The sequence below is a fragment of the Bacillus sp. BR3(2024) genome (assembly GCF_039134555.1).
Classification (GTDB): Bacteria; Bacillota; Bacilli; order Bacillales; family Bacillaceae_G; genus Bacillus_A; species Bacillus_A cereus.
Window position 1 is genome coordinate 2,754,216 of the sequence record NZ_CP152433.1, and the last position, 57,671, is coordinate 2,811,886.

Below are 57,671 nucleotides of genomic sequence, written 5' to 3' on the forward strand. Positions count from 1 at the left end.
CCTAATTTCTTTCTTTATAGAACCGAGCTTATATTGAAAATCCGCTGTCTTTTGTTGTTCTGCTATTATTTCCTTCGTTACCGGAACTAAAATTGGTTTGTCGTGATTAAACACTTCTTTTACGATCTCCGCATCTATCTTTTTTACAGAAGTATATACTTTTATTGCTTCATCCAAGTTAGCATCTTGCCATACACGTGCTTTCTCATAAACTTTGAGGAATTTCTCAACTAATTCTGGATGTTCTTTCGCAAATTTTGTTCTCGTAATTAAAAATTCTGGTGAAGAGACATTTAATGTTTCACCGTCTGCAATCACCTTCGCACCTTTATTTAACGTATGTAATGATATGAAAGGGTCCCAAATCGCCCATGCATCTACTGATCCTGATTCGAATGCAGGCTGCGCTTCATCTGGTTGTAATTGAATGACATTTACCTCTTTTGCATCAATCCCTTCTTTATCAAGTGCTCGATACAATAAATTAAAGGCACTACTTCCTTTTGCTACCGCAATTTTTTTACCTTTTAACTCTTTTACACTCGCAATCTTGCTATCTTTTTGAACGAGAATTCCAGTTCCTTTTCTCGCATAACTTGTATTGGCGATTTCGGTAAATCCAATACCTGCTGCTTGCGCTGAAATGACTGGAGAATTCCCTACTTCACCAAAGTCTAATCGGTTTGATGCGATTGCTTCAAAATAAGGAGGTCCACTTTGGAACTCTGTCCATTTCACTTTAACTCCTTCTTTTTTAAACTCCTCTTCAAACCACCCCTTTTTCTTTGCTAGTAATAGCGGGCTTAACCCTTGCTGTATACCAATTTGTATTGTTACATCTTCTTTCTTACTACTTGCTGTACTTTTTTCACATCCTAATAAACATACTGATATAGCTAAAGCAAAAGAAAGAACTTTAAATTTTTTATACATATAAAATCACCCTTTTCCTATATACTTGTTTGAATCAACCCTCCATATTCAAACTGCTGTAATACTTTCGTTCGAAGTTGTTGGAACGATTGAGAAGTTTTATTTCGTGGATAAGGCAAATTATTTTCAATCACTTTATGTATTTTCCCTGGTTTTGCACTCATAATGATGATTCGGTTTGAAAGATATATCGCTTCGTCTATATCATGTGTAACGAATATCATTGTTGTTTTCTTCTGCTCCCAAATATTTAGCAATACTTCTTGTAAATGACTTCGAGTAAAAGCATCCAGCGCTCCAAAAGGTTCATCAAGTAATAATACATTTGGATCTCTTAATAACGCTCTCGCTATCGCAACACGTTGTGACATCCCGCCTGAAATTTCTTTCGGATACGATTTTTCAAAGCCATCTAACCGAACGATTTCAACCCATTCTCTCACCTTATCTTTCACATACTTATCTTTTAACGACAAATCTGCCGCTATATTTTCTTCAACTGTTAACCATGGAAAAAGCCTATGTTCTTGAAAAATAAAACCTTGTTTCTTGCTCGTTTTTAAGATAGGCTCCCCGTCAATAACAACTTCACCTTCAAAATCATTATCTAGACCTGCAACAATTTTTAGTAATGTACTTTTTCCGCACCCACTCGGACCAATTACTGTAACAAAATCCCCTTCCTCTAATTGAAAATTAATATTCTCTAGCACTTGAACCGTACCAGTTTGTTTCAAAAAATATTTTGATACCCCATCAATTGAAACAGTCATTTCTTCCCCTCCTTAAAATGATTCATATAAATGAACAGATTCAGTATTTGTGCAATAAAAAAACCAAAGGCATTTTATCTGTTGATAAAATGCCTTTGGTTTCTCCAATCAGCAATACGTTATGGAATTAAGTACATATTATACAAATATTTCCGATAAGTCAACTAGGTTTTATTAAAACATACATATGATTTGTTTGAACATTTTACTTTTGTTTATTTAAACGACGTTTACTTACTATTTTTTCTGATCTTTAATCCACTGTAACCAATAAGAAAACTCACACGCTAAATGCATTTGATGGGATTTAATTAGACTATTAGGACAAAGGGCTGGGAACTCAACAACTAGACTTACTTCTATCCCTGTATCAGTATCTTTAAATTGATGTCGAACTCCACCAATAGTAGTACCATCTTTCATACGTGCAACACCTGTTGATTGGTATTGATAAGATTTATCTCTCGGTGTTTTCAATCCGGTTTCGTCACCAAAAACAATGAAAAATTGAACTGGAAACGGAGAATTACCAGTAGTTTCGATAACCTCTAATTCATTTTCCCCAAAGGGTCTTAGTACATAGTGATCAGGACAAGCAGATAAATTCACTTTGTTATTTTCACGTGATTGTTCAAGCATCAAACTATCAATTCCATGTATAGCTACTTCTGCTGTAATCCCGTCTAAATAAATACTAGTTTTTGAAAATTTTCGTCTATCGCCAGATAAAAGAGTACAGATACGCATACCTAATGCACTTAATCTAAGTTTTGATTTCAACTTTTCGTATATTTCATTGTATGTATATCGCAACTTTATTTCCGTTAGCTGTTTTATCATGACGTCTGTATCATTTATTTCAAGCTCTTTATGTCCTAATGTATATAATACTTTTTTTATCCGTTCTCTTTTCCATTTTATAAGTTGCTCTTGTGAGATATTATTTCCATCGATAATAATTTTCATAAACTTTCTCCTTCCTTTTGATTGTATCGTAGTGTAGTTAATACTAAATTAACCATTTCATGTTTTGTATCTAGATTCAACTTTACTTCTGAATGAGCAATACTGCTAAGACCGTATAGAATAAACCCAGAAGCTAATAATGAGTTATCAGTATAAAAAACCCCTATGTTTACTCCCTCTTCAATTACTTGTCTAATTAACGGTTGCATACGTGCGAATAATTTCTGTTCCAGTTGAAAATGTTGTTCCGTCTGAAACGAACTCACATTTTTATAGGGTGCTAACTTTTCAATAAATGTCCAAAATATATCTAGTGAATCTTTCATCTTTTGCATGACAGACCGTTCATTTGAAACAAGTATTTCTTCAATTAACTCCATATTTTTCACAATACAGTCATTTAAAACTTCATCAACAAAATTCTCTTTAGACTTGAAGTAATAATAAAATAAGCCCGTTGCTACACCTGCATGATTCACAACATCTTTTATGCCAAATCCTTTCATACCATTTTTCATATATAGTTCAAAACCAATATCCATTAACTCTTGGCGTCTTACATCTGGTTCTTTTGATATTCTTTTCATACGTCATCTCCTACAATGTTTTCACCACGACTGAATCTGATTCAATCATAAACGACTGAACTTGATTCAGTCAATATTATTTCATAAATTTAAAATCGATTTAATAACTAAGCGACGAAATTTCTACAAAAAAAGAGTAATCTCAAGAGATATGCTACTAACCTTAGATTGATCAAAAAAGTTAGATCATATAACTTGAGACTACTCATTTCCATTCAAAATATTTATGTAATTAAATTTTATTTCCTCCGCACCCTGGCTGTCTCCAAAACTATTGGTGGAAGCTCTTTTTGAATGATTTCTTTTAATTCATAAAGAGCTTTCTTCACATAACCACCTTCGAAATTTCCTAATGGTTCTGGTAATTCATCCTCATCCAATATGAAATATTCTCCATTTGGAAGTACCATAATATCGATGATTAAATCTTCAAAGGAAACCACTTCATCTTTTATTTGTGTGTTTTTTACGATATTAAAATAGGAACCTAAATACTTTCCTTTTATATCTCTCCATACGTATAAATTGTACGGACGATCTCTCCAGTAATATGCGATTGTATAACTCCCTTTTGGGATTGTTAACTTAGTATCATTTGCAGTCATTGTAAATGAATACTGCACCTCGTGAAATAAAACGATACTTTGTGATTGCTTTTCAAGTAATAAGCAATTGTGATCTACTATTGTTGAGTTATACCGGATTTTTCTTTCTATAATTTCAATTTTCGATGTAAGTAACTTATTCATTATTTTGTTTCCCCTTATGCTAGTTCTATCCTCAATTATATCTATTTATGTAGTGATAAAGAAGTATATAGTTTTTTATATAATGATTTATACAAGTACATAATAAAAACTCCTTCTTATTTAGAAAGAGTTTTTCACTATCCATGTTTCATATTTTTTCACTTCTAACGGAAACTCATTTGTTTTCATGCAACTAACAGTACTATTACTCATGTTTTAACTTTTCCTTAACCGCATCATAAAATTTTCGTTCTTCATCAACATTTAAGTAAACACGACTTACTGTTTTAGAAAAGCCGTATAACAACTGCGCTTTCACTGGCTCTTTTAATGTTATTTCAAAAGTAGCAGGTTCTTTTATGAACTCCATAACAGTTGCATCCAATACCTGCTTCCCTTCTTTTGCCGTTAGCAATTCACCCTTGTAGAACGCAATATTATCAATTTGTGTAAATGGCATAACAATTTTCTTTCCTAATCCGATTTGAATGATTACTTGTTCTTCTGTTACGACAAGTGGATTTTTGCGCATCGCTTGTATTTCAGCTATAAAATAAATCATCGCGTATACATTTAAAATAAGTAAAATCCATGCTATTACTGGATTCCACTGATGTAGTAAATAATGAAAACCAATGCTTTCAATTGCTGTTGCATGAATAATCATGATATACACACCTATAGCACCAGTCTTTTTATGATATGAGTATACAGATTTACCTGTTGGTACTTTTTCACGCCACGATAAAAACGCATAATAGATTAACTTACACTCTGTTAGAATGACATCTATTAACTTACCTCTTTTCATAGTAGCGTCAAACGCTGCATCAATTGCATAAGAAAAGGAATAATTTTCTCTTCTATATTCTTTATATTTTTTTATTATTTTAGGAAGCACTCTAACAATTTTATAGAGAAGGAATAATTCTAGACCTACAAATGCAATTTCAGCCGCAACAATAATATAAGAGATGAATAAAAAAGCTTGTAAATAATCACTTGGAATAATAAATCTTGCAAAAATATAACCAGCTATTACAACAGGAACTATATATGTTAACGAGTATCTTTTTCGAATAATGAAGAAATACGTGATGATTGGAATGACAAACATGCAATCTAATAATGACCCAAGCACAACTTCTTTCGGCGCAACTGGTACAATTGGAAGGGCATACAATAAATAGTTTGATAGCATAATTAAAGAGACGAGTCCAATCCAAATACCTTTTCGCCTTCGTGATAGTGTAACCTTCATACGTTCACTCCTTTATTTAAAAACCTCATTTAAATGGTCTTTATAAAATGAAATGGCACGTTCAAATTCTTTTACTTCCTCTACTTTCACGACAGTTTCAAGTAATAATTTCATCGCTGATTCGTGATCGTTTACGTTATATTTTGCTAATGATAAAAATACTTTCATCGGAGCGTTCTCTGGAAATTTTTTCACCCCAGCTTCTAATACTTTAATTGCCTTTTCATACTCCCCTATACAACGATATGTACTTCCTAAACCAATATAAGCACCGCAAAGCGATTCGCCATCAAGTCCATTTGCGATTGCCTGCTCATAATACGGAACTGCTTCTGTTTCTAGCCCCATTACATCATGTATCCACGCACACTGATACAGTACTTCTGCATCCTTTGTAAAGTTTGTTAATCCTATAAGCATCTCTTTAGACTGCGCATATTTCTTTTCATTTCTAAGTTTAATAGCTTGCTTTAATAAATGTTCCATAGAATCCACTCCTCACCAATTATTCTGTGTATAGCTCTTGATTGGTATACGCTTCACATTCGTGTAAAAGTAAAATTCCCACCAATTAAAGTTTCGCTTACTTATTACTATGCGGATTCATTCTCATCTAAAAACTTAATTTTAAAAAGCAGTGACACGATTACATAATACCTCTAAGCTTTTGACAATTTCTTTCGCTGTTTCATCTTTCCCATTACACAACTTCCCTTTACCATCCTGTCCAATTACATAATGCACAGCCCCGCGCGAATATAAAGAATGTGGTGAATTCGCAATCATTACATTCGCCCTTGCTTCTTTCATTCTATTTTTTGCTCTTTCAAACAGTTCTTCTTCATTTAAATCACTTTCAAGTTTAAAACCAACAAGTACTGTTTCTGGGTCCCATTCTTTTATTTGTTTTAATACCTTTGGAGCCTTTTGAAAGTGAATAATCGGTGCTATATCACTTGAAATTTTTCCGTTCATATTAAGAACATTACCATCTTGATCACAAATTTTCTCTACAATCCAATCTGATCCAGCCGCTGCCATAATGACTGCATCAACCTTTTCATGTGATATGATACTTTTCATTTTATCTTGTAAATCAACGATTCCTTCAAATGGATGTAATTCTAACCCTCTATGTACATCACTCGGTTTCTCCGCAAAATAACCGTGTAAATATATAACATGTGCCCCTTTAGCTAGAAGTTCTTCTGCGATTATCCTTCCGATTGTACCTTTGGCCATATTCGTATGCCCGCGTACTGGATCCCATTTTTCTAGACAACCACCGCTCGTAATTAATACCTTTTTCCCCTTCATTGTAACCATCCCTTACTAATTTTTCTTACGAAACCATTCTGTTCCAAAGTCAACTATATCACGCTGTTTCATTAGACGACACGTTGCATTCCCTATCTTCCCATTTTTTACAGTTCCTTTTCGCTCAAACTCCACACCAATTTCTACAAACTTCTCAGATTCGTAATCCATTTCAACAAACTCTTTCCACACTCTTTCACCGTTTTCTATAATAGGTGCTCCTACTTGTATTAACTCACATGCACCAGAACGCACCTCGGATAAATGAACAGACGTATTGGAATCATATCCAACACCAATTAATAATACGTACCCGTCTAAATCATATATTTTTCTTAATGGAGATTCTTCTCCAAAGCTCATTGATAACGAATGGTTCATTGTTATTTCTACTGCATGTTTTCCCCATGCAGCAAAACTTCCTAACGGATGATTACTACGTACTACATTCGGATATGTACGAAAACATTCAACTATTTCACCCATTCCCCTTGTTGGGGTTATACGTGAATCAAATGCTGGGACGTTATCTCGGATAATTTGCCACCAGTCTTCCGGTACAGGTGGTCTTGACCAATGTTTCGGATCGGACAAATCCGAAGATTGCGTTGGCATTATTATCGTTCCTTCTTCCGTAACAACTTTCATTAATGCTTCTACTACAGCAACGGCACCACCAGATATCCACCCGATAGAACTTAGTGATGAATGAACGATAATTGTCATTCCTTTTTCGACTCCTAATGCTTTTAAATCTTTTGTTATTGTTTCGATTGTATTTGGAAATTGTGTACTTGCTACTATTTCATTCATTTTCATATTGGTTCCCCCACTAGCCACTTAAATTTAAACTTTTATATAAATATATTATCATATTTTTCTTAATTTTTAACTTAATCATATTCATTACTACAAAAATATGTATATTATTATACTGAAGCCTCAAAACTCTATTAAAATCGTAGATAATGATGAGCGAGAGTTTTTTTGAAATGAAGAAAAATGTACATCCTATTTTTTCAAACTATACTCCATATGCATATTTTATACTATTTTTCCATGTAACAATGAAGTCTTTCTATCCCTGGATATTTTTCTCCTAAACTTTTAACTTGAAAACCAATTCTTTTATAAAATTCTACCGCCCCATCGTCTGTCTCCGCTTCTATATAAGTCAATTGATATATCCTTACCACTTCTTTAATCATTTGCAGTGCAATTCCTTTTTGACGATAATCTGGAGCCACTGCTATATGACATATGCGTGCTTTAGTTTCTCCGATTATTTCAATACCTAGACAAGCTTTTTCTTCATATTTGTACAAAGTCCCTTTATTACTTTGATAAAATATTACTGCCTTCTTTAAGCTTATTTCATTTGGACCGACGGCATATTGTAGCACATTTAATATTGAATCTTTCTCAATTTGTTTAACACACTGTAAATTCATACTTTCATCCCTTTCTATGAAAAAAGACTAGCTCTTAATAAAAAGAGCTAATCTCATTACGCCGTTATTTTTTCTTCTTTTTTTACAACGACAGCCACATAACTATGAAGTATCATTCCAATAATAACGAGACTCATACCAATCCAAGATAATGATGATGGGATTGGTGCAGATAACCAGATCAACTCTCCTACTAGCGCAAATAAAACTTCACCAGACTGCGTCGCTTCCACTGTTGCTAATTTTTGCGGATCATCTTTCACAAGATCTGTTGCAAAGAAAAATAATACTGTCGCGATTAACCCAGAGCTAACTGCTACAATAAAACATTGAAAAACTTGGCTACTTGACGGTAATCCGCCTGTTGATACTTCGTAACCAGATAATAAAAACCAAAATGGTAAACTTGCTAATGTCATACCGAGTACTCGCTGAAATACATCTAATTCCCCTTTACAAACTTGCATCATTTTTCTATTTCCAAGAGGATACGCAAATGCTGCAATAAGTACAGGAACTACACATAAAACGGTTTCACGAATACCTAATGAAGAAGCATGTTCTACTTGCATGAGAACGACACCGAATAAAATAATGCCCGACATTACTAATTCCTTCAACGGAAGTTTTTTATGTAGTGGATCCACCGCAAAAAATGGTGTTAACAAAATCCCTGCAACGATTGTAATTTGCCATGTTGATGCAACGAGCCAACCTGGTCCGAACGCTCCAGCAAAACTAAGCGGTGCATAAAAGAGACCAAATCCAACGATACTCCACACTAACCATTCTTTCGGATTGTTTTTCATATATTGAAAGAGTTGCTTTAAGTTCCCTCTATACATAACAATAAGTAATAGCATTGGAACCATAAAATAATACCGTAATGATGCACTCCAAATCCAGCTTCCACCTTCTAAGTCCATTGCCCTGTTTAAAACAAAAGTAAAGGCAAAGAAAAATGATGCCAGTATCCCTATAACAATTGCTTTCATTGTAAAACCCCTTGTATTTAATTTTTTATCTCTATGACATATATTTTAGTATACGCGATGAAAAATCTACATTCAAACTTACATTTCACTTTAGGATGATGAAGGAATTGTAGTAGATTTACATGGGAATAAAGTGCATTGGTATGAAATCGAGGCCATTACATGTCAAAATTTTCAAGGGTCAAAATCTACTTTAATCTCGCCCACTATACTCACCATGAAAATATACGCATCCGCTATAAAAGATGGCTACCAACTATTGCACATTCAATTTACTGGTTTTCTATTGAGAAACCAAAAGATTATCATAAAAATTTAATGATAGCTTGGGAAGAAAAGCGAACGAATAAAAACAAACGCCTCCTTTAATTATTATTTAGGGGCGTTCGTTCATTCAAAAATTAAAGAATATGTAGTTTATATTCTCTGTATAATTTCTTCAATCGACTTATATGGGCTTGATGATACCGATTATGATCTGCTATATGCCATATTCCCCATCTTATTGTCGCAGTTTCGCCTTTTTCATACAAAACTTCCTCTCTTAAAAGAACAACACCATATGTTCATCATCACTATACACACCATTCATTTTTATAGCCCTTTTTTCAATTCCGTATGTTTTAAATCCCATTGACTCATATAATCGTTTGGCTGGTTCGTTGACACAACCCCTAAATTCAATTGCTCTAGCTTCATCTCTTTTGCCCTTTCAATTGCTTTACGTATTAAATCACGTGCAAGACCACTTCTTCGATTTTCAGTATCTACATACATTGCAACGATATGTCCTTTATGCTTATATGCGTCTTTTTCTTCTGTTAATAAAGTAACAACCCCAACTAAACGATTTTCATTATTAAAAGCACCAAATGTAAAACTACTGTTGGATGAAAGATTACTAGCAACTCGTTCAAGAGGGTTTTCTTGACGTACTGCTTCTTCATAAGTCGTTATAAATGCTTCTGGATTTACTTGTAGTGCTTGTAAACGCAACTCCCAATATTTTTTTGCATCCGCTTTTGTAAGTAATCGAATCATTTTATTTTCCCCTTTTTAATTTACATAATATTTTTATAGGTTATTATTTTTTGATTCATACTCTTCTTTTAATATACTGTAACGATAGCGATGAATGAACTTTCCCTGTCTCAATCGATCATTTCTCATTAACCCTTCGCATACAAATCCGGCACTTTCATAACTCTTTTTAGCTTTTGTATTATCTTCATCTACACGTAACCAAATTTTCTCCAATTCAAACTGAGAAAAACCTATTTGTAACATGCTGTTTAGAGCTGCCATTCCAAATCCTTTCCCCCAATAGTCTTTATTTCCAATCGCAATTCCTAGTTCAGCATTTTTATTTGTTTTATCAAAATTTTTAAGGTCTACCCATCCAATATGTATACCTGTCTTAGTAACGATTGCCCTTTGTTCATAACCATTTTTCCGGCTTATACAAGCTTCAATCCAGTTTCTCGTATCTCCACGAGTGAACGGAGGATATTGATCTGATACGACTAAATGCTTTGTTACATCTCTATCTAATGACCATTGATAGCGATCTTCTACATCATCTAGTGTCAATTCTCTTAATTGAACATATGGTACATTCATTTTTTTCTCCTCTCTTTATTTACCAATAGAAAATCCTTCGAACACTCTCCCACCATACTGTTCTAACGTCTTTTCTATAAAATGAATTAATTCATTTTTCCCTCCCGTTTTATAAAAATGATCAAAAGCGGCTACAAATTTGTTTGCATATTGCTCATCATATCTTTTTAGCACTCTAATAAACCATTTTGAACTCCCAAGCCACTTACCATTTACTCTTAATACATATTCATGTACTAAATCGGCTAATAAATTAGCGATAAACAATTCTTCTTCTCTTTTTGTTGCACCAATAAAGTCATCTAAAGTATCCGTAATAAAATATCGCTTCTGCTTAATCGTTTCTTCGGTCCATTTAGCCGGTCCTTTATGTAGTAAATCATTCGCTTCTTTTTTTAATTTCTCAACAATTTCCTGTTCCCCTTTTAAGGCAATCCCTTCTGAAACTAATTGTGGTAACGACGGTCTCCCTCGATTACAATCCATTTTGAAAAAGGTTTTATATGTTTCGAAATTATGAACAAACACCTCAACAGGCCATCCATTACTATAGAAAGATTCTCTATAGCAAGAAGTTAAACTTTGATCGACTATTACAATGTCAAGGTCAGATGTTTTCGTCGCTTCTCCTCGTGCAACGCTTCCGCCGAGTAAAGCTACATCACAATTCGGAAATTGTAATGTAATTATGTTTTGTGCTGCTTCAATTGGTTTCATAACCGATCCTCTTTTCTTATTTCACTTTCTTTTTTTCAGCTCTTTCTCTCGCTTTTTTTATATAGCTTTCTGCATCTGGTGTTTTACATGATGTTGCACCATGATCAACCTCTATTTTTCCAATTTCACTTGCAATTTCAATCGCTTGTCGCTCTAAGTCTTCATTACGAATTCCTATTGCGATTAAAGCACTATTCATCGCTTCTTTTTTTCTATTTTTTTCATTATGTATATTTTCTTTAATCTCTTCTAAGTACGGAGAGAAGAAATCATCATGTAACGTTTTATTTTTAATCGCTATATTTGCTAATAAAGACCAGCCAGCTCTTCCAATCCATTCATCATTAGACTTTGTCCACTCTTCCATTCTTTCTATTGCAATTGGCGAAGTACATATAGATGTCATAAGAACATCCATTAAACAGTAATAATCAACATCCTGAATCCAACTATTAAGCTGTTCTGTCGTTATTTTTTTCGGGTCTAAAATATAAGTTGCTAATGTCATTGCGTCCATATTTTTCGTTTCCCACAATTCAACTGCTAAATCGTGATCTTTTTTTATCTTCTTTTTTAACAATTTTAAATTCGCAAAACTAACTCCAAATAACGGCTCTTTCGCTCCGTGGTTTTTATACGTTTTTCGATTTTGTTCTGTTCCATATTCCTCTAGTTGCTGCATTACTTCCTCAAGTAACATATACCCACCTCTTTATCTTTTATGTTAACTGTATATATGTATGTACGATATATTCTACATTACTTTTTGTTTTTCCTATATTTATTTTTAAAATACGGTATGTGAAATTTCTAAACATTGCACAGCTATACCATCAAAAAACTGTACATGTTAAACATACAGTTTTTTGATGGTATCAATTTTGCGTAGAATAAGATATAAACTACGAAAGAACTTTTAATAAGATGTGTATTTCCAACATGTTTAGAAAACGCTTCAAAATGGTTTACTATCATACTTTTATACCTCCTTCATAAATTATGTTTACTACATTTGTTCTTAGCCAAAATACTTTCTACATTTTAATAACTCTCTCAATAAAAATTTCTTATATAAAAATCCCTACAAACACTGTAGGGATTTATGTCTAAATCATTTTGTTACACTCTATTTCATATGAAAATAGTTTTCTTATTCAGATGCATTCATAAGCACAATTCTCCAACCGTCTGGATCCTCTATTGTGGTTCCTTTCTCTATCCAATACGGGTTTTCAGGTTCTACCTCATGATAGCCCATATTACTTAATCGATTCACTATCTTTTCAATTTCATCTTTAATAGGCATATAAAAAACTAGTAAATTATCTTTTGTCGGTGCCGGACATGGACTTCCATTAACATGTGTAGTAAACTCCAAATGATACTCTTCATCTGGTAAGCCAAACATAACCCCATCATATCCTTCATGATTGTGAAATTCCCCTATACGTTTTAAACCTAATCCTGTTTCATAAAAACTTATCACTTCTTCAAATTTATCTGTTGGTCTTGCAATTCTAAATTGAACCCAATTCTTCATGCAAATCTCCTCCTTTTCATTTTCCAAAGCTTTATAGTAATTAGTATAGGTTACATATATTCCCTTTAACATCCCTCATTAGTGTGAACTTCCTAAGTTGAAAGACCTATTAGTTAATAAACAATAGGACTTTAGTATAAAATTCATATAAAATTAGTTATATAAATATAGAGATGAATTACAAGCTATTACGTATGAAATAGTTCTCCTTGCAGGGCCTTTATATACCGATCAGCAGATCTTTGTACAGCTTTATTCGCATCTTCCACCACACCATGAAATGCATTATATAGTCGACTAAATTGGATATCTTTTACCTTCTCTGCCATATCTCTAACTTTATTCGCTGGTAATGGAATGAGATTGGGATAACTATACATAAAACTTACCCATTTTCGATCCGAAACTACTTGTATAATATCACCTGATAACAAAATACCTTTCCCTTCATTACCGTCTTTCCAATGTATAACAGTTCCACCCTTAAAATGGCCTCCTAAGCGATGCAATGTAAGTTCTTCCGATAATATCAGATGCTCCCCAGACCAAAATTTAATTTGCTTACTCGGACGAACCACCCACTCTTTATCATCTTCATGAATATAAATAGGTACATTGAATGTTTCCGCCCATTTAACTTGTGTAGAGTAATAATGTGGATGAGAAAGTGCTATTGCTTGAATACCACCTAAATCATATATACGTTGTATCGTTTTATCATCTAAATAACTAATGCAATCCCACATAACATTTAGAGTTTTACTTTGTATTAAAAATGCTGTTTGTCCAATCGCAAATTTAGGTTTAGTAGTAATGCTATACAAATCGCTTTCTTCTTTTATTATTTCGTTTTTGTATAAATTGCTATTTTGCATCGTTTCTAATGTTGTCCATGACTGCCCAATTGGATTAACATATTGTCTTTCCTCATTACAAATTTTACAGCGAGAAGGTGCTTCTTCATTTTCGGGATACTGTACTCCACATGTAGTGCAAATATAATTATCCATATTCCCACTCCTTTTTTCATGTAATTGTTTCTTTACCAATATTTTAATAAAAAACAAAAATATTCGAATCAATAATTGGAACGAAAACGAAGTGATACGAAAGTATGATTTGGTGATTGAAAGTTTAAATAATAAAGTTTAAATTCATCCTATTTTTCAAAACTGCAATTGATATAAAATCTTGCATACTTTTGAGTAAACTTTTTTACACTTGTAAAAAAGTTTTTTTGCATTTCCCTACCTATAATTGCTAATATAGTAGAGTAGAACTTTTATAGAGAGAAGGAAAATTATGCACAATGGAATTCGAATGACAACTTTAGTAAAAAGGGCTATGTTAGTTTGTGCGGGGGTATTATTCACATACGAAGTAGCTTTTGGATCAGTACATACTGCTCTAGCTAGTACAGAGGATGAAGCAAAATCTGTTCAACTTGTAAGTGAGATTCAAACATCTCTTGCTCCGAAAGAAGCTCCAAAACATTATAACGGGCAAGTTAGAAAAGTCGCTTATTTAACATTTGATGACGGTCCTGGAAAATACACAGCTGAGCTTTTAGATATGTTAAAGAAAGAAAATGCAAAAGCAACATTCTTCCTAATTGGTTCAAACGTAAAAGCTTTCCCTGATCTTGTAAAACGCGAAGATGCTGAAGGTCACTACGTTGGGATGCACAGTATGACTCATAACTACAAGAAACTTTACACTGAAGGTCATTACGTAGATGAAATGAAGGAAGACCAAGGCTTAATCGCTGGTGTGTTAGGTAAATCACCAGTATTAACTCGTCCATCTTACGGCTCTATGCCAGGATTAAACGAAGCTCTTCGCAACAAAGTTGTAGAAAATGGCTTAAAAGTTTGGGATTGGACAATTGATTCTTTAGACTGGAAATATAACAAAATGCAAGTTGATGCTGCATCTGCTAAAATTGTAGAAAACGTGTTACATGGTGCTACAAATCCAACAGAAGTTATCCTTATGCATGATATTCATCCACAATCAGTAAAAGCAGTTCCTGGAATTATTAAAGGACTGAAAGAAAAAGGATATGAATTAGAAGCATATAATGAGAACGAACACTTCCCATTAAACTTCTGGCATGATAATCGTATGTAATGAAAAGACTTGATTTCCTTTAGCTGGGAATCAAGTCTTTTTATCATTTTGGGAATTACTCCTCGTATATTCGACTCAAACTCCCCCTTCTCTAATATCAATAAAAATTCAAAATCACATGTTATACTATAATTTAGTTTAAATAAGTAGGTGCCATATGATCGTATATACAGTACAAACTGAAGAAGCATGGAAACAATTTAAGAAACTTGGTTATTTAGAAGGTAATAAAGAATTCATCGATCCAGACGATGTATATTCATATGACTAGATGGTGCGCGTCGCTAAAACAAGATTGCCTCATTACGAAGGTAACTATCCTATTTGGGTCTGGGAAGCAAATAATTACCCAAATCGAAATCATAAAGCTTGGGGTAGAACAAATTCAAAAATGGTAATTTTAACACTAGATGTACCGAAAGAATGGGTACTATGGAGCTATTTTGACTATTGGTGCTGTGCTATGACTGATGGATCAACATATTTACATACAAAAAATAAGTGTACTTTAGATGAATGGTATACATATATGGATAAAGAATACGGGATAATATTTGATTTCGACTATTTATTATCTCATCCTGATTGGTGTCTAGGTAAAGAGGATTCGTTAGAAAAACAAGGTGTTATCGGCAAAATACACCTTTCCTTCGTGAAAAAAGTAAGACGTTTTCGTGCTAAGACAGATAAGTCTATTAGTAAAATCCGAAGTGATAACTGGGATAATAGAAAAGAAAACCGCATTAAAAAGATGAATCGAAAATTAAGAAAGCGAAACGATAAACAAAAAAGAATACAAAAGCGACTTATACGAAATTAAAACATATATCAAAATACAGTAAGAAATTATGGATTGAATATACAAATTCAATCCTATTTTTTATATTATCAACACTTTAGCACATATTACTCTTAAGGAGTGATGTGTATATGGATTTTCTTTCAGCCGAATATTTGTCCGCCCTACTTGCCATCATTGTAATTGATTTAGTGTTAGCCGGTGATAATGCCATTGTAATTGGATTAGCAGCAAGAAGATTACCGAAAGATCAGCAAAAGAAAGTTATTATATGGGGAACTATCGGGGCAATCGCGATTAGAGCCCTCGCTACCTTAGTTGTTGTTTGGTTGTTAAAAATACCAGGGCTACTTCTAATTGGTGGTGTACTCCTTATATGGATTGCTTATAAATTAATTGCTGAAGGCAAAGATCATGATATTAAGGCCGAAGAAGGATTTTGGTCTGCTATTAAAACCATTATTATTGCTGATGCGTTAATGGGCATCGATAATGTACTCGCTGTTGCAGGAGCTGCCCATGGTAACTTTTCTTTAGTAATCATCGGATTATTAGTGTCTATTCCAGTAGTCGTATGGGGCAGTACATTGATTTTAAAATGGGTAGATCGTTTTCCTGTCATCATTACGATTGGAGCAGCCGTTTTAGCTTATACTGCCGCGAAAATGATTGTAGATGAGAAATGGTTCGCTGGATTTTTCGAAAGTAACCCTTTCGTTAAATGGGCATTTATCATTATTATCATCATCGGTGTAGTTTTCTTCGGAAAGGCTAAACAAAAAGCAACAGCTGGTTCTGTCTCATAATGATGGTATATTTACAAATAAAAGGCGCTATTCATATGAATAGCGCCTTTTATTATTTATTTAGCTTCCCCTTCCGGAGTCGTTTTTACCTTCGTTTTGTTTTTATCGCGGTTGTTATAGTTATACTTCGAACGATCTACTGGAGTGAATCCTTCCGGTGTGTAGAATCGTAATAAGTCACCATTCACGACTTGGTCAGAGTATTTTAGTGAGTTTTGAACCATTTGTTCATTTTTCTTTATTTCATCTGTAAATTCTACAGGTTTTCCAGTAGTTGTATCATAGTATTTGCCGTTTAGTGCAGTAACTGTTGGGCTTACGTAGTTACCGTTACGGAACGCAACGACTTGTTTATGATCTGGTGATAATAAATCAGAACCGAATTGAACATAATTCTTTGTATCTGTACCTAGTAAGTGTAATAGCGTTGGAAGAACGTCAATTTCACCACCGTATTGATGTTGTACGCCACCTTTCACTCCTGGTACACGAACGATTAATGGTACACGTTGTAACTGTGCATTTTCAAATGAGTTCATTTCTTTACCCATTACTTTTGACATTGCTGCGTTATGATTATCTGAAATACCGTAATGGTCTCCGTACATAACAATAATTGAGTTATCATATAAACCAGATTGTTTCAAGTAATCGATGAAGCCTTTTACAGATTCATCTAAATAGCGTGCTGTTTGGAAGTACGTATCTACTGATGAATCACCTGTTGTTGCTGGTTCAATCGTTGCTTCTGCCTTATCGATTGGATAAGGGAAATGGTTCGATAACGTAATAAACTTCGTATAGAACGGTTGTTTCAACGTTTGTAATAACGGAATAGATTCATTAAAGAACGGTTTATCTTTTAACCCGTAGTTTACTACGTCTTTTTCATTCATATCGTAGTATGACGCATCAAAGAATTTATTAAAACCAAATGATTTATAAATATCGTCACGGTTCCAGAATGTTTTGTAGTTACCGTGGAATACTGCTGATGTGTATCCTTGTTGTCCTAAAATAGCTGGTGCTGATTGATACGTATTATGAGATTTCGTTGTAAAGACAGAACCTTGCGGTAAACCAAACATTGAATTCTCTAACATAAACTCCGCATCAGATGTTTTCCCTTGTCCTGTTTGATGGAAGAAGTTATCAAAATAAAGTGTATTCGCATCTTTTGTAAATGAGTTTAAGAACGGTGTAACTTCTTGACCATTTAATTTGTAATCAATTAAGAAGTTTTGGAATGACTCTAAATGAATGTAAATTACGTTCATTCCCTTTCCTTTACCGAAATACTCAGGATTTGGACTTGCATAAGTTGATGTTAAATAATTTCGTACTTCTGTCATATTATCGCCATCAGCTAATGCTCGTTCTGTCGATGCTTTCGCACTTTGAATTCCATCATAAATTGTGTAGTTGTATGCACCTAAATATTTCACAATATAATTACGGTCAAACGTTCTTGTTAATAATTCAGGACGGTCAGACTCTGCAAGACCTAAGTTAACACTGAATAATAAAATACCTGCTACAAATACTAGAGATAATTTATGCTTCGCAACACGAATTGGTTTTGGATTTGCAAATTTTGTTGCGACTAACACAATTAATATAATCGTGTCTAAGAAGTATAATGGATCATAAAGATGTAGCAACGCAAGAATACTACCACCTAAATCTCCAAAGTTATTCGTTTGTGTTAATGTCGGGAACGTAATAAAGTCACTGAAAAAGCGATAGTATACTACGTTTGCGTATAAAAGAATCGACAATAACAAATTAATGATAATTAACCAAATATAAGATCGTTTCCCTTTTGCAAATAATGCAAGTCCTAAAAATAGAACTGCTGAACTAAGCGGGTTAAAAAACAGCAAGAATTTTTGAATTGTGTTTGAAATTCCTAAATTGAATTCCGTTACATAAGCTGCATATGTTTTGAGCCACAATAAAATAACGGCAAACAGAAAGAATCCAAAATGATTGCTTAACACACTTTTGCTCTTTAATAAGAACTGTTTCATTTCTCCACCTCTTTTGATCATCCAAGGCTTATTTTTTTATAAGTCTGTCTCTCTATTCAAATTTTCTTCTTCAAATAGATTATCTTTATTTAACTATATGAAGAATATTAGTAATTATAATTTGAAGCTAGTATTTATTCAACTATTTCTTTCTAGACATTTTGACCTTGGTTTCTATTTAACAAAATAAATTTGTAACATTTCCTGTTTTCTCCCAAGATTCATCCCCTAATTATGACACCCCATACTATATACCTTTATAAACTCATTCGCAAACTATTCTATCTCCAAATTTGGTACATATTTCACATGACAAAATAATACGATTTGATTATATTACTCCACTTACATTTCCCTTCTTCAACTAACTCTTTAAATCTTAAAGTCATTACATCCCTTCATACATGAAAAAATTCTCCTGTTCATTAATATTATATTTGAATAATTATTCATTTGACCGACCAGCGATGTTACGTTTTCTCGACAAAAAAACTCGCTCTAAAAAGAGCGAGTTTTTTCATTATATATTATTGACCTTTGTACATTGCATCTACTTGTTTTTGAAGTTCCTCATTTTCTAAGAACTCATCATAAGTAGCCTCTTTATCGATTACACCGTTTGGTGTTACTTCGATAATGCGGTTTGCAATTGTTTGCACGAACTGATGGTCATGAGATGTGAATAAGATTGTACCTTTGAATGCAATTAAACCGTTGTTTAATGCTGTGATTGACTCAAGGTCTAAGTGGTTCGTTGGATCGTCAAGTGTGATTACGTTCGCACCACTTAACATCATTTTAGATAACATACAACGAACTTTTTCGCCTCCAGATAATACAGAAACGTTCTTTTTAACTTCTTCACCTGAGAATAACATACGGCCTAAGAAACCACGTAAGAAGCTTTCAGACTCATCTTGTGGAGAAAATTGACGTAACCATTCAACTAAGTTGTAATCACTATTCTCAAAGTACTTAGAGTTATCTCTTGGGAAGTAAGACTGAGAGGTTGTAACACCCCATTTGAATGAACCGCTATCCGGCTCCATTTCACCCATAAGAATTTTAAATAATGTTGTCATCGCAATATCGTTACGGCCGATAAATGCAACTTTATCACCTTTATTTAAAGTGAAGTACACATTATCTAACACTTTTTCACCATCAATTGTTTTAGAAAGACCTTCAACAGTTAATAAGTCATTTCCTACTTCACGCTCAGGTGTGAAGCCAACGAATGGGTAACGACGTGATGACGGTCTAATATCATCTAATGTAATTTTGTCTAATAATTTTTTACGAGAAGTTGCTTGTTTCGCTTTAGAAGCGTTTGAACTAAAGCGTGCAATGAAGTTTTGTAACTCTTTTACTTTCTCTTCTTTTTTCTTATTAGCATCTTGTGTTAATTTTAAAGCTAATTGGCTTGACTCATACCAGAAGTCATAGTTACCAACATAAAGTTGAATTTTACCGAAATCAAGGTCAGCCATGTGCGTACATACTTTATTTAAGAAGTGACGGTCATGGGATACTACGATAACTGTGTTTTCAAAGTTCATTAAGAAGTTTTCTAACCATTGAATCGCTTTTAAGTCCAAGTGGTTGGTAGGCTCATCTAATAATAGAATGTCAGGTTGACCGAATAAAGCTTGAGCAAGTAATACTTTTACTTTCTCTGCCCCAGTTAATTCTGACAATTTCTTATCATGAAGATCTTCACCAATACCTAAACCTTTAAGAAGGATTGCAGCTTCTGACTCAGCTTCCCAACCGTTAAGCTCAGCGAACTCACCTTCAAGTTCAGCAGCACGCATACCATCTTCATCACTAAAGTCTTCTTTCATGTAAATAGCATTTTTCTCTTGCATTACTTTGTAAAGTTGCGTGTGACCCATAATTACTGTTTCTAATACTGGGAACTCTTCATATTCGAAATGGTTCTGTTTTAATACTGCTAGACGCTCACCTGGCGTAATATGTATGTCACCTGTTGATGGTTCAATTTCCCCAGATAAAATCTTTAGAAATGTAGATTTACCAGCACCGTTTGCTCCGATTAAACCGTAGCAGTTACCTGGCGTGAATTTTATGTTAACATCTTCAAATAATTTGCGATCCGCGAAACGCAAACTAACGTTACTTACTGTAATCATTTGTGTCCTCCTACTAATACCGCTTATTTCAGCGTTTTCTCACCGATTGTCTTAAAAAATCGCATATTACGACTCAATTATTGTAGACTATAGCTATTATATAGTAGAAGCTGGATGAATAGCAACGGTTGATTACCTTTCTACAATGAAATCGGATAGTTTTTGTCCATTCCCCTAGCTATTGTATGTATATCATCGACCTCTTTCTCATATAACCTTTCACTGCTCATTCTGTCATACATCGGATTCATTTTCATCTGAAATATTATATACCGAAAAAACTGTAGAGAAATCATTCCCTACAGTCTCTTCTTATTTCTTATTTTCTCTTTGTAACTCTTCATTTTACTCGTTAAACCTATTAAAGCAGGTAACAATATTGGCATCACAATGATAGCTAATAGTAACAACGCAACGCCAACTACGGATGCTACTTGTATAAGCGTTAATACACCTGAAGGGATTAATGCAGCAAATGTACCACCTAAAATAAGTGCCGCTGATAATACGACTCCTCCGATATGACGAGAAGCAGTTACAATTTTCGTCGCTGGGTCCCCTTCTAACTCATTGTATCTCATCATTACAAAAATACTATAATCCACTCCTAAAGCGACAATCATTATGAAACTAAAGAATGGAACATTCCAGCTTAATGAATCTACATGTAAAATATGCGTACTAATTTGTTCACTTATCCCTAATGATGCAAAGTAAGCTAATAGTAACAATCCAATAATAAAGATGGTGTTTAATAATGAACGTGTAATCACAATTAATACAATCGCGATTCCAATTAACATAATTGTAGCTGTACGTAAGAAATCTTGCCCAGTTACTTCTTTTAAATCAACGTTTCTAGCTGTCGTTCCTCCGATTGCTGTTTTCGCATGATTTAATTCCGACCCCTTCAAAGTACCATCTATTGTGTTATTGATTTCTTGAATAATTGGCATCGCTTCTTTTGAATACGGATTTACGTCTAAAATGATTGTCATTTTAGCAGTCTTTCTATCATGTGACATGTACGTATTCAAAGCTTTTTGGAAATCTTCTCCCTCCAAAACTTCTTTTGGAATATAGAATTTCTCAGAGCTTTTTGATTCGTTCAGTTCTCCTAAATATTTCTGAGCATCCCCTAGGCCATTACTTACCTTTTCAAGGCCTTCTGTACTTTTAGTTAGTCCGGATTGTAATTGACCCATCTGTTCTTGCAAGTCTTTCAGTCCGGTTAATAGCTGACCTTGCCCATCGTTTATTTTCGTTAATCCGGTTTGTAACTCAGATGACTTGTTCGCAATTTGTTTTGAACCTGAAGCACCTTCATTTAATCCATTTTTAAGATCAGCTGCTCCTTTTTGTAACTTAGTAACTCCATTGTTCATTTCTTTTAAGCCATTATCCACTTTCAATAACGATTGATTCGCTTCTTTAAATGATCCCATCGCCGCATTATGCTGCGCTTTCAATTTATTTAATTCATTTGAAAGCCCACCTAATTGCTTTTGAGCCTCTTTAGCAATTCCTATCGTCTGCAGAATGTTAGGATCATTTGCTAATTCTGGTTTCGTTTGAATGAAATTGGTCATTAACATTTCAATTTGTTCATAACCTTTCTTCGCACCGTCAATCGCTTGAGAAATACTTCCGAAGTATTGATCGTAAGAACTTAAACCTTTTTCTAACTGTGTATAGCCAGCATGAAGTTGTGAAGTTGCTTGAGATAATACACTTATATTTTCATTTACTGAAGTTAACCCACTCTCAATTTGCCGCGCACCTTGTGCTCCGTCATTTATGCCATTGGATAGTTGATTTAAAGCTGTTCCTAATGCTGATACACCACTTTTCGCTTCATTTGTTCCATCAATTAACTTTTGAACGTTCGCAAGACTATTTGAGTCCTTATTACCCATCTTATCTTTCGCAGTAGTTAATCCATCATTAATTTCCTTTATACCACCATTGGCATCTCCTAAACCTGTATTTAGTTCACCCGCTTGTTTATTTATATATAGTTCTTTAATCCTATCACCAGTTGGACGTGTCGGTGAATATACTTCTGAAACACCTTTTACTTTCAAAATCTTATCAGTTAGTTCATCTAAAGTTTGAAGCGAACTCGCCTCATCTAACTTGTTATTCGATTGAATGACTAACGTACTTGGTGAAGAAAAACCAGGTGGAAAATGTTCTTCTATTACGTTAATCCCCATTTTCGACTCATATTTATTGTCTACTTCAAATAAATCGTTGTAATTAAGTGTATTAGAATACTTTAATATGAAAGGAATTGATATCACGAATACAATAATTAAAGCTACAAATGGTCTCACTACTGAGTTTTTCGCAAAGAATCCCCATAGACGACTGTCTTCATGACCTTTAAATGTTTTAACGGGATAAAACATCCCTTTTCCTAAAAGCACCATAAAAAACGGATTTAACGTAGTTAATACTAGTAATAAAACTGCGACACCAATTGCTACCGCTGAAGTAGATTGATATAGTTTAAAACTCGCTAAAGCAAGAGATGCAAAACCAATTAGTACTGCTATCCCGCTATATAAAACGGTTTTCCCTGCCGATTTAAATGTTTCTTTCGTAGCCAAAAATGCGTTTTCTTGTTTACTTAATTCTTCTTTAAATCTCGTAAATAATAAAATGTTATAGTCTGTTCCAACCCCAAACAGGACAACAACGACAAACACTTGTGTAAAGTTAGAAAATGGAAAATTAAATTGATCTACTAAATGAGCAATAATCCCCATTGAAACTAAATATGATACCCCAACAGTAAGAAGAGAAACAATTGGAACAATAGGTGAACGGAATACAATGATTAATATTACAAGAATGAAAATGATTGAAATAACTTCAGTCTTTTTCACTCCCTCTTGAGAAGATGTAAGGAAATCTCCTGCTATTAAATCACTTCCTGTTAAGTACGTTGTTACCCCTTTCGTTTTCACTTTATTATGAAGGTTATTTGTAACTTTCGATATTTCACCATGCTTTTTATCTATCGATATTTGCGTTAAAATAGTCGTATTATCTTTAGAAACTAATTGTTTCTCTAATTCTTTATTATCTAAATGTGAAACAACTTCTTTAATTCCTAATTGTTCTTTTTCATTTTGCAAAGCGTTGATTGTTTTTATTATTTCCTCTTTTTGCTCAGTCGTTAAAGCTGTTTTACTGTCACTATTAAAAACAACTATAATGTCATACTTTTCTGTCCCGTCTTTATCCATTTCTTTTATCATTTTGTCAGCAATACTACTTTGTTCTGTATTAGGAATCGTAATGTGCCCTTTTTCTTTCACTAATTTATCCATATTAGGCATCGTTACGATCATTGTAATGGTAATAACTATCCATAATAGAAAAGATAAACTTCTCCAATTTTTCAGCTTGCTCATTTGCATCATCTCCCGCGATTAAAATTTACGTTAGTTACGGAATGAATATTCATTCCTATTATTCTATTACATTATTTTGTAAACTCTATTAAACTAGTCTTTCCGGAATGAATATTCATTCCTTTAGTTGCACAAATACCCTCTCCTACTCTCATTTTTTAATTCTATTTAGGAATGAATATTCATTCCTGTCCTTATAAAGCTATAGAATCAAATGATTCTAATAGCGTTCCAAGAGCTTTCTTCCAATTCTTTTACTAACTCTTTCGAGTATTCTAATTGCCCTGTTGCAATTACTTTCGTTAATTTTTCTAACGGTTGATATACAATAATAATTAAAGCAACTGGAGGCAATGGACGAAGCAAACCTTTTGCGATTCCATCTTCAATAATATTCATAAAGAAGCCTATAAAATCGTCAAATATTTTCTTACTCTGCTCATCAAGAAAATAACTATCACAGTGAGAATTTGTAAATAAAAAAGCATCCACATTGTTTCTCGCAAATTCAAATAAACGGTTATACGTATGACTAAACTGTTCACGAATATTTGCTTCAACAGGAAAATCCGTTTTTATCATTTCAGAAAGCTGTAACATACTTTTTGAAAATAATGAGTTAACAAGCGCCTCTTTATTTTCAAAATAGCGATAAATAGTACCCGCACCGACATTTGCTTTTTCAGCGATCATTGGAATTGTCGTACCATCGTAACCACGCTCTGCAAAAAGTTGCATCGCAGCATCAAAAATATCCTCTTGTTTGTTTTTAGCCATTTTTTCCACCTCTATTTTCAGGAATGAAAATTCATTCCGTTTTTAATTATAAATTACAGGGAATAAAAGTCAAGTGCGTGACAACGTATAGTTGCGATTCTATTCTCTTGTATGTGAATAAAATTATATCAGCGATTTTCAGGATATATCAACTTACCGACAAAAATTAATACAATGAGATGGAGCTATCCCAAAATTTTGTTCGAAACAACTCCATCTTATATGCAAATTAAAAGAAATCATAAATAAACGGCTTGCGCACTGGTACTACATTCTCAAATGCCCGTATTTCCTCTTCGCTTCCGCTAATTAATTCTAATTCATTTAGTTCTAATGGGCGTTTGTATCCAAGCAGTATTGTAGATAGTGCATTTATATCTAGCTTGATCCCTTTATCCATTGGTTCTTCTATAATTGCTATTTCATAATTTGCAAGTCTCACCGATACATTATTCCACGGTGCAAATGAATCTGTAATATGTAAAATGACTTCTTGTTGTACATTGTTCCAGTTTAACTCATACTGTTTTAAGAACTGCTCTACATCTACAATTCTTCCCATAAAATATGGTTTTATTTCTGTTTTCACACGTGGTTCTTGCAATGTATATAACAACTGTTCGTTTTCACTTACTGTCATTTCAAGCTCTTTAATCATAGAATCATGCTGGCAAATAAAATTCCATAGACCATTTCGTGCTTCATTATGCAGTGGAACAAATTCATCTACTGTCATTTTATAGTTTTCTATTTTATATAACATATAGCCGGCTGCACTTTTATTTTCATCGTAATAAATTGCTAATGTTAAATCCTCATAAACAGCTTGTAACCACCATTTTTCATTGCGAACTAGCATACCAGAAAAATGTTCTGCAAATGTTTCATAAAGCTTCTCGACCTCTTCTGGGTGATTTTCTTTATTGAAACGTTTCACAGTACCATTCACTTGTTTTTTCATAACTAAATCACTCTTTGTCAAATGACATACGAGAAGATTCGCACAAAGTTCCCAGCCGTATTTACGGTAAAATGTAACAGCAAATGGGTGTAACATAGAGACTGTAAAGCCATCTTTTTTCATTGTTTGAAGTGAATGTTGAAGTAGCTCTTTTACATACCCACTTCTTCTGTACTCTGGATACGTCGCTACTCCTGCAACGCCACCCATTTTAAATTTTTCTTTACCTATGTAAATATGAAACGGGATGAGGTGTAGTTTTGCAGCTAAGTCCTCACCTTCCATAATACCGTATACTTCATGACTTTCCTTCATCTTTGTAAGTTGCTGCTGTAATCGTTCCTCATCTACTTTATATTGAAAAGCGTATTCTGATAAACGTAATGCTTCTCTGAACTTATCTTCTTTTAATTGTATGACATTCATATAATTCTCCTCCATTCCCTGTTTGAATTGTATCATAATTCTTACTATTATAGTTCGGTAAGTGAAACTACAAGGACGTTTTAACAAAAAAAGCAGATACATCACGTATCTGCTTTCCATCCTTTTTATTTATCTAATTTTTGAAGTTCGTCAAAGAATGTAGGATATGATACACCTACTGCTTCTGCATCTTCAATAATTGTTTTTCCTTCTGCCAGGCAACCAGCAATTGCAAGCATCATTCCGATACGGTGATCACCATAACTATTTACTGTATTGCCTTTTAGAGCTGATTTTCCGTAAATGATCATACCGTCATCAGTTGCTTCTATGCGAGCTCCTAGTTTCGTTAATTCAGCAACGACTGTATCAATACGGTTTGTTTCTTTTACTTTTAATTCGTGTGCATCTTTAATTACTGTAATTCCTTCTGCTTGCGTTGCCGCTAATGCGATTACAGGAATCTCATCGATTAATCTAGGGATAATATCTCCGCCAATTTCAATTCCTTTTAATGAAGATGTTTCGATTGTAATATTTGCAGCTGGTTCCGATGCCCCTTCGTTAATTAGATCTACAGTGAACGTAGCACCCATTTTTTCTAAAACATCAATAATACCGGTACGGGTTGGATTCATCCCTACATTTTGTAATACTAGTTTACTATTTGGGATGATTGCACCTGCTACTAAGAAAAATGCTGCTGATGATACGTCACCTGGCACTTGAATGTCTGTTGCTGTTAATTTTTGTCCACCTGACAGCTTCACTGTTTTCCCTTCGCGAGTTACTTTAACACCAAATGCTTCAAGCATTCTTTCCGTATGGTCGCGGGAAATATGTGGTTCTGTAACAGCTGTTACACCTTCTGCACGAAGACCTGCAAGTAAAATAGCTGACTTTACTTGTGCACTTGCAACAGGAGAAATATATTCAATTGCTTTTAAATCTCCACCACGTATTGTTAACGGTGTAAATGTTCCTTCTTCTCGGCCGTCTATGTTTGCGCCCATTTGTTTTAATGGGTTTGTTACACGCTTCATCGGTCTTTTTGCGATAGATTCATCACCTTGTACGCAAGAGAAAAATGGTGTGTTAGCTAGTATACCTGACATTAATCGGATTGTTGTACCAGAATTACCAACATCTAATACAGCTTTCGGTTCTTGTAAACCTTCTAATCCTTTACCAACTACAGTAACCTCATCACCGTTTTGCGTAATTTCTACTCCCATTTCTTTAAAACATGAAATCGTACTTAAACAGTCTGCACCGGGCAAGAAACCTTTAATTGTTGTTTTCCCTTCTGCAATAGAACCGAACATAACAGCACGGTGTGAAATGGATTTATCACCTGGGATTGTAATATTGCCATTCAATCCGTTATTAACAGGTTGTATTGTTCTTTCTTTCACGTTTTTCACCTTCTCATTTAAATTGTTTCATAAGTTTGGTATTCTTCTTCTCCAAGCGCTAGCTTTGCTTTCATACGATCTTCTTCCCTTTGGAAGCTAATACGTAATACCCCAAGCAGTCCTTCACGCGCTTCTAATATTTGCAAGTTCGTAATACTAATTTCCTCGCGCGCTAAAATACTCGTAATATGAGCCAATGCCCCCACCTTATCTAATACATCGACGTATAAGTCGTGATAGGCAGGAATTGCCCCTCTCTTTCTTACTGGTAAAGAATCACGGTATTCTTTCGCATCTGCAAAATAGTTTTGAATCTCGCCTGCATCTCCGGTAGAAACTGTTTTATATAAATCTTCCATTTCAGAGATCCACTCTTTTAATAATACCATTAAATGCTCTCGATTTTGCTTTACAATATCACTCCACATTTTCGGACTACTAGATGCGATACGTGTAATGTCTTTAAACCCTCCAGCAGCTAGCTGATGAATGAGCGGATTATCTCCTGCATGTTTCTCTACTTGCTTCACTAAACCTGCTGCGATAAGGTGCGGGAAATGACTAACGATCCCTGTTACATAGTCATGTTCTTCTGTATTTAAAACAAGGAAATGTGATCCCGTTCCTTTTAACCAATCTTTTAACTCTTCCACTTGTTCATTTGGCACATGATGCATAGGTGTTAAAATGTAAAATGCATTTTCAAATAAATGCGCTTTTGCACTTTCAACTCCCGTTTTATGAGAACCTGCCATTGGATGTCCACCAATGAAAGATACTTCCTTTGAAAATAAAGTTTCTGCTTCATTCATAATCGTGCCTTTTGTACTACCAACATCAGTCACTATAACATCTTCTCGTAAACGGAATGACGCAAGTTTGTGTAATAGCTTCTTCGTTTCTTCAACTGGAGAAGCAAAAATAATTAAATGTGCCTCTTCACATGCATGCTGTAAATTAATTGCTATTTCATCTACTACATGTAATTCTTTTGCACGCTCTACTTGTTCTTGAAATATATCATAACCTGTTATCGTTACATCGTGCTCTTTCTTAATTGCTAATGCGAGAGAGCCTCCGATTAAACCAGTTCCAATTAATACTACCTTTTTACGCATTTTCCTCATCTCGAGACTTTCTTTTTTTATTTTCAAAGTGTTGTTGTAACACTGAAATCACCCCTTCATTTTGCTCCCTTGTTCCAACTGTAATACGGACACCATTTGGGAATGGACGAATAATAAACCCTGCATGTGCACAAGCTTCATAAATCTCTCCTGCATTCTCAACTGGCAAGAAGATGAAATTTGTTTGCGATGGATAAAATGGAATTTCATTTTCCTTACAAAAGCTTTCGTATTGTTGTAATCCCTCTGTATTCACACGAACTATTTCTTCAATAAACTCGTTATCACCAAAAGCAATCGTAGCTGCTTTTTGCGCTAATGAAGATACGTTAAATGGTAAACGTACGACATTTAATTTCTCAATTAGCTCTTCCTGTCCGATCGCATATCCAACGCGGAAAGAAGCTAATCCGTATGCTTTAGAAAACGTTCTAAGTACAAGAATGTTTTTATGTTTTTCTAAAAGCGGTAATGTCTCAGGGAAATCTTTTGCTGTTACGTATTCATAGTACGCTTCATCAATGACAATTAACGTATTTTCACTAATACCTTCAATGAATTGAGTCAATTTTCGGTCATTCACATATGTGCCTGTTGGATTGTTCGGGTTACAAATCCATACAATTTTTGTATCGTTATCTACTACTGAAGAAATTTCTTCTAAGTCGTATACACCGTTATTTAACGCAATTTCCTTCACTTCGCAACCTTCTATAATGGCATGATGACGATACTGTGGGAATGTTGCACCTGCTGTTACAATGTTATCTCCCGCTCGTAATACGGCGCGGCTTATTATTTGAATGATTTCATCTAAACCACTACCACAAAGTACTTGTTCCATTTGCACATGCAACTTATCTGCAATTGTTTGACGGAGCGTTGTAGCACCTCCGTCAGGATATAAAGCATGTTCCAACCACGATTTTTGCAGCTCATCTAAAACACGTGGCGAACAGCCGAATGGATTTTCATTCGATGCTAATTTCACAAACGAATGATCTCCGTACACTTCTTTCATTTGTTCTGGTGATTTACCTGGTTTATATGGTTGTAATGATGATAGTTGATCTTTTACTTGCACGTTAAACCCACCTTTTTATTAAAATTCTTTTGCGTAGTTATTGTGTTTCATAATGTTTTGTTTTAATAATTCCATACGATCTTTTCCGAATTGTTCGACTAGTGCATCTGCAAGTTCCCATGCCACAACAGATTCAGCTACTACACCCGCCGCTGGTACTGCGCAACTATCAGATCTTTCAATACTCGCTTGGAATGCTTCTTTCGTATCAATATCAACGCTTGCTAACGGTTTGTATAAAGTAGGAATTGGCTTCATCACGCCTCTTACGATAATTGGCATACCTGTTGTCATACCGCCTTCTAAACCGCCGGCATTATTCGTTCTTCTCGTGTATCCTTTTTCTTCATCCCACAGAATTTCATCATGCACTTTGCTTCCTGGTTGTCGTGCCGCTTCAAAACCTACGCCGATTTCAGCACCTTTAAATGCATTTATACTCATAATTGCACCAGCAAGTTTTGCATCTAATTTACGATCGTAATGGACGTAACTACCGACGCCAATCGGCATACCTTCTGCAATGACTTCCACAATACCACCGATTGAATCTCCGCTACTTTTTGCGTTGTCAATCGCATCCATCATTTCTTGCTCTACTTCTTTATCTAAACATCGAACTGGTGAGTTTTCAGTTATCGTTTGGATTTCTTCAATCGGTAAGTTTGAAATATGTTTTGCTTTTACTCCACCAATTTCAAGAACATGTCCTGCAATTTCCACGCCTAATTCGCTTAAAATTTGTTTTGCAACTGCACCAGCAGCTACACGAACTGTCGTTTCTCTTGCAGATGAGCGCTCTAATACGTTTCTTATATCACGATGACCATATTTAATTGCTCCATTTAAATCCGCATGTCCTGGACGTGGTTTTGTAATTGTACGTTTCATGTCCTTACTTTCTTTTTCAGAAATTGGCTCTGCACCCATTACTTTCGTCCAATGTTTGAAATCATCATTTTTTACAATTAACGTAATCGGTGATCCAAGTGTCATCCCGTGACGAACACCACTTACAATTTCAACTGTATCTGTTTCAATTTGCATACGTCTTCCGCGTCCATGACCTTTTTGTCTTCTTAATAATTCTTTATTAATATGTTCCGCCGTAAGTGTCAAACCTGCTGGTACACCTTCTAAAATAACTGTTAACTGCGGTCCATGTGATTCTCCAGCTGTAATGTATCTCATTTCTCTTGCCCCTTTACTATTTTTTTGTACAAAAAAGTCCCTACTGAGCGCTCAGTAGGGACGATGTTTATCGCGGTACCACCCTAGTTGTAGACTTCTTTCGTCTACCTCTCTTCTTCTTTAACGATCGTTTGACCGTCTTACCCTCCAAAAGTTGTCGGGAAAGATGCTCCAAGGCTGTAATTCATGCTTACCTTTGTACTGATTCACACCGACCATCAGCTCTCTTTAACAGTGAGATAAGCACTACTGTTTCCTCTTCAACGCATATATGATATGGAATTAAGATAATTTATTTTTGAAACCTTTTAACTCATCCATGAATCTATGGAATTCTGGAATGTCCATTTGTTGTGCAGAATCTGATAATGCAACTGCTGGATCTGGATGAACTTCAGCCATTACTGCATCTGCGCCAATTGCTAGTGCCGCTTTCGCTGTTGGTAATAATAAATCTCTGCGTCCAGTTGAATGTGTTACATCAACGATAACTGGTAAATGTGTTTCTTTCTTTAAAATTGGTACTGCAGAAATGTCTAATGTGTTACGTGTTGCTCTTTCGTATGTGCGGATACCGCGCTCACAAAGAATAATTTGATCGTTACCTTGCGCAATGATGTATTCCGCTGCGTTAATGAACTCATCAATTGTTGCTGCTAATCCACGTTTTAATAATACTGGTTTGTTAACTTTACCTACAGCTCGTAATAAATCGAAGTTTTGCATGTTACGTGCGCCAACTTGAATTACATCAACGTAGTCTAATGCCATTTCAACATCGTTCGGATTTAAAATTTCACTAATAATTGCTAAGTCAAACTCGTCTGCTACTTGACGTAAAATTTGAAGTCCTTCTACTCCTAAACCTTGGAAATCATATGGAGAAGTTCTCGGTTTGAATGCACCACCGCGCATTAATTTTAAGCCTTGGTCTTTCATCGCTTGCCCTACTTGACGAACTTGTTCTAAACTTTCTACTGCACAAGGTCCCATAATGAACGTTTGTGTTCCGTTTCCAATCAATTCACCTTTTACATCAACGATTGTATTTTCTTGTTTCTTTTTACGTGATACTAGTAACGCTTTACGGTTATCATCTTCTTGTAACTCTAAGCTTGCTTTGAAAATCGTTTTGAAAATATGTTGAACTGTTGATGTTTCGAATGGTCCTTCGTTATGCTCTGCGATCATATCAAGTACTTCACGCTCACGTACTGGATCAAAGCGTTTCGTGCCTTGTACTTGCTTTTGCTCTCCAATTTTTTGAACAATTTCACCACGTTTGTTTAAAAGGTGTAATAGTTGTAAGTTAATTTCATCTACCTGTTTACGTAATTGATCTAATTCATGATTTGCCATTTGGAAATCCTCCTCTAATGTTTTAAAAGTATAGTAAGAGAATAAAAAATTCTCTATTTTCTGAACTGACTAATTATACAAATTTATAGTGGAATCGATACCTCTTCTTATTTTAAACTAATAATTCGTACACAGACATAAACTACTAGTTAAAAATCCACTTTTTTGTACAAAAAAGCCCTACTGATCCAATCAGTAGGGACGATATTTATCGCGGTACCACCCTAGTTGTAGACTTCTTTCGTCTACCTCTCTTCATTGTTAACGATCATCTGACCGTCTTTCCCTTCATAAAGACAATACTATCTTTACTACGAAAAAGATGCTCCAGGACTGTAATTCGCTCTTGTTTATGTACTGGTTTGCACCAACCACCAGCTCTCTGTTACAGGGAAACAACAACTACTGCTTTTCCTTTCAATGCATGACTATTTAATTTTCAAGTTGAACCACTAAAATACAAAAAGTCCCTACTGAATAAATCAGTAGGGACGATATTTATCGCGGTACCACCCTAGTTGTAGACTAACTTTCCGTCTACCTCTCTTCACTGTTAACGATCAATTGACCGCTTTTTCCTCATAAAGACAAACTATCTTTATTACGAAAAAGATGCTCCAAGACTGTAATTCATGATTATCCCTGTACTGGTTCACACCAACCACCAGCTCTCTGTTACAGTAAGACTAACCACTACTGTGATCTCTTCATTGCACTTTGTTTATTCAAATGTTTTTGAAATTGAATAAGTATGATTCGTATTATAGAACGCTTTTCAAAACACTGTCAACAACTTTTTATATATTTTTTTAAATTCCACTTTCGTCCTATAATTCTTTTTGTAAATCACCCATTACAATTCCTATGCGAATTATTTCATTTTCTAGTAAATGTAAAACATATTCCTCTACTTCATACTGAACTAATAATTCTTTTATTTTTATGATTTCTTTTTCAAATAAAACGGCTTCGTGACATGTTTGTAGTAAAATAAAAAACACATTTGCAAATATTTCTTTATGCGCTTTCATACTTTCTTTTTTATGAAGCATTTCAATCAATAACTGCTTCATTTCCTCACCTGCACATTTACCATGTACACTTGAAAATGCACGAGACATAATACATAATCCTTTTTCTAATATTTCATCCATGTATAAAATAATACGTAAAAGCATTACATATTCTCTTGCAGTTATCTCACCCATTTTTGGTCGTTCTCGCAAAAATACACTGAGCCAAGCTGTCCAAAATTTTTGTTGTTCTTTTACACTTAATGTTTTGACGTAATAGCATAAAAACTGCATAAACTTAATTTTATTTTCTTCATTTTCTAGTATGAGTAACGGGTATAACCAATCTGTTTTTTGATCCCAATATAGTACACATTTAATAAATACAAAGCTAAGCCACTTCAAGAAAGCTTCTCTCGTATGCGGATGTAATACTTCCAAATGTTCTATCGCATACTTAATAAATCGCTTCATTTCTGTAAATAAAGGTAGATTTATTTGCGTGTAACATAAGCCGGCCCATGCATATTCCGTAATCTCATTTTGTTTTTTTAAATCTAAGTATGGTAACAAATATTTTCGGCACCATTGTTTTTCAATATGATATAGGAATGTAATATCTGCTATTAAACGAGCAAACATAAAGTTTGTTCGTTCCGAATTAACTCTTACTTGTTCTTCAAATAAAAATAAATATTCATATACATTACGATCGTATAAATGATCATATGATAACAACTTTAATAATACAGCCGTCATTTTTCCAACTGGATGCTGAATTGATTCATTATAAAAATCTTGTTTCCCAAGCTTAAAGTCTGTATCACTCTTCATAACTTGAGGAAACACTGAAAATGCAAATCGTTTTACAACACGTATACTATTCTCTTCTAATTCTTCTAGTCGATTACTAATTTCATATAGAAAACTACTAATTAACCAATGAAAAGCAGTATTTCTAACAAATTTCTGCAATAGCGGAATAATTTTTTGGATTTGCTCATTCGTCAATCCTCGATTATTTCGCCATTCTCTAATACAAACAAACCATACTTCATTACTTATTTCTTGCACTCCTACTAATTGGTATGCAAATGAAATACTCCACTCTGTGTTTAATTTACATGCTTTTGATAACATCTCTAAAAAATGGCGTTGTTCAAAAACACCATCTTGCGAAAATTGCTGAACTTGCTTCATAATTTCAACATCTTTCAGCTGCAATAATCCGTCAGCAGTTACATTACAAGTAATGCTTTCTGCTGTATCCTCTTTCTTTTGTACACTGTATCGTTCAGAATGAAAATGAGGATGCTTTTGCTTCATTAACTCATACCCATTTGCCGTAGATGGGCTATTCGAATCACACTTGAATAATAAGTCTAATACGAGACATGCATCAAATACCCGCTCTTCTGTAAGATGCTTTATTACAGTTCGAGTGACTTCTTCTTTTGTTTTTTCTAAACAATGTGCATAATGCCTTTTTAAAAGTTGAAAAACTTCGTGTTTATAAGTGAAATCTAAAAGAAGTCCTTCATGTAACAACCATTTCATTTTGTCATCTACACGAACAAAAATATTTTTATTCATCGCATCAATTGCAATTCGCTTTTGAAGTACGCTATTTGCTTCTATCATTTCTGTAATATAATAATCCGCTTTTTTCTCATTGTTTTCGCATAAATAAGTTAGACACTCTTTTACAATTCGTATTAAAAATGCAAGATCATTTTGATGAAACTCTTTCTCTACATTTTCCTTATTTCTTTTTTTCAGTGCCGTTTGTCTTAACGACAACATTCTCAATTTTTCTAATCCAATCATCATAATTGGAACAGCATAATAAGCGATATATGGCCTCATCTTTTCGTTCCAAATTTGCTCCACATGAGAAAATGTAGATACTGGTAAGCGACTCGATTCCTCGAGTTCTATTGATTCTTGCGTATCATTTCCCCATTTTCTTACACGTTTCAACTTCAGTTTTCCGTCTAAAATAAAAGTTAGTAACAATAAGGCAATTTCTTTATGCTCAGGAAAAGAACATTTTTGCAGTAACTTAGAAATCTTTTCTATAGAGCTACTATCTTTTTCAGCTGTTTCTAATAAAAGGAGTGTCCACCTTGCAAACAACAACGGGTCCATCTTACTCTTCGTTTCGTTTAAGTAGTTACAAATTGTTCTCCATAATAACGGTGATATTTTAGAATAGTTTTTATAAATTAATTGAAATAATTCTTTCTGATGACTAAAAAGAAATTGTTCCACTAACCATTCTGCAAGTAATTCATCTACTTCATTATAGTTTGGCGTAAGCATAAACAAATTTTGTAATTTACCTTCTGCTTCTAACCATTCGACCCATTCATAATCATGAGCAAATTCCACAAAGTAACGTACTGTTTCAATTTTTTTAATCGATTGCTTTATGTATGATAATTGTTCCTGTTCTACTGACGGGGGAACCGTTACAATATCCCGAATACGCATTCTTTTCGTAATATAATTATCACCCATTAATTCAGCCCAGCGTTTTACCGCTTTTACAAGGGATTGATGATTATTCACCTTATTCGGATACACAATTGGCCTTATCCCCAAATGTTCCCAGTGGTACGTATTTTCTCCTTGTGCGACAAAAGCAAATCGTCTTGTACTTGGTGGTAAACCAGTTGCTAAATATTTCATTACTGGGTCATTATGACTATATCCAACGAATAAAACGGTGTAATTTGAGAATAGATCAACTAAAAACCTTCTCGCCCACCCTTCCGTTAAGTAAGCCCTTCCAAAATCACCATCTGTTAAAATTAAAGCCTCTTTCTCCTGTTCTACATTACCATGTATGTAAGCAAGACCTTTAAAAGCTCTCCCAGTCGGTAAAGCTGGAGCGTAATAAACATTGATATCTCTATTTATTTCTTTAATTGCAGTTGTAAAATGTTGATCAAAATTTGTTGTTACAATGCGGATATCTGTATCTAAAGGAAATAACCTTGGAATTGCATAATGCAATGGATTCGGTTTTGATTTCTCTATATGAACGAGATCTCTTGCGACTTGATGTACATCTTTTGTTTTCGCAATTTTGCCAAGATAATAATCATGTGGCTCTGTTATTTCACGTTTTTCGACATATAACGTTTTTGCAATTTCATCAACTAAATCATCAAAATTCGGTAAGTTTGATTTCCCTTTCATAGAAACTCCCGCTCCAACAAATAATACTAACTTTCCTTGCTCAAGGTGATCAATTAACTCATCTGGAATTTCTACTTCTGAAGTAATCCACATCTTGGATTCCCCCTTACCTAAAAATGTCATACACTCTCATTTTACTATAACATTTTTTCATTGTTTTTATAATATTTAGACTAAATTCCGAACATGAAAAAGTTTTATGTAAATAAATCCGTTACAATGTATGAACTCCAGAATTTATTGAAAAACTATGTATAAATCGGAGGTGTAAATTTTGAATGATTTCACAGTAGTGCTTATCAAGTTTATATCGTGCATTATCGCATTTAGCATTGGGCTTGCTTTATTTTTCCCTGCAACGTTTGTTCAAATTATTTCATTCAGTCTCTTTGTTACAATCGTATCCTACATGTTCGTTGATAAAATTATTTTAAATCGAATTGGCAATACTGGTGCCATTATGTCGGATTTCTTATTAACATATTTAAGCGTATGGATTTTCGGTAATATTTTATTAGACAACTATATGCAAATTGCATGGGGCAGTATCCTTTCTGCCATCGTCTTCACTTTATCTGAAGTAATCGTTCATCGCTTCTCTAACTCTCATACAAGGCACAACAATGATAACATTCGTATTAATCGCCGCTTTGCATATGGTACAGAGTTTGCTGAAGAACAAAATATATTGGATAAAGATAAGAAAAAGTAACGTTTTAATGCAGGAGCGCCCTTTTTAACTATGTGGTGCTCCTTTTTTGTATTTTTTCATTATGGTACGTGAAATTATATAAGTGATTATTTCAAAATACCGAATTACTAACAATATTTGACGCTATTTTTTCTAATAAAAAACTGCCTCTTATTTAGAGGCAGCCACTTTTAAGTCTTTTACTGCAACAACATCCGCAAACGCTCCCAATACTGCGTTATGATGTTTCACAATATCTTCAGCACGTAACACTTCTGTATTAAATGTACTATGCGCATCACTCACTAACGTTACTTTATACCCTTCACTATATGCTCTGCGCGTTGTCGTATCTACACAATACTCTGTTTGCATTCCCGAAAGAATAACGTGTTCAATTCCTTTCTCTTGTAACACTTCGCTTAAGTTTGTATTATGGAATGAATCTGGAGTCGTCTTTTCAACTATATTATCTCCTTCTTGCGGAGCGATGGCCGCATGGATTCGCCATCCATCCGTACCTTTTTCTAACGGATGGTCTTTAGGACCGTTATGTTGGATATAAATAACTGGAATATCATTTGAACGACATTCCCTAATAAGCTCTTGCAATGTTTGTAAAAACTTTCCCCCATTATGTACTGGCATTCCAGCTGTATACATACCCGCTTGCACATCAATTACGATTAATGCTTTTTTCATTTCACACATCCCCCTTTATTTGTATAAGCCATTATTATTGTTTATATTCCATCATCCAACAATCTTCTAATTTCCCCTCATGCAACTCATGTTCCTTTAAAATCTTTACTTTTTTAAATCCACTTTTTTCATAACACTTTATTGCTCGTTCATTATTTACTTTCGGATCCATTGCAATTGCTTCTGCTCCCATTTCACCCATAATATATGTAATTGCTGCCTGAACGAGTTTTGTTCCAATTCCCTTTCCCCAATAGGCTGGTTCACCGATAAATTGGTCCATACCCCATACATTTTGTGATTCTTTATAGCCATATAACGCTTTCCACTCTGAATCCACTGGGTACATTTGTATGTAACCAATCGGAATGGTATCAAATTCTATTAAACATCTTTTTTCATTACTGTTTGGACTATGTATAAAATGATCAAGCACCTTTTCTACAGATTGCGGATTATCTCGTCCTTCGTAATACCGCAGGACTGCCGGGTCCGTTAACCATTTAGAAATGATAGATGCATCATCTTCCATTACGTATCTAATCAATAAACCTTCTTTTTGAAAAAGCATATTATACCTCTATTATTTCTTTATATTTTTTCTTGCTGTTACATCTTTCATTGCACCTACTAATGCATATGGTAGTAATGTAATCGCAAAAAATGCTGTAAATACGTTAAGTTGCGGGATTGTATAGAGTGTGAACCATTCAGTGAAAAATTGAGAATTTAATATTCTATTAAAAAACTCTCCGCCTGGCCTAAAGTTTGGCGCCCACGCAGTGATTTCACACAAAATAAAGTGAAACTTTAATCAGTGGGGGTTTTGTTCATCCCCTACTGATTATTAGTTGAACCAATCGGGCTTTTACGGGCAGTTGATCCCCCCACCTAACTTCTTCGCTTTCGCTGAATTTTGAGGTGGGGGTCTTACTGCCCTTTAATGCGGGGTAAACAGTAACTGAACAATAAAAAATGCCCCTAGATAACGAAACCAAGTCCGTTTCCATATAGGTTGTGCATTTTTTAATATATCTCCCATCTTACCCCCTCCTTAAATATCCATCATATTAATTATACACTTTCCTCACTTTATTTGTTAAAATTTTCTATATAATTAATGCTGTTGGGGGGGAATACATTATGTCTAATCCTATACTTACATCCACTTTAATCATTCTTAGAGGAAACTCCGCAAGTGGTAAAACAACGATTGCAAAACAACTACAAGAACATTTCGGACAAGGAACACTTTTAGTATCACAGGATGTTGTACGTAGAGATATGCTTAGAGTACACGACACAATGGGTAATTTATCACATGATTTACTATTTGAAATTACGAAGTACGGAAAAGGAAAATGTGAATTTGTTATTTTAGAAGGTATATTGAACAGTCATAGGTATGGTGAGATGTTAAAAGAATTAATTCGTTATTTTGATGAAAATGCATTTGCATATTACTTTGATTTATCATTAGAGGAAATTATTAGACGACATAACACAAGGGACAAACGATATGAATTTGGTGAAGATTCCCTCCAAAAATGGTATAATCCGCACGATACAATTGAGGTTGCCAGAGAAACTATTTTTACAGATAACTTTACGCAAAAAGATATATTTGATGCGATTCTTAATGATGTTGCGATACAAAAACAAGACTAATATAATATGTTAGTCTTGTTATGTACTTTGTGTTTCCGTTTTTATAATTGAACAATCTTTACATAAATAATAGTATATATTCATTTCCCCAAACTGGAAATCAACTACTGAAATAAGTTCACGTTCCTCGATATCTTGTGTAATTGTAGCAACATACTTCATCTCTTTAGAACAAGTTGGACACGCCAAATGCTCTGGAAGATCCGCATATAATGGTGCCCCTAATAATCTACATACATATTCAGAACCGAACAAGTCAAAAGCTTCCCAGTAACTATCTTCATCTGTAGGTATATCTTCATTTTTCATATTTATAAGCTTTACCGTTGTTTTTGGTAATGAAACTGGTAACTTATCTTCCTCTTCCATTATCCATTCTTCTGTATTTTGCTGCTTTATGATTTGAACTGTTTTACCTCCATCACTTAACTGAAAATATTGCGGTTCCCACACCATCGCACAGTTCAAGCATGAAACGAATGGTAAAATATTTAGTTCATTACTTTTAAGTTCAGCAAGTCTCCCATCTTTTAAATCAAAACAGAGAATTTGATGCATCTTCTCACCGCATAACTTACATACTGGCAAATTACAATCTTGACCGCCAAAGTAATGATTATATGAACCTCTTCCTTCAATTACTCTATACCCTTTCCGCTCATTACAATGTGCGCCATATAATTCTATTGTCATATTCTATCCTCGCCTTTTATAAGAATGATTCACAAAATGATAATAATTAAGACTAAAAAACATCGTCTTCCTGAATAGTTTCCATAATAAATTCTTTTAAACTCGGAGATATTTCTTCCATTTCGTCATCCGCGTGATACCAAATATATATTTTATCATCCATTTTTCCATTATTTATTTTAAAGCACAATTTATCCCCTGAACCATCGTCACCAATTATGATAAGATTTTCTGGTATAGACTCATCTCTCATGTCAATATTTTGTCTAACAATATCATCCCAAGTTTTCGTTACATTTCTATTATCTTTAATCGGATATAGTATCCATTCCCCTATTTCAGCATTATTAACTAATTTAATAAGATCCCTATATTGATTTGGGAAAGCAGCACCTAGCTTTTCTTCCGTTTCTTTTATTTGCAACTCCAATACACCTTGTTTCTTTGTTTCAATATATTCTCTTACTTCTTTCATGAAATACACCTATCCTTTGAACTTAATTACACTATTATGAGTGAAAGTGTTTAGTAAACGATTTGATCCGATTTATATATTTCATTATACGTTAACCCTTCGTTTTCAACATACTATTCTTCTCTACTTCTCAATAACCTTCTGTTCTACTTCCTTACCTCATTCTTAATAGTTTTTCTAAACATGAGACAATTTTTATGTTTTATTACAGGTTTATTAATAAGTCATTTAAAAATCCTATTATCCTTCTACTAAAAAAATAAAAGCCAGCCTCAATAAAGAGAACTGACTTCTATTTGGATAATTATTGTTATTATAAAATTTTCACTTTAACAGTTTGTCTTCCCCAATTCATAGCTTTACTTTTTGAACCCATTAAAACATCAATACGATTACCTTTAATTGCACTTCCAGTATCACCAGCGATCGCTTCTCCATAGCCTTCTACCCATACTTTAGATCCTAATGGGATTACTTTCGGGTCAACTGCGATAATTCTCATATTCGGATTTTCCGTTAAATCATGCCCCATCGCAGTTAAAACGCGTCCACCATATGTACCATTTTCACTTGGATCAGCAGTATACGCTGTCGCTACTACCGTTAATTCACGTTTAGCAGACTGTATGTTGTTTTTAGATGCTTCTTTCGCTCTCTCTTCTTCTTTAGCCTTTGCTATTTCTCTTGCTTTCTCTTCTTCTTTAGCTTTTGCTATTTCTCTTGCTTTTTCTTCTTCTTTAGCCTTTGCTATTTCTCTTGCTTTTTCTTCTTCTTTAGCCTTTGCTATTTCTCTTACTCTCTCTTCTTCTTTAGCCTTTGCTATTTCTCTTACTCTCTCTTCTTCTTTAGCCTTTGCTATTTCTCTTGCTTTCTCTTCTTCTTTAGCTTTTGCTATTTCTCTTGCTTTCTCTTCTTCTTTAGCTTTTGCTATTTCTCTTGCTTTCTCTTCTTCTTTAGCTTTTGCTATTTCTCTTGCTTTCTCTTCTTCTTTAACTTTTGCTATTTCTTGCGCTTTTTCTTCTTCTTTAGCCTTTGCTATTTCTTGCACTTTCTCTTCTTCTTTAACTTTTACTTCTTCTTTGATTTTTGCCTCTTCTTTAGGCTTTACTATTTCTTGCGCTTTTTCTTCTTCTTTAACTTTTACTTCTTCTTTGACTTTTGCCTCTTCTTTAGGTTTTACTATTTCTTGCGCTTTCGGTTCTTCTTTAACTTTTACTACTTTTGCCTCTTCTTTAGGCTTTACTATTTCTTGTGCTTTCGTTGTTTCTTTCGCTTTTGCTACTTTCTGCGTCTTTACTTCTTTCTTTTCTTTAACTGATTTTTGTACTTTCGCTACTTGCTTCGTTTTCTCTTCGGTTTTCTTTTCAGTTGGTGCTGTACTTGATAGGAAAGAAACGTTTGCATAAGCAGTTTTTCCTTTATACTCAAATTGCAGCCATCCGTCTTTTACTTGATGCGTTGATTCAATTACATCATCTTTTTTTAGTCTGCCAAGAATTTCTGAATCTGTGTTTGCTTCAGTACGTACATTTAACAAATTCGCCGTTACATGATATACATCTTTTGTAAACTCCGAACTTACAAACACTTCTTTACCATTCAACTCAATTTTTGACCAGCCATCTTCGGTATTTATGACTTTTAACTCTTGCCCATTCTTTACTTTTTCGACCACTTTTGATTCTGTAGTCGGTTTTTCACGTACGTTAAGTACATCTGCTGTTACGATTGTTTCTGCGGTAGCAGTTGTGGTAAACGCTCCCAATCCAAAAACAGTTGCTGTTGCTGCGCCAATTACTTTTTTCATATTAGCCTCCATTAAATTTTTTTGAATTTTATCAAATGCCTCCGTAAAATTGTATAATTTTACATAATATCAAAACATTTGCAACAGTATATTAATATTGTTTAATATACTGTTATTAAAACTCCTTACTCCAATACTATCAAATTCTCATTTCTAATTCTATATATTATAAATCTCCTTATCTTTTATAAAAGCTCCATGCCCTTCTTCACACTAAATAGTTGTGGCAATTCCCGCCAAAAATAAACTTACGATTGCTAAAATTTGAGTAGCGACAATAGCCCCTCTTAAATGAAACTTATAATCTTTATATCCTTTCATACCTTCCGTACTAGGAATCACAACAAACCTTGGAGTAATCCAGCAAAAAATTAGCCAATCAATTATAAGTAAATCTACTAAATTGAAAATCATTAAAATACCAAAAGTGTGTAAATAGGCATCCATATACATTAACTTTTCATGCTTATGTAGTATATATGTAGAAACGAAAGGAGTACCGAAAAGAATAGTATTATATACAATATTAAAATAAATGGTTTGCTTTTTTTCATGAATCGATTTTGGAAAAACTACTTTTTGAATATCTTTCGGATAATCAGTTAACGAAAGTCGAGGATTATAATATAAGGACCCTAAAATCATTACGGATAGTACAATAGACATGATGACACCAACGTACATCATTTGCTCAAATTGATTCATATGCTTCATTCACCCTTTTCTGTAATTACTATGATGGTCATTCACTTAATTACATATTGTATGTACGTACATAATCAAAAATTAACAACTAGCTTTAATAGCGAAGCAAAATTGTTGCAATGCAAATGCAAATTTAATACAGTGGAAGCCTAATTGATACAGATAGGATTGGTGAAACCTATGAAAATTGAACATATTGCAATTTGGGTAAATGACTTAGAATGTATGCGTGATTTTTATATGAAATACTTTAATGGTAAAGCAAACTCTTTATATCATAATAAAACGAAACAATTTGAATCTTATTTTATTACGTTCGAATCTGGAGCAAGACTTGAACTTATGCGTAAAAAAGGGATTGAAAATAAGCCTAATTTAAACATAACCGGCTATACTCATATGGCTTTTTCTGTCGGTAGTGAAGAACGTGTGAATGAACTAACAAAGGTGATAAAAGATGCTGGTTATCCTTTATTAAATGGACCACGTTTTACTGGAGATGGCTATTATGAAAGTGTAATAGGCGATCCAGAAGGCAATCAAATAGAAATTACGATTTAACTTACCCTTTTCCACCACCTCCGTATTTTTCCACAGATTAGGCGGTGCTGTTGTTGAGGTGCCAAATGAGGCAACTGCTTACTTTTACCGAAAAGCACTATCAAACATGCCAATATTCGCTACTTGGGAACAGCCAGAAGGTGCTGGTGGAAGTATTCGATGGGTTGAAGACTTCCGCTTAGCAATGCTTCCATTTACAAAAGGTGTCTATGTTAATACTCCTGACCTATCCATTAAAAATTGGCCAGATGCATACTTCAGTTGCAACTTTGACCGATTAATGGAAGTAAAAGCGGAATACTTTGCGAAAAATGTCTTTAACTTTCCGCAAAGTATTCCGCTTTTTTAAACTATATATTCCACCTAATATATCAAAATATAAAACATCCATTTTTTTATGGGTGTTTTACAAAAAGAGTTTACATAATATAATTATTAGTTGCTTCTTTTACTAAATATCTATTCAGCAATCGAAAGTAACACTTTCTCAAGGTCTTTTTTAGATAACATACTTTCGTTTATATAGCCATTCTTTTAATTGTAATTCATCCAAAGCTCCGTTCCCCTCTCATAATCCTTCACACTATATTCGCTCGTTTTTCACAAAAGGTTCATTTTACATGAAAATTTATTTATTACAATAAAAATATAAGGTATATTTTTATGAAAAGGAGGAATTCAATAATGAATACAGAGGATAAAATTCACGCTGAAAAAGTGTTAAAAAATCTATTCATCGGATCACAAGTTGATGGATTACAATTTGGTATTTCTCCAGGCGCTATAAAGATTCATTTCACAAACTTTCACGACTCAGTTTATTATGACGGACAATTATATATCAATATCGAATCCAAATGGTGTTTATTTAATAAACCTCAAAAAAGCTACCCATTAAATGAAGATGAATTTGAAGTTTATTCTGAGAAAGAAGAATATGAAAGAATATGTAAGATAAGAAGACAAAAAGTTACCGATATACAACTTGGCTTAGAAAGCCCTCATTTAATTATTACATTAGAGAGTGGACAAATTATTTTTTTAAATGGTTTTCATGATTATTATGAATGTTGGCAAGCTGGTGTCCTATGTGAGGAATGGCTTGTAGTCGCTGCACCTGGGAATGAAATCGCCACTTGGGCTCCCGATGAGTTTACCGATAAGTAAACTGTCTTCACGAAGAAGAAACGAAGATGTTTTATGAAGTACTATACTAATGAACTACATAATCATTTCTATTATACGTAAACAAAATGACGATTTTACTTCTCAAAAAAATTACGAAGATTATACACCAGAGAAATATCATTGTATATCTGTTGATGATGATATTATCAGTAGTTTAAATCAAAATTTATCAATTATGAAAACCTACTTCCATACAGTTAAAAATCAGAAATACGGTTTAGCTTATTGTGGTATTACAATTATCCCGCCTGAATCATTAGCAATTTTCTATGAAACAGTTACATCCTCAAAGTTCTTCAGAAAATCTGATGAGCTGAATGAGTTAGCTTCAAAAATTGTACAAGCTGCAGCAGAACAGAAGTACATGATCCATTATGGGGTTTAAATGTAATTCAAAAAATGCTTAGGATTTCTCCGAAGCATTTTTTGTATGTTACTAATACATTTATTCCTTAACCATTTAGTCAATGCTTGAGCCTATGGACCCATCTTTTACAAGTGAGGGCGCCCCTATTAATCTAAATAAGCGTCTCATTTCCAATCTTCCAGCTAAACCATCTCCCATGCCCTTCTGTTTCTCCAACCGTTTCACGATATTCGTTTCCGTTAATATAATAATCAATATGAAGGTCACGATCCCACATGTTGTTATACAGGTGGAATACATCACGTTTTGCTCCAATTTCTTGTATTTGTTTTTCTAACTTATGTTTTACTTGTTCTGGTATTTGATTTGCAACATGTGTATGGAAAATACAAATAACAGCTTCTTCACTTATTTGTTCAATAATAGATGATAATAGCTCTACACCGTCTCCTTCTATTAATTGGACAGATTCATTTTTCACTAAAGATGCAGCTTGATCAAACATCTCAAGCCTTTCTTTATGTTCTGGCCAAATTAAAGCACGTAACCATAAATAATCTTCCTTATTATGTAAATCATTCACATGTAAGTCCAGTCCAATTCTTTCTACGACAGATGGGCTTTCTTTTAGAAAATGCGGCACATTCGTCCCTCTTATTTCAGAAGTTACATGCACATTTGAATTTATATTTCCGTACATTTCATCCGTCCCGTACGAATAACTATATTGGTCCCAGAACAGTTGCAACCCAGAACTTGTCCCAATTTCAATTAACGCTAACGGCTTCTTCACTTTGTTAAATATGTAGCAGAAACTTGGGTATAAGTATGCGCACCGTCTTACTTCATTTGTTTGAACGAGTTTCGTTTGTAACAAAGTAATGATTTCTTCTCGGTACTCTTTACAGAAATCTTTAAAATGATTAAAAGCTTTATCTAAATTTGTATCAGCATTTTCAACTAAACTACTATAATACGTTTTTAAATGATGTTCTTTCCCTGCTAGCAATAAATAATGTACTACACCTAATAGTAAGTTTGGGACTGGTTGACCTACCTGAGCATAGGACGATAGTGTAAGTACTTCCTCATCTTCAGCAATTTTCATTGATAAATATTCATATAAATCACTTGACCCTTTACATTCCTTTATTGAAAAGTTTCGAAATAAGTTTGAAATTTGTTCTTTTGTGCACATTAGAGTCCCTCCTTTTTATTTTTCAGAATAATCTTACCATTACAGAAAGAATAATCCTATAAAAAGGTACTCGATTTAGTCACTTAAGGATACGTAAGCTTTTTCGAGATAATTTCAAACTGTAATTTTTTTCTATTTATCACCTTAAAAGAGCTTGTTAAATAAGATTTTTAGCGAATAAAACGTTAAATAGTTTAAAATTATCAGATAACACTAGATATTTTAGTCTATTAATTATTATAATAGAGTATGAGATGGTTATATAATTGAGACAAAAAAGGTATACACCTAGGTGGGGCCTAGGCGGTGTTTCTCTTTTACGGCTTAGACATAGAAAACACCTACACTTTTTTGCCAATATAGGGGATGGAGAGATTATCATGAGCAACATGCAGCAAAAAACAGACGTTATCTTAATTGGTGCAGGAATTATGAGTGCAACGTTAGGCTCATTACTAAAAGAATTAGCACCAGAATGGGAAATTAAAGTTTTTGAAAAACTCGCAAGTGCCGGGGAAGAAAGCTCTAACGAATGGAATAATGCAGGTACAGGGCATTCTGCGCTATGCGAACTGAACTATACTTCCGAAAAAGCTGACGGATCTATAGATATTAGTAAGGCTGTAAAAGTGAATGAGCAATTCCAGCTTTCAAGACAATTTTGGGCATATCTTGTAAAGAGCAAATTAATTCGTAATCCACAAGATTTTATTATGCCACTACCTCATATGAGTTTAGTACAAGGGGAAAAAAATGTTGAGTTTCTAAAAAACCGTTTTGAAGCGCTTTCAAAAAATCCACTGTTTCAAGGAATGGAATTTTCTGATGCTCCTGAAACATTAAAAAAATGGCTTCCACTCATTATGGAAGGCCGCACATCTAATGAACCGATGGCGGCAACGAAGATTGACTCTGGAACAGATGTTAACTTCGGTGCATTAACACGTATGTTATTTGATTACTTAAAAACAAAAAATGTCGAGCTAAACTACAAGCATAGTGTCGAAAATATTAAGCGCACGAAAAATGGTTTGTGGGAAGTAAAAGTACACGATATGAATAGTGGTAAAATTGAGCATCATACTGCTAAATTCGTCTTTATTGGCGGCGGTGGCGGTAGCCTACCTCTACTTCAAAAGACTGGTATCCCTGAATCAAAACATATCGGTGGATTCCCGGTAAGTGGACTATTTATGGTATGTAAAAACCAAAAAGTTGTAGAGCAACATCATGCGAAAGTGTACGGTAAAGCTAAGGTTGGTGCTCCGCCAATGTCTGTACCTCATCTAGATACGAGATATATAGACAATAAAAAAGCTTTACTGTTTGGACCATTCGCAGGCTTCTCACCTAAATTCTTAAAAACAGGTTCAAATCTTGACTTAATCGGTTCTGTAAAACCGAATAACGTCTTAACGATGTTAGCCGCTGGTGTAAAAGAAATGGGACTTACAAAATACTTAATTCAGCAAGTTATGTTATCACATGAAAAACGTATGGAAGAATTACGCGAATTCATTCCGAACGCGAAAAGTGAAGATTGGGATATTGTAGTTGCTGGGCAACGTGTACAAGTAATTAAAGATACTGATGCTGGTGGTAAAGGGACACTTCAATTTGGTACAGAAGTAGTAAGTGCAGCTGACGGCTCAATCGCCGCATTACTAGGCGCATCACCAGGTGCTTCTACTGCTGTTCACGTCATGCTTGAAGTATTAGAAAAATGTTTCCCAAGCCGCATGGTAGAATGGGAAGAAAAAATAAAAGAAATGATTCCTTCATATGGCATTTCACTAACTGAAAATCCAAGATTGTTCCAAGATCTTCACACTTCTACTGGTCGTACACTTGGATTAAACGAAAAAGAAACTGTTCATAATTAATGAAGAAATAAAAAAACGTCCGATATATTCGGACGTTTTTTTGTCTACTAAAAATTATACTTATCAATATTATCTTTCGTAAATACAACTCGTTCTGGTAATACGATAATTCCATTCCCTTCTGCCTCATAATCATATCCTTGAATGGAGTTTTGCTCTACCTTCACTTTTCCAATTCCTTTTACTTCGAAGCTATCCCCTACTTTTAACTTCTTCCCTTTTACAACAATTTCATTTGCTACATACGTTGCGAGAGCACCTTGTTGTTTTACATCCCATAAACCAAATTGTGCTACTGTTCCTCGTTTTACGTAATCACGCATAACGTTTGGTGTAGAGAAGCCAGTTACGACAACCTTTTTATCCATTTTTAAATTTTCAGCTGCTTGTGCCATTGCCGGAAGTGCCGTTGCATCTGGACAAATGACTGCATTAATATCAGGATACGTTTTTAAAATATTCTCTCCTACTGACAAAGACTTTTGCGCATTATTTTCACCGTACTGCGTCGTTACAATTTCCCAGTTCGGATATTTCTTTTTAATAATTTCTTTCGCTTTCGTTACCCATTGGTTTTGATCCGTTACTGTCGGGCTAGAATAAAAGAAGGCTACTTTTCCTTTATCTCCAATTTGCTTTGAAGTCATTTCTATTAATAAATTAGCAAGTTGGTCTGGTGTTCCTTGGCTGATATAAAAGGAACGGTCTTTCGGATTCACATCAGAATCCCATGTTAACACCGTCATCCCTTTTTTCTTAGCACGTTGCAGTGATTGCGATAACCCATCCACTGACGTAGATGAAACCATAATCGCATCATAGTTTTGATTAATGAAATTGTTTATATATTTAACTTGCCCTGAAACACTCGCTTCAGACGGTCCATCATACTTCACTTGCACGCCTAACTTATCTCCCATCTCTTTTGCCCCTTCACCACCCGATGTGAAGAAACCAACTCCTGTTAATTTCGGAATAAATGCAAATTTCACATCATCAACTTTTTTCTTATCTGCCGTTTGGCTAGAACACGCAATTAAACCGATTAAACAAATACATACAATCAATACAATCCCCAGTTTTCTCTTCATGACATTTCCCCCTTATGCAAATTCTTTCTTTTCTCCGCTAAGAATTGATGTAATTTGAAATGTCTCATAATAACTGAAAGAATAAGGATAATACCTATTACTACATTGGATTGTTCATTTGTTAAACCCGTCATTTGCAAGCCATACTGCATGAGCCCAATGAAAATACTCGCCAGTACAGTACCAATAATGCTTCCTTTTCCGCCTGTAATAAGTGTACCGCCTAAGACGACTGCTGTAATGATTGGTAAAATTGTTTCACTTCCCATATCAGCACGTGCGGAACCGAAGTAGGCAGTTAAGAAAGCGCCTCCTAATCCACCTCCTAACCCGGAAAGTATGTAAGCAATAATGACTACTTTTTTCGTTTTAATCCCGGTGTATTTTGCTGTATTTTCGTTCGCACCTGTTAATTTTACATGGCGCCCGTATATAGTTCGGTGAAATAATACAGTACATAAAACTGTTAATACGATCAGTAGCCATAATAAATTCGGTATTCCTATAAGACTACCGTTTGTCAGTTGTACAAATGTGTCAGGTAAACCGCTTATTCCTTCGTACCCAGAAGCACCTGCCCCTCCTGAAATGACGAGGGCAATTCCCCCGTATAAAAACATCGTTCCGAGTGTAACGACGAGTGGTTCTACATCCGTCATTTTTATAATGAGTCCGTTTAAAGCGCCTGCTAAACAACTAATTATTAGGGCGATTATAACAGCAAACAAAATAGGTATTCCGTTCATCCAAAGTACACCGATTAAGATTGAAGTGAGCCCCATTATTGAGCCGATCGATACATCAATTCCTCCTGTTACTATAACAAAAGTCATTGGTATCGCCGCAATTGCGATAAATAGGAAATCATTTGTACTAAAAAGGAGATTACTAATATTTAAGAAATCACTATTTATTAAACTAAAAAGGATGAATTCTACAAGAAGTAATACAATTAGAACCCCTTCCCATCTATATACATACTTCATAGATTCATCCTCCTTTCTGCCTTCCACTTTTTCATAACACTATCTAATATGATGATAAGTAATAATAAAAAACCTGAAATAGCATTATTCCAAAATGCTGGTATTTTTAAAAAGACGAGTGAGCTACTTATTGTTTCTAAAAATAACGCTCCTAATGCAGCTCCAAATAAAGATCCTGTTCCTCCTTTTAAATGAATTCCTCCTAGTACAGCGGCTGCGATTACTTGTAATTCTAATCCTGTACCTGTTTGATTTGGCACGAAACCGATATTCATAACAAATATGCAACCAGCGAGCGCAGCGCTTATGCCTGAAATCATAAACGCATATATCTTCACTTTATTTACAGGTATACCAATAAGCCTCGCGCCATCTTCATTATCACCTACCGCATAAAAGTATCTTCCCAATGGCACTTTTCTTAAAAAGAAGTATAGTAGTAGTAAAATAATAAGAACGAACCATACAGTTATAGGTAAACCAAGAATGATGATAGATGACAGCTGCTTAAAATCGTTTGGAATATCTTCAATCCACTTCCCGCCTGTGAAAATTAACATTGTACCTCTAATAATTCCTAACATGCCTAATGTCATAATAATGGCTGGTACCCGAAACTTCGCAACTCCAATACCATTTACGAAACCAATAATGGCCCCAAGTATAATAGCTACAAATATCGACAAGAATGCACTATACCCATTCGTTAACATCATTCCGCAAACTGCTGCACTTAACCCCATGCTTGAACCAACTGATACATCTATATTTTTCGTAAATAAGACGAACGATTGACCGATTGCTAGCACGACTAAAATAACGCTTGATTTCATCAGTAAAGATAACGAGTTAAATTGAATAAAACTAGGGTTTATCATTCCTACAATAGCTATATAAATTAGTAGTAACAGTATGATAGACGTTTCATGCATTTTTAACATATGTTTCATTCCGCTACACCTCCGTATACAAGGCGTGTAACTTCATTCACACTCAGTTGTTCTTTTTCCATATGAGAAACAAATCGCCCATTTCTCATTACATATACACGGTTTACTAATTGGACAATTTCTTCAACATCTGAAGAGATTAATAAAATTGCGAGTCCTTCCCTTTTCATTTTTTTTATCGTCTCATACACTTCAAGCCTTGCTTTCGCATCAATTCCGCGAGTCGGCTCATCAAGAATAATAATTTTAGGATTACATGCAAGATACTTCGCAAGCACGACCTTCTGCTGATTACCTCCTGATAAAGATGCCAGTTCTTTATTCATATCCTGTACAACAATTCGGAACTGTTCTATAAACGAATTAACTAAAGCGCTTTCTTTTTCTTTATTTATAAAAAAGCGATTATTTTGATATAAACTTGCTGCTGCAATATTTTCTTTAACAGAAGCAATTGAGAAAATTCCATTCCTCGCCCTATCCTCTGGCACATAAACTAGTCCTTCGTCTAGCCTTTTATGCAAAGAACACGTATCAATTGATTTTCCACCCAATAAGATAGACCCTGATTTTATAGTTTTCAATCCAAATATCGCTTCTGCTAATTCCGTTCTGCCAGATCCTATAATGCCAGCAACACCTACAACCTCACCCGCATGTACAGTGAATGATATATTTTCGAATGCGTGACCATTTATATCAACCACTTCTAATATTTTTTTCGTCTTTACTGTCTCTTGAACTACTTCTATTTTCTCTTTCTGTTTATATCCTTTTGGCAATAGTCCCTCCATCAGCATGTCATATGTATAGTCACATACATCACCTTGGCTTACAACCATTCCATCACGTAGTATTGCTACTTTGTTGGCAATTTCAAAGATTTCTGGAAAACGATGCGTAATATAAATCATCCCAATTCCTTTTTCTTGTAAACTTTTCATCAACACAAAAAGACTCTTAATTTCGTGTGTTGTTAATGTCGATGTTGGCTCATCTAGAATAAGAATCTCAGCTTCTCTTATTAATCCTCTAACGATTTCTACTAACTGTTGTTGCGCAATCGATAATGTTCCTCCTAGTTTATTAAGGTCAATATCCCATCCTAAGCTGCTAATCAATTGCTGAATCTGTACTTTTAGTTTCTTTTTCTTTTCTTTTAACCCGATACATATATTTTCTTCAATAGTCATATGCGGAAAAATGAGTGGTTCTTGCGGTATTAAATAAATACCTTTTCGGTGTGCTTCTGATGGATTTGAAAACTGTTGCTTCCTTCCTTTTACATACATCTCTCCATCATCATACGAATATAACCCCGTTAATATTTTCATTAATGTTGATTTCCCGGCGCCATTTCCCCCCACTAAAGCGTATATATCTCCGCGCTCTACTTGTAAGTTCACTTCTTTTAATACAAGTTGATTTAAAAACGCCTTACTCATTTTCTTTACTTGTAATAAAGGTACGTTCTCCACATGATGTCACCTGCCTTTATCCAGAACATTTTTTGAGAAAATGATTATTTGTTCTACTTGTTTTGTAGCATTGTATATTCCTTTTTTTATATCTAGAACACTTTTTTCTACGTACTATTAATCGTTTCAACTGGAATAAACAAAATATATGGTACATATGTTTAAGCTGTGGTCAATTGTTGAAAGGGATGAAGAGTATGACTCAGCTGAACTTTGAAGAAAATTTATTAACTAAAGTAGCTTGGTACTATTATAAAGACCAATTAACACAACAGGAGATCGCGTCACTTCTTCATATTTCAAGAAATAAAGTCGTCCGGTTATTAGATAAAGCGCGAAGTGAAGGTATCGTTACATTTCACGTAAAAGGGACTGGTTTGCACTGTTTAAGTATTGAGCGTGACCTAATGAAAAAATTCCACTTAAAAGATGCTTTTATTATCCCTACCCCAGTAAACAATTATCACGCTTCTCTCGGAAAAGCTGCTGCACAATATTTAGAAACTCATCTCCAGCAAGGTGATTTACTCGGTATTGGCTGGGGAGAAACAATTAGCAAAATGCTAGAAAACATTCATTTTGAAAGTTCTATCAACCTTTCAATCGTAACGCTCACAGGCGGGGTAAATCACTATCTCCCGAGAAAACAAAACTATTTACACTACATGCAAGGCGAACTTCACATTATCCCTACGCCGTTTCTAGCGTCTACAACCGAAATGGCACAAAGTATTCTATCAGAACCGAGTGTAAAAGATATGCTTCAAGTCGCTTCACTTGCTCATACGGCTGTTGTCGGTATTGGGGGATTATCTCAAGACGCTACGATTGTAAAAGAAGAAAAATTAACACTACGTGAGATGACATATATTCGTAGTCAAAACGGTGCTGGCGATATTTTAGGACAGTTTTATAATACAAATGGCGATTTATTAGAGCTCTCGCATCACAATCGTCTAATTGGCACGCCCCTCTCTATTTTGCGCAATATGAAGCATGTCGTCGGTGTTGCTGGAGGTACTGAAAAGATAGATGCAATTTATGGTGCCTTAAAAGGAAAGTTTATTCATTCATTAATTACCGATGAGGAAACTGCCCTCTCCTTATTACGAAAGGATGGTGATTGTTAATGTCCCATTTATTAGCTTTCGATGCTGGTACAGGGAGCATTCGAGCAGTTCTTTTTGATTTACATGGTAATCAAATTGCAGTAAGTCAAAAAGAATGGATTCACAAATCTGACCTTCGTTATCCAGGCTCTATGAACTTTGATGTAGTAGAAAATTGGAAGCTAGTACAAGAATGTACGAAAGAGGTGCTTCAAAAAAGCAACACTCCTGCCTCTTCTATTCTTGCTATTAGCGCTACAAGTATGCGAGAAGGATTTGTTTTATATGATCAAGATGGGCAAGAAATATGGGCGTGTGCAAATGTTGATGGGCGCGCATCCGTCGAAGTTAGTGAATTAAAAGAAATTCGGTCACATCTTGAAAAAGATTTATATACAAAGTCTGGTCAAACTTTTTCATTAGGTGCTTTACCACGCCTACTCTGGATAAAAAAACATGAACCCGACGTCTATAATAATATTTACTCTTTTACAATGTTAAACGATTGGATTTTATATAAACTAAGCGGCGTACTACAAATTGATCCCTCAAACGGATGCACGTCAGGTATTTTTGACTTACAAAATAGAGTGTGGGATAACGATGTCGCTAAGGAGTGCGGTCTATCTTTGCCATTTTCACCAACAGTAAATGAAGCTGGTACAGTAATTGGCAACGTTACAAAAGAGTGTGCAGCATTAACTGGATTACGTGAAGGGATTCCTGTCGTCGCCGGGGGGGGAGATGCTCAAATGGCATCGCTCGGAACAGGAATCGTGAAACCGAATCAAACGTTAATATGCGGGGGTAGCTTTTGGCAACAAGAAGTGAATGTTACTGAGCCAATAACAGATCCACATGCTGCGATTCGAGTAAATTGTCACGTCGTTCCGAACCTATGGCAATATGAAACAATCGCCTTTTTCCCAGGTCTCGTTATGCGCTGGTTTCGAGACGCTTTTTGCCAAGAAGAAAAGAAACTTGCTGATAAACTCGGTGTAGATGCTTATGAATTACTAGAAGAACAAGCGAAAGACGTACCTGTCGGTTCATATGGTATTATCCCTACTTTTTCAAACGTTATGAACTACATTTCTTGGCGTCATGCCGCACCTTCATTCTTAAATTTAAGTTTAGACGCTGACAAATGCGGAAAAAAGGAAATGTTCCGTGCTATTGAAGAAAATGCGGCCTTCGTTACACTTGGAAACTTAAAACTAATTGAAAATCTTACTGGTACATTCCCTTCTGAAGTCATTTTTGCTGGCGGTGCCGCTAAAGGGAAACTATGGCCACAAATTCTATCAGACGTACTCGGCATTCCTGTAAAAGTACCAGTTGTGAAAGAAGCAGCTGCTTTAGGAACTGCAATTGCTGCCGGAGTTGGCGCTGGCATATATTCATCTATGGAAGAGACTGCCGAACAATTTGTACAGTGGGAAAATACATTTGAACCAATCACTGAAAATCACGAGCTATACAAAGAATTCTATGAAACATGGAAAACCGTATATAGCAGTCAGCTCGCTTTAGCTGATAAAGGACTTACAACACATATGTGGATTGCACCTGGTGCACTGTAACTCATTTACATAAAGGAGTGAACTGTATGTTAAAAGCGAATGAAAATGATTTCTCCTATCGCTTCGGTGATAACGGGCCGAAATATTTAATACAAGGCCCGAATATTGATCTTGGTCTTGTTGTCATTCAGCCTGGGCAAGAATTTCAAAATCATTACCATACAACGTGTGAAGAAGTTTTTTATGCGTTAGAAGGTGAAATAGACTTCTATGTAAATAACGAAAGAGTTCCCATTAAACAAGGTGATGTCCTGCAAGTTCGCCCTCATGAATCTCACTATCTGATTAACCATTCTGACAAACCTTTTAAAGCTGTTTTTATAAAGTCACCACATTTACCAAATAAAGATACGGTACAAACGGAAAATCCAACATTAACGAAGGAGTGATTTTGAATGACTTGGGGATTTAAAAATCGATTAAATACAATTTTACCTGATGGTAGAGCGGTTATGTTAGCAATAGATCACGGTTATTTCTTAGGACCAATTCACGGACTAGAACAACCACTTGAAACAGTTAAAAACTTACTTCCTTATACAGACTCCCTCTTTTTAACACGCGGTGTACTTAGCTCCTGCATTCCTGAAAACTGCAACACACCGATGGTTATGCGTGTATCTGGTGGCGCTACTGTCGTCGGTAAAGATTTAGCGAATGAAACAATTGTTACACCTGTGAAGGAAGCAGTGAAGCAAAACGCAATTGGCGTTGGCGTTTCTGTTTTTGTCGGATCAGACTATGAAACACAAACTGTTACAAATCTCGCAAATGTAGTCTCTGAAGCTCACGATTACGGCCTACCAGTACTCGGCATTACCGCAGTCGCAAAGGAATTACAAAAACGTGAAGCTCGCTTTCTAGCACTTGCTTCCCGCGTATGTGTTGAAATGGGTGCTGATATTATTAAAACGTATTACTGCGAAGGATTCGAAAAAATAACGAGCACATGCCCTGCCCCAGTCGTCATCGCGGGCGGCCCAAAACTAGATTCAATTGAAGACGCATTAAACATTACGTACAATGCATTGCAAGAAGGAGCAATTGGAGTAGACATGGGCCGAAACATATGGCAATCCGAGCACCCAGCTGCGATGATCCAAGCAATACATGGCATTGTGAAAAATGGATTGAATGTGAAAGAGGCACTTGAACTTTATGATGATGTGAAGAATTAATGTGAAAAGACAGACTATTTATTAGTCTGTCTTTTTTACTTTACAGTGAAACTTTCATAATCCGTCTTCTAATATGATACATACTTAAATTTTATACACCTTCAAATGATTACTCTTGTTGATCGCTATTAAGCTTTGAAACTTTCTTACCTTCTCTATAATCAAGACAAGACACTTCAATTAATAAGCCATTAAATACTGTAAAATAAAAACCATAACTACTACCTCGCATCGAATAAGGTTCCTTATCTATTTCAATGCCGCCTGCTACTAAACGATTATACGCTTGATCAACTTCATTTGAAGTATCCACTAAAAAACCAATATGAAAAGCTTCAGGATACATAACTTCCTTATTTCCCTTAAATGCTTTTGGATCGCTCAGCACAAGTATAAATCCACTTTCATCACTCATAACTACAAGTGCTTTCCCTTTTTGTTCCAAAAATTGAAAATCAAAAAATGTTTCAAAGAAATGTCTCGCTTCTGATAAGTCATCAACACATAAATTTAAATGATTCAGCTTCATGTACTCATCTCCTTTTAAAAAGA

At 34.6% G+C, this 57,671-nt stretch carries 53 protein-coding genes, 4 pseudogenes and 3 other annotated features (1 of these 60 only partly in view); of the genes and pseudogenes, 14 read left to right on the plus strand and 43 right to left on the minus strand.

The features are described 5' to 3' along the window. From V7S45_RS14310 to V7S45_RS14395, 18 genes and pseudogenes are all read right to left on the minus strand, one after another. A protein-coding gene (locus V7S45_RS14310) for an aliphatic sulfonate ABC transporter substrate-binding protein (RefSeq protein WP_000276927.1) crosses the window boundary here: on the minus strand, window positions 1-933 show its 5' portion. It extends 54 nt beyond the left edge of the window; only the first 933 of its 987 coding nucleotides appear in the window; it begins with the start codon at window positions 931-933; the stop codon falls past the left edge of the window. Window positions 934-950: 17 nt separating this feature from the next. Then, entirely contained in the window at window positions 951-1,706 is a 756-nt protein-coding gene (locus V7S45_RS14315; RefSeq protein ID WP_000218576.1) for an ABC transporter ATP-binding protein, read from the minus strand. Between the two features lie 237 nt (window positions 1,707-1,943). Beyond that, entirely contained in the window at window positions 1,944-2,672 is a 729-nt protein-coding gene (locus V7S45_RS14320; RefSeq protein WP_025686895.1) for a hypothetical protein, read from the minus strand. Then, on the minus strand, window positions 2,669-3,259 hold the full coding sequence (locus tag V7S45_RS14325) for a TetR/AcrR family transcriptional regulator (RefSeq protein WP_000822621.1): 591 nt from the start codon (window positions 3,257-3,259) through the stop codon (window positions 2,669-2,671). The genes V7S45_RS14320 and V7S45_RS14325 overlap by 4 nt, the downstream gene beginning before the upstream one ends. 239 nt (window positions 3,260-3,498) lie before the next feature. After that, window positions 3,499-4,008: a DUF402 domain-containing protein gene (locus V7S45_RS14330; RefSeq protein ID WP_001037883.1), complete on the minus strand. Its 510-nt coding sequence runs from the start codon at window positions 4,006-4,008 to the stop codon at window positions 3,499-3,501. Window positions 4,009-4,213: 205 nt separating this feature from the next. Further along, the gene (locus tag V7S45_RS14335; RefSeq protein ID WP_025686893.1) at window positions 4,214-5,269 is read right to left on the minus strand and encodes a hypothetical protein; all 1,056 of its coding nucleotides are present in this window, start codon (window positions 5,267-5,269) and stop codon (window positions 4,214-4,216) included. Between the two features lie 12 nt (window positions 5,270-5,281). Continuing rightward, window positions 5,282-5,755 carry a tetratricopeptide repeat protein gene (locus V7S45_RS14340; RefSeq protein WP_025686892.1) on the minus strand — a complete coding sequence of 158 codons (474 nt, stop codon included), beginning with the start codon at window positions 5,753-5,755 and terminating at the stop codon, window positions 5,282-5,284. A gap of 141 nt (window positions 5,756-5,896) precedes the next feature. Beyond that, window positions 5,897-6,586, minus strand: a complete 690-nt coding sequence (locus V7S45_RS14345) for a phosphopantothenoylcysteine decarboxylase (RefSeq protein WP_025686891.1) — start codon at window positions 6,584-6,586, stop codon at window positions 5,897-5,899. Between the two features lie 15 nt (window positions 6,587-6,601). Beyond that, window positions 6,602-7,405, minus strand: coding sequence for an AAC(3) family N-acetyltransferase (locus V7S45_RS14350; protein ID WP_000783346.1), 804 nt, complete (start codon window positions 7,403-7,405; stop codon window positions 6,602-6,604). 230 nt (window positions 7,406-7,635) lie between these two features. Further along, window positions 7,636-8,037, minus strand: coding sequence for a GNAT family N-acetyltransferase (locus V7S45_RS14355; protein WP_001053116.1), 402 nt, complete (start codon window positions 8,035-8,037; stop codon window positions 7,636-7,638). Window positions 8,038-8,093: 56 nt separating this feature from the next. Continuing rightward, the gene (locus V7S45_RS14360) at window positions 8,094-9,032 is read right to left on the minus strand and encodes a multidrug resistance efflux transporter family protein (protein ID WP_025686823.1); all 939 of its coding nucleotides are present in this window, start codon (window positions 9,030-9,032) and stop codon (window positions 8,094-8,096) included. A 401-nt stretch (window positions 9,033-9,433) separates the two neighbouring features. Then, a pseudogene (locus V7S45_RS14365) lies at window positions 9,434-9,571 on the minus strand (DinB family protein); the annotation flags it as partial. A 5-nt stretch (window positions 9,572-9,576) separates the two neighbouring features. Then, window positions 9,577-10,073: pseudogene (locus V7S45_RS14370) on the minus strand (GNAT family N-acetyltransferase). Between the two features lie 33 nt (window positions 10,074-10,106). Further along, entirely contained in the window at window positions 10,107-10,652 is a 546-nt protein-coding gene (locus tag V7S45_RS14375; RefSeq protein ID WP_025686824.1) for a GNAT family protein, read from the minus strand. 15 nt (window positions 10,653-10,667) lie between these two features. Next, entirely contained in the window at window positions 10,668-11,369 is a 702-nt protein-coding gene (locus tag V7S45_RS14380; protein ID WP_025686825.1) for a nucleotidyltransferase domain-containing protein, read from the minus strand. 16 nt (window positions 11,370-11,385) lie between these two features. Then, window positions 11,386-12,069, minus strand: a complete 684-nt coding sequence (locus V7S45_RS14385; protein WP_000923449.1) for a DNA alkylation repair protein — start codon at window positions 12,067-12,069, stop codon at window positions 11,386-11,388. A 450-nt stretch (window positions 12,070-12,519) separates the two neighbouring features. Further along, window positions 12,520-12,909 carry a VOC family protein gene (locus V7S45_RS14390; protein WP_000800667.1) on the minus strand — a complete coding sequence of 130 codons (390 nt, stop codon included), beginning with the start codon at window positions 12,907-12,909 and terminating at the stop codon, window positions 12,520-12,522. Window positions 12,910-13,097: 188 nt separating this feature from the next. Then, complete coding sequence (locus V7S45_RS14395; RefSeq protein WP_025687158.1) at window positions 13,098-13,919, minus strand: MBL fold metallo-hydrolase; 822 nt, start codon at window positions 13,917-13,919, stop codon at window positions 13,098-13,100. Window positions 13,920-14,211: 292 nt separating this feature from the next. Here V7S45_RS14395 and V7S45_RS14400 point away from each other — a divergent pair, with 292 nt between their 5' ends. The 3 genes and pseudogenes from V7S45_RS14400 to V7S45_RS14410 all read left to right on the plus strand — a co-directional run bounded on the left by V7S45_RS14400 (window position 14,212) and on the right by V7S45_RS14410 (window position 16,644). Continuing rightward, window positions 14,212-15,039: a peptidoglycan-N-acetylglucosamine deacetylase gene (locus tag V7S45_RS14400; protein WP_000551452.1), complete on the plus strand. Its 828-nt coding sequence runs from the start codon at window positions 14,212-14,214 to the stop codon at window positions 15,037-15,039. Window positions 15,040-15,196: 157 nt separating this feature from the next. Further along, window positions 15,197-15,859: pseudogene (locus V7S45_RS14405) on the plus strand (DUF3841 domain-containing protein). Between the two features lie 110 nt (window positions 15,860-15,969). Then, entirely contained in the window at window positions 15,970-16,644 is a 675-nt protein-coding gene (locus V7S45_RS14410; protein ID WP_000346930.1) for a TerC family protein, read from the plus strand. A gap of 56 nt (window positions 16,645-16,700) precedes the next feature. On the opposite strand, the gene V7S45_RS14415 is transcribed toward V7S45_RS14410, so the two are convergent. The 11 genes from V7S45_RS14415 to V7S45_RS14465 all read right to left on the minus strand — a co-directional run bounded on the left by V7S45_RS14415 (window position 16,701) and on the right by V7S45_RS14465 (window position 36,899). Further along, a complete protein-coding gene (locus V7S45_RS14415; protein WP_000808770.1) occupies window positions 16,701-18,674 on the minus strand; it encodes an LTA synthase family protein in 1,974 nt (657 codons plus the stop codon). A 527-nt stretch (window positions 18,675-19,201) separates the two neighbouring features. Beyond that, window positions 19,202-20,827 carry an ATP-binding cassette domain-containing protein gene (locus V7S45_RS14420; RefSeq protein WP_000633864.1) on the minus strand — a complete coding sequence of 542 codons (1,626 nt, stop codon included), beginning with the start codon at window positions 20,825-20,827 and terminating at the stop codon, window positions 19,202-19,204. 299 nt (window positions 20,828-21,126) lie between these two features. Next, on the minus strand, window positions 21,127-24,249 hold the full coding sequence (locus tag V7S45_RS14425; protein ID WP_025687156.1) for an MMPL family transporter: 3,123 nt from the start codon (window positions 24,247-24,249) through the stop codon (window positions 21,127-21,129). Window positions 24,250-24,459: 210 nt separating this feature from the next. Continuing rightward, window positions 24,460-25,026, minus strand: a complete 567-nt coding sequence (locus tag V7S45_RS14430) for a TetR/AcrR family transcriptional regulator (protein WP_001107309.1) — start codon at window positions 25,024-25,026, stop codon at window positions 24,460-24,462. A gap of 229 nt (window positions 25,027-25,255) precedes the next feature. After that, complete coding sequence (locus tag V7S45_RS14435; protein WP_001100928.1) at window positions 25,256-26,413, minus strand: GNAT family N-acetyltransferase; 1,158 nt, start codon at window positions 26,411-26,413, stop codon at window positions 25,256-25,258. Between the two features lie 125 nt (window positions 26,414-26,538). Continuing rightward, window positions 26,539-27,828: a 3-phosphoshikimate 1-carboxyvinyltransferase gene (aroA, locus tag V7S45_RS14440; protein ID WP_025687154.1), complete on the minus strand. Its 1,290-nt coding sequence runs from the start codon at window positions 27,826-27,828 to the stop codon at window positions 26,539-26,541. Between the two features lie 17 nt (window positions 27,829-27,845). Next, entirely contained in the window at window positions 27,846-28,946 is a 1,101-nt protein-coding gene (gene tyrA, locus V7S45_RS14445) for a prephenate dehydrogenase (RefSeq protein ID WP_025687153.1), read from the minus strand. After that, window positions 28,939-30,039, minus strand: a complete 1,101-nt coding sequence (hisC, locus tag V7S45_RS14450; protein WP_025687152.1) for a histidinol-phosphate transaminase — start codon at window positions 30,037-30,039, stop codon at window positions 28,939-28,941. The genes tyrA and hisC overlap by 8 nt, the downstream gene beginning before the upstream one ends. An 18-nt stretch (window positions 30,040-30,057) precedes the next feature. Next, window positions 30,058-31,230: a chorismate synthase gene (aroC, locus tag V7S45_RS14455; RefSeq protein ID WP_025687151.1), complete on the minus strand. Its 1,173-nt coding sequence runs from the start codon at window positions 31,228-31,230 to the stop codon at window positions 30,058-30,060. A gap of 53 nt (window positions 31,231-31,283) precedes the next feature. Then, window positions 31,284-31,503 (minus strand) — a binding site (T-box leader). A 9-nt stretch (window positions 31,504-31,512) separates the two neighbouring features. Next, complete coding sequence (locus V7S45_RS14460) at window positions 31,513-32,589, minus strand: bifunctional 3-deoxy-7-phosphoheptulonate synthase/chorismate mutase (RefSeq protein WP_001273575.1); 1,077 nt, start codon at window positions 32,587-32,589, stop codon at window positions 31,513-31,515. A gap of 194 nt (window positions 32,590-32,783) precedes the next feature. Next, window positions 32,784-33,019, minus strand: a binding site (T-box leader). 54 nt (window positions 33,020-33,073) lie between these two features. Next, window positions 33,074-33,309, minus strand: a binding site (T-box leader). A gap of 107 nt (window positions 33,310-33,416) precedes the next feature. After that, window positions 33,417-36,899 (minus strand): DUF4020 domain-containing protein, encoded by a 3,483-nt coding sequence (locus tag V7S45_RS14465; protein WP_000265214.1) that lies wholly within the window; start codon window positions 36,897-36,899, stop codon window positions 33,417-33,419. Window positions 36,900-37,080: 181 nt separating this feature from the next. Between V7S45_RS14465 and V7S45_RS14470 the strand changes: the two genes are divergently transcribed. After that, window positions 37,081-37,518, plus strand: coding sequence for a YndM family protein (locus tag V7S45_RS14470; RefSeq protein ID WP_000997702.1), 438 nt, complete (start codon window positions 37,081-37,083; stop codon window positions 37,516-37,518). A gap of 150 nt (window positions 37,519-37,668) precedes the next feature. Here the strand turns inward: V7S45_RS14470 and V7S45_RS14475 are convergent, their stop codons facing one another. The 4 genes and pseudogenes from V7S45_RS14475 to V7S45_RS14490 all read right to left on the minus strand — a co-directional run bounded on the left by V7S45_RS14475 (window position 37,669) and on the right by V7S45_RS14490 (window position 39,241). Next, entirely contained in the window at window positions 37,669-38,199 is a 531-nt protein-coding gene (locus tag V7S45_RS14475; RefSeq protein WP_025687149.1) for a cysteine hydrolase family protein, read from the minus strand. 34 nt (window positions 38,200-38,233) lie between these two features. Continuing rightward, window positions 38,234-38,770, minus strand: coding sequence for a GNAT family N-acetyltransferase (locus V7S45_RS14480; protein WP_000898772.1), 537 nt, complete (start codon window positions 38,768-38,770; stop codon window positions 38,234-38,236). Between the two features lie 12 nt (window positions 38,771-38,782). Beyond that, window positions 38,783-39,001: pseudogene (locus tag V7S45_RS14485) on the minus strand (YfzA family protein); the annotation flags it as partial. Window positions 39,002-39,139: 138 nt separating this feature from the next. Beyond that, window positions 39,140-39,241, minus strand: a complete 102-nt coding sequence (locus V7S45_RS14490) for a YfzA family protein (RefSeq protein WP_000502345.1) — start codon at window positions 39,239-39,241, stop codon at window positions 39,140-39,142. A gap of 101 nt (window positions 39,242-39,342) precedes the next feature. On the opposite strand from V7S45_RS14490, the gene V7S45_RS14495 reads away from it, so the two are divergent. Next, complete coding sequence (locus V7S45_RS14495) at window positions 39,343-39,867, plus strand: kinase (RefSeq protein ID WP_025687147.1); 525 nt, start codon at window positions 39,343-39,345, stop codon at window positions 39,865-39,867. A gap of 18 nt (window positions 39,868-39,885) precedes the next feature. Here the strand turns inward: V7S45_RS14495 and V7S45_RS14500 are convergent, their stop codons facing one another. The 4 genes from V7S45_RS14500 to V7S45_RS14515 all read right to left on the minus strand — a co-directional run bounded on the left by V7S45_RS14500 (window position 39,886) and on the right by V7S45_RS14515 (window position 43,547). Beyond that, complete coding sequence (locus V7S45_RS14500) at window positions 39,886-40,560, minus strand: hypothetical protein (protein WP_000151352.1); 675 nt, start codon at window positions 40,558-40,560, stop codon at window positions 39,886-39,888. Window positions 40,561-40,612: 52 nt separating this feature from the next. Next, window positions 40,613-41,035 (minus strand): SMI1/KNR4 family protein, encoded by a 423-nt coding sequence (locus tag V7S45_RS14505; protein WP_000665935.1) that lies wholly within the window; start codon window positions 41,033-41,035, stop codon window positions 40,613-40,615. A 313-nt stretch (window positions 41,036-41,348) separates the two neighbouring features. Continuing rightward, window positions 41,349-42,842: a cell wall-binding protein EntB gene (gene entB, locus V7S45_RS14510; protein ID WP_342761416.1), complete on the minus strand. Its 1,494-nt coding sequence runs from the start codon at window positions 42,840-42,842 to the stop codon at window positions 41,349-41,351. A gap of 213 nt (window positions 42,843-43,055) precedes the next feature. Then, window positions 43,056-43,547, minus strand: coding sequence for a hypothetical protein (locus tag V7S45_RS14515; protein ID WP_001071244.1), 492 nt, complete (start codon window positions 43,545-43,547; stop codon window positions 43,056-43,058). A gap of 180 nt (window positions 43,548-43,727) precedes the next feature. Here V7S45_RS14515 and V7S45_RS14520 point away from each other — a divergent pair, with 180 nt between their 5' ends. The 4 genes from V7S45_RS14520 (at window position 43,728) to V7S45_RS14535 (ending at window position 45,681) form a co-directional block, all read left to right on the plus strand. Next, window positions 43,728-44,108: a VOC family protein gene (locus tag V7S45_RS14520; RefSeq protein WP_000687535.1), complete on the plus strand. Its 381-nt coding sequence runs from the start codon at window positions 43,728-43,730 to the stop codon at window positions 44,106-44,108. A gap of 58 nt (window positions 44,109-44,166) precedes the next feature. After that, window positions 44,167-44,457 carry a BBE domain-containing protein gene (locus tag V7S45_RS14525; protein WP_002041349.1) on the plus strand — a complete coding sequence of 97 codons (291 nt, stop codon included), beginning with the start codon at window positions 44,167-44,169 and terminating at the stop codon, window positions 44,455-44,457. Window positions 44,458-44,792: 335 nt separating this feature from the next. Next, entirely contained in the window at window positions 44,793-45,275 is a 483-nt protein-coding gene (locus V7S45_RS14530) for a hypothetical protein (RefSeq protein WP_001090915.1), read from the plus strand. A 49-nt stretch (window positions 45,276-45,324) separates the two neighbouring features. Next, on the plus strand, window positions 45,325-45,681 hold the full coding sequence (locus tag V7S45_RS14535) for a hypothetical protein (protein ID WP_001106574.1): 357 nt from the start codon (window positions 45,325-45,327) through the stop codon (window positions 45,679-45,681). Between the two features lie 133 nt (window positions 45,682-45,814). On the opposite strand, the gene V7S45_RS14540 is transcribed toward V7S45_RS14535, so the two are convergent. Then, window positions 45,815-46,861 carry a DUF2332 domain-containing protein gene (locus V7S45_RS14540; RefSeq protein ID WP_000337443.1) on the minus strand — a complete coding sequence of 349 codons (1,047 nt, stop codon included), beginning with the start codon at window positions 46,859-46,861 and terminating at the stop codon, window positions 45,815-45,817. Window positions 46,862-47,241: 380 nt separating this feature from the next. Here V7S45_RS14540 and V7S45_RS14545 point away from each other — a divergent pair, with 380 nt between their 5' ends. Next, a complete protein-coding gene (locus V7S45_RS14545; protein ID WP_000069138.1) occupies window positions 47,242-48,744 on the plus strand; it encodes a malate:quinone oxidoreductase in 1,503 nt (500 codons plus the stop codon). A 47-nt stretch (window positions 48,745-48,791) separates the two neighbouring features. Here the strand turns inward: V7S45_RS14545 and lsrB are convergent, their stop codons facing one another. From lsrB to V7S45_RS14565, 4 genes are read right to left on the minus strand one after another with little or no spacing between them, the layout of a single operon-like run. Further along, the gene (lsrB, locus tag V7S45_RS14550; protein WP_000823661.1) at window positions 48,792-49,835 is read right to left on the minus strand and encodes an autoinducer 2 ABC transporter substrate-binding protein LsrB; all 1,044 of its coding nucleotides are present in this window, start codon (window positions 49,833-49,835) and stop codon (window positions 48,792-48,794) included. Then, window positions 49,832-50,821: an autoinducer 2 import system permease LsrD gene (locus tag V7S45_RS14555; RefSeq protein WP_025687463.1), complete on the minus strand. Its 990-nt coding sequence runs from the start codon at window positions 50,819-50,821 to the stop codon at window positions 49,832-49,834. The genes lsrB and V7S45_RS14555 overlap by 4 nt, the downstream gene beginning before the upstream one ends. After that, window positions 50,818-51,771 (minus strand): sugar ABC transporter permease, encoded by a 954-nt coding sequence (locus V7S45_RS14560; RefSeq protein WP_000682144.1) that lies wholly within the window; start codon window positions 51,769-51,771, stop codon window positions 50,818-50,820. Before V7S45_RS14560 ends, V7S45_RS14555 begins: the two co-directional genes overlap by 4 nt. After that, window positions 51,768-53,249, minus strand: coding sequence for a sugar ABC transporter ATP-binding protein (locus V7S45_RS14565; RefSeq protein ID WP_000432616.1), 1,482 nt, complete (start codon window positions 53,247-53,249; stop codon window positions 51,768-51,770). Before V7S45_RS14565 ends, V7S45_RS14560 begins: the two co-directional genes overlap by 4 nt. 197 nt (window positions 53,250-53,446) lie before the next feature. Between V7S45_RS14565 and V7S45_RS14570 the strand changes: the two genes are divergently transcribed. The 4 genes from V7S45_RS14570 to lsrF are packed head-to-tail and all read left to right on the plus strand — an operon-like array spanning window position 53,447 to window position 57,119. Next, complete coding sequence (locus tag V7S45_RS14570) at window positions 53,447-54,379, plus strand: sugar-binding transcriptional regulator (RefSeq protein WP_000192709.1); 933 nt, start codon at window positions 53,447-53,449, stop codon at window positions 54,377-54,379. Beyond that, window positions 54,379-55,941: an autoinducer-2 kinase gene (gene lsrK, locus V7S45_RS14575; protein ID WP_000018816.1), complete on the plus strand. Its 1,563-nt coding sequence runs from the start codon at window positions 54,379-54,381 to the stop codon at window positions 55,939-55,941. The genes V7S45_RS14570 and lsrK overlap by 1 nt, the downstream gene beginning before the upstream one ends. 26 nt (window positions 55,942-55,967) lie before the next feature. Beyond that, a complete protein-coding gene (locus V7S45_RS14580; protein ID WP_000909986.1) occupies window positions 55,968-56,330 on the plus strand; it encodes a cupin domain-containing protein in 363 nt (120 codons plus the stop codon). Window positions 56,331-56,336: 6 nt separating this feature from the next. Next, window positions 56,337-57,119, plus strand: a complete 783-nt coding sequence (lsrF, locus tag V7S45_RS14585; protein WP_000219765.1) for a 3-hydroxy-5-phosphonooxypentane-2,4-dione thiolase — start codon at window positions 56,337-56,339, stop codon at window positions 57,117-57,119. A gap of 109 nt (window positions 57,120-57,228) precedes the next feature. Here the strand turns inward: lsrF and V7S45_RS14590 are convergent, their stop codons facing one another. Next, window positions 57,229-57,648 (minus strand): VOC family protein, encoded by a 420-nt coding sequence (locus tag V7S45_RS14590; RefSeq protein ID WP_000773080.1) that lies wholly within the window; start codon window positions 57,646-57,648, stop codon window positions 57,229-57,231. Window positions 57,649-57,671: the final 23 nt, after the last annotated feature.

Coding starts and splice junctions, on each gene's coding strand:
- V7S45_RS14315 (WP_000218576.1), bottom strand. CDS start 1,706: ATGACTGTTTCAATTGATGGGGTATCAAAATATTTTTTGAAACAAACT.
- V7S45_RS14320 (WP_025686895.1), bottom strand. CDS start 2,672: ATGAAAATTATTATCGATGGAAATAATATCTCACAAGAGCAACTTATA.
- V7S45_RS14325 (WP_000822621.1), bottom strand. CDS start 3,259: ATGAAAAGAATATCAAAAGAACCAGATGTAAGACGCCAAGAGTTAATG.
- V7S45_RS14330 (WP_001037883.1), bottom strand. CDS start 4,008: ATGAATAAGTTACTTACATCGAAAATTGAAATTATAGAAAGAAAAATC.
- V7S45_RS14335 (WP_025686893.1), bottom strand. CDS start 5,269: ATGAAGGTTACACTATCACGAAGGCGAAAAGGTATTTGGATTGGACTC.
- V7S45_RS14340 (WP_025686892.1), bottom strand. CDS start 5,755: ATGGAACATTTATTAAAGCAAGCTATTAAACTTAGAAATGAAAAGAAA.
- V7S45_RS14345 (WP_025686891.1), bottom strand. CDS start 6,586: ATGAAGGGGAAAAAGGTATTAATTACGAGCGGTGGTTGTCTAGAAAAA.
- V7S45_RS14350 (WP_000783346.1), bottom strand. CDS start 7,405: ATGAAAATGAATGAAATAGTAGCAAGTACACAATTTCCAAATACAATC.
- V7S45_RS14355 (WP_001053116.1), bottom strand. CDS start 8,037: ATGAATTTACAGTGTGTTAAACAAATTGAGAAAGATTCAATATTAAAT.
- V7S45_RS14360 (WP_025686823.1), bottom strand. CDS start 9,032: ATGAAAGCAATTGTTATAGGGATACTGGCATCATTTTTCTTTGCCTTT.
- V7S45_RS14375 (WP_025686824.1), bottom strand. CDS start 10,652: ATGAATGTACCATATGTTCAATTAAGAGAATTGACACTAGATGATGTA.
- V7S45_RS14380 (WP_025686825.1), bottom strand. CDS start 11,369: ATGAAACCAATTGAAGCAGCACAAAACATAATTACATTACAATTTCCG.
- V7S45_RS14385 (WP_000923449.1), bottom strand. CDS start 12,069: ATGTTACTTGAGGAAGTAATGCAGCAACTAGAGGAATATGGAACAGAA.
- V7S45_RS14390 (WP_000800667.1), bottom strand. CDS start 12,909: ATGAAGAATTGGGTTCAATTTAGAATTGCAAGACCAACAGATAAATTT.
- V7S45_RS14395 (WP_025687158.1), bottom strand. CDS start 13,919: ATGGATAATTATATTTGCACTACATGTGGAGTACAGTATCCCGAAAAT.
- V7S45_RS14400 (WP_000551452.1), top strand. CDS start 14,212: ATGCACAATGGAATTCGAATGACAACTTTAGTAAAAAGGGCTATGTTA.
- V7S45_RS14410 (WP_000346930.1), top strand. CDS start 15,970: ATGGATTTTCTTTCAGCCGAATATTTGTCCGCCCTACTTGCCATCATT.
- V7S45_RS14415 (WP_000808770.1), bottom strand. CDS start 18,674: ATGAAACAGTTCTTATTAAAGAGCAAAAGTGTGTTAAGCAATCATTTT.
- V7S45_RS14420 (WP_000633864.1), bottom strand. CDS start 20,827: ATGATTACAGTAAGTAACGTTAGTTTGCGTTTCGCGGATCGCAAATTA.
- V7S45_RS14425 (WP_025687156.1), bottom strand. CDS start 24,249: ATGAGCAAGCTGAAAAATTGGAGAAGTTTATCTTTTCTATTATGGATA.
- V7S45_RS14430 (WP_001107309.1), bottom strand. CDS start 25,026: ATGGCTAAAAACAAACAAGAGGATATTTTTGATGCTGCGATGCAACTT.
- V7S45_RS14435 (WP_001100928.1), bottom strand. CDS start 26,413: ATGAATGTCATACAATTAAAAGAAGATAAGTTCAGAGAAGCATTACGT.
- tyrA (WP_025687153.1), bottom strand. CDS start 28,946: ATGCGTAAAAAGGTAGTATTAATTGGAACTGGTTTAATCGGAGGCTCT.
- aroC (WP_025687151.1), bottom strand. CDS start 31,230: ATGAGATACATTACAGCTGGAGAATCACATGGACCGCAGTTAACAGTT.
- V7S45_RS14460 (WP_001273575.1), bottom strand. CDS start 32,589: ATGGCAAATCATGAATTAGATCAATTACGTAAACAGGTAGATGAAATT.
- V7S45_RS14465 (WP_000265214.1), bottom strand. CDS start 36,899: ATGTGGATTACTTCAGAAGTAGAAATTCCAGATGAGTTAATTGATCAC.
- V7S45_RS14475 (WP_025687149.1), bottom strand. CDS start 38,199: ATGAAAAAAGCATTAATCGTAATTGATGTGCAAGCGGGTATGTATACA.
- V7S45_RS14480 (WP_000898772.1), bottom strand. CDS start 38,770: ATGCTTTTTCAAAAAGAAGGTTTATTGATTAGATACGTAATGGAAGAT.
- V7S45_RS14490 (WP_000502345.1), bottom strand. CDS start 39,241: ATGGGAGATATATTAAAAAATGCACAACCTATATGGAAACGGACTTGG.
- V7S45_RS14495 (WP_025687147.1), top strand. CDS start 39,343: ATGTCTAATCCTATACTTACATCCACTTTAATCATTCTTAGAGGAAAC.
- V7S45_RS14500 (WP_000151352.1), bottom strand. CDS start 40,560: ATGACAATAGAATTATATGGCGCACATTGTAATGAGCGGAAAGGGTAT.
- V7S45_RS14505 (WP_000665935.1), bottom strand. CDS start 41,035: ATGAAAGAAGTAAGAGAATATATTGAAACAAAGAAACAAGGTGTATTG.
- entB (WP_342761416.1), bottom strand. CDS start 42,842: ATGAAAAAAGTAATTGGCGCAGCAACAGCAACTGTTTTTGGATTGGGA.
- V7S45_RS14515 (WP_001071244.1), bottom strand. CDS start 43,547: ATGAATCAATTTGAGCAAATGATGTACGTTGGTGTCATCATGTCTATT.
- V7S45_RS14520 (WP_000687535.1), top strand. CDS start 43,728: ATGAAAATTGAACATATTGCAATTTGGGTAAATGACTTAGAATGTATG.
- V7S45_RS14530 (WP_001090915.1), top strand. CDS start 44,793: ATGAATACAGAGGATAAAATTCACGCTGAAAAAGTGTTAAAAAATCTA.
- V7S45_RS14535 (WP_001106574.1), top strand. CDS start 45,325: ATGAACTACATAATCATTTCTATTATACGTAAACAAAATGACGATTTT.
- V7S45_RS14540 (WP_000337443.1), bottom strand. CDS start 46,861: ATGTGCACAAAAGAACAAATTTCAAACTTATTTCGAAACTTTTCAATA.
- V7S45_RS14545 (WP_000069138.1), top strand. CDS start 47,242: ATGAGCAACATGCAGCAAAAAACAGACGTTATCTTAATTGGTGCAGGA.
- lsrB (WP_000823661.1), bottom strand. CDS start 49,835: ATGAAGAGAAAACTGGGGATTGTATTGATTGTATGTATTTGTTTAATC.
- V7S45_RS14555 (WP_025687463.1), bottom strand. CDS start 50,821: ATGAAGTATGTATATAGATGGGAAGGGGTTCTAATTGTATTACTTCTT.
- V7S45_RS14560 (WP_000682144.1), bottom strand. CDS start 51,771: ATGAAACATATGTTAAAAATGCATGAAACGTCTATCATACTGTTACTA.
- V7S45_RS14570 (WP_000192709.1), top strand. CDS start 53,447: ATGACTCAGCTGAACTTTGAAGAAAATTTATTAACTAAAGTAGCTTGG.
- lsrK (WP_000018816.1), top strand. CDS start 54,379: ATGTCCCATTTATTAGCTTTCGATGCTGGTACAGGGAGCATTCGAGCA.
- V7S45_RS14580 (WP_000909986.1), top strand. CDS start 55,968: ATGTTAAAAGCGAATGAAAATGATTTCTCCTATCGCTTCGGTGATAAC.
- lsrF (WP_000219765.1), top strand. CDS start 56,337: ATGACTTGGGGATTTAAAAATCGATTAAATACAATTTTACCTGATGGT.
- V7S45_RS14590 (WP_000773080.1), bottom strand. CDS start 57,648: ATGAAGCTGAATCATTTAAATTTATGTGTTGATGACTTATCAGAAGCG.